At 64.9% G+C, this 45,700-nt stretch carries 34 protein-coding genes and 1 pseudogene (1 of these 35 running past the window's edge); 27 read left to right on the top strand and 8 right to left on the bottom strand.

Features of this window, described 5'->3' with window-relative positions; translation table 11 throughout:
• Nucleotides 1–272: 272 nt before the first annotated feature.
• Together ubiM and C7453_RS16405 are read right to left on the bottom strand one after the other, a co-directional pair.
• Entirely contained in the window at nt 273–1,451 is a 1,179-nt protein-coding gene (gene ubiM / locus C7453_RS16410) for a 5-demethoxyubiquinol-8 5-hydroxylase UbiM (protein WP_114728995.1), read from the bottom strand.
• Nucleotides 1,452–1,467: 16 nt separating this feature from the next.
• Entirely contained in the window at nt 1,468–2,058 is a 591-nt protein-coding gene (locus C7453_RS16405; RefSeq protein WP_114728993.1) for a nitroreductase family protein, read from the bottom strand.
• A gap of 185 nt (nt 2,059–2,243) precedes the next feature.
• Here C7453_RS16405 and hisB point away from each other — a divergent pair, with 185 nt between their 5' ends.
• The 8 genes from hisB to C7453_RS16365 all read left to right on the top strand — a co-directional run bounded on the left by hisB (nt 2,244) and on the right by C7453_RS16365 (nt 7,606).
• A complete protein-coding gene (hisB, locus tag C7453_RS16400; RefSeq protein WP_114728971.1) occupies nt 2,244–2,840 on the top strand; it encodes an imidazoleglycerol-phosphate dehydratase HisB in 597 nt (198 codons plus the stop codon).
• Nucleotides 2,837–3,223 (top strand): hypothetical protein, encoded by a 387-nt coding sequence (locus tag C7453_RS16395; RefSeq protein WP_114728969.1) that lies wholly within the window; start codon nt 2,837–2,839, stop codon nt 3,221–3,223. The genes hisB and C7453_RS16395 overlap by 4 nt, the downstream gene beginning before the upstream one ends.
• A 2-nt stretch (nt 3,224–3,225) precedes the next feature.
• Entirely contained in the window at nt 3,226–3,897 is a 672-nt protein-coding gene (hisH, locus tag C7453_RS16390; protein WP_114728967.1) for an imidazole glycerol phosphate synthase subunit HisH, read from the top strand.
• On the top strand, nt 3,894–5,246 hold the full coding sequence (gene hisA, locus C7453_RS16385) for a 1-(5-phosphoribosyl)-5-[(5-phosphoribosylamino)methylideneamino]imidazole-4-carboxamide isomerase (protein WP_114728965.1): 1,353 nt from the start codon (nt 3,894–3,896) through the stop codon (nt 5,244–5,246). Before hisH ends, hisA begins: the two co-directional genes overlap by 4 nt.
• Complete coding sequence (hisF, locus tag C7453_RS16380; RefSeq protein ID WP_114728963.1) at nt 5,246–6,019, top strand: imidazole glycerol phosphate synthase subunit HisF; 774 nt, start codon at nt 5,246–5,248, stop codon at nt 6,017–6,019. The genes hisA and hisF overlap by 1 nt, the downstream gene beginning before the upstream one ends.
• 28 nt (nt 6,020–6,047) lie before the next feature.
• Nucleotides 6,048–6,530, top strand: a complete 483-nt coding sequence (locus C7453_RS16375; protein ID WP_114728961.1) for a phosphoribosyl-ATP diphosphatase — start codon at nt 6,048–6,050, stop codon at nt 6,528–6,530.
• A gap of 17 nt (nt 6,531–6,547) precedes the next feature.
• The gene (locus C7453_RS16370; protein ID WP_114728959.1) at nt 6,548–6,928 is read left to right on the top strand and encodes a histidine triad nucleotide-binding protein; all 381 of its coding nucleotides are present in this window, start codon (nt 6,548–6,550) and stop codon (nt 6,926–6,928) included.
• Nucleotides 6,929–7,120: 192 nt separating this feature from the next.
• Entirely contained in the window at nt 7,121–7,606 is a 486-nt protein-coding gene (locus C7453_RS16365; RefSeq protein ID WP_114728958.1) for a hypothetical protein, read from the top strand.
• A gap of 267 nt (nt 7,607–7,873) precedes the next feature.
• On the opposite strand, the gene C7453_RS16360 is transcribed toward C7453_RS16365, so the two are convergent.
• Together C7453_RS16360 and C7453_RS18755 are read right to left on the bottom strand one after the other, a co-directional pair.
• The gene (locus C7453_RS16360; RefSeq protein ID WP_114728957.1) at nt 7,874–8,803 is read right to left on the bottom strand and encodes a hypothetical protein; all 930 of its coding nucleotides are present in this window, start codon (nt 8,801–8,803) and stop codon (nt 7,874–7,876) included.
• Nucleotides 8,803–9,054: a hypothetical protein gene (locus C7453_RS18755; protein ID WP_141289158.1), complete on the bottom strand. Its 252-nt coding sequence runs from the start codon at nt 9,052–9,054 to the stop codon at nt 8,803–8,805. Before C7453_RS18755 ends, C7453_RS16360 begins: the two co-directional genes overlap by 1 nt.
• Before the next feature lie 350 nt (nt 9,055–9,404).
• On the opposite strand from C7453_RS18755, the gene C7453_RS18750 reads away from it, so the two are divergent.
• Nucleotides 9,405–10,499: a hypothetical protein gene (locus C7453_RS18750; protein WP_141289160.1), complete on the top strand. Its 1,095-nt coding sequence runs from the start codon at nt 9,405–9,407 to the stop codon at nt 10,497–10,499.
• A gap of 269 nt (nt 10,500–10,768) precedes the next feature.
• On the opposite strand, the gene C7453_RS16355 is transcribed toward C7453_RS18750, so the two are convergent.
• A complete protein-coding gene (locus C7453_RS16355; RefSeq protein WP_245949110.1) occupies nt 10,769–12,601 on the bottom strand; it encodes an ABC transporter ATP-binding protein in 1,833 nt (610 codons plus the stop codon).
• Between the two features lie 261 nt (nt 12,602–12,862).
• Between C7453_RS16355 and nth the strand changes: the two genes are divergently transcribed.
• Nucleotides 12,863–13,549 carry an endonuclease III gene (nth, locus tag C7453_RS16350; protein WP_114728953.1) on the top strand — a complete coding sequence of 229 codons (687 nt, stop codon included), beginning with the start codon at nt 12,863–12,865 and terminating at the stop codon, nt 13,547–13,549.
• A 127-nt stretch (nt 13,550–13,676) separates the two neighbouring features.
• On the opposite strand, the gene C7453_RS16345 is transcribed toward nth, so the two are convergent.
• Nucleotides 13,677–15,737 carry a ComEC/Rec2 family competence protein gene (locus C7453_RS16345; RefSeq protein ID WP_114728991.1) on the bottom strand — a complete coding sequence of 687 codons (2,061 nt, stop codon included), beginning with the start codon at nt 15,735–15,737 and terminating at the stop codon, nt 13,677–13,679.
• 226 nt (nt 15,738–15,963) lie between these two features.
• On the opposite strand from C7453_RS16345, the gene gltX reads away from it, so the two are divergent.
• The 10 genes and pseudogenes from gltX (at nt 15,964) to C7453_RS16295 (ending at nt 29,824) form a co-directional block, all read left to right on the top strand.
• Entirely contained in the window at nt 15,964–17,364 is a 1,401-nt protein-coding gene (gene gltX / locus C7453_RS16340) for a glutamate--tRNA ligase (RefSeq protein WP_114728951.1), read from the top strand.
• Complete coding sequence (locus C7453_RS16335) at nt 17,361–18,326, top strand: aspartate carbamoyltransferase catalytic subunit (RefSeq protein WP_114728949.1); 966 nt, start codon at nt 17,361–17,363, stop codon at nt 18,324–18,326. Before gltX ends, C7453_RS16335 begins: the two co-directional genes overlap by 4 nt.
• A complete protein-coding gene (locus C7453_RS16330; protein WP_114728947.1) occupies nt 18,323–19,633 on the top strand; it encodes a dihydroorotase in 1,311 nt (436 codons plus the stop codon). The genes C7453_RS16335 and C7453_RS16330 overlap by 4 nt, the downstream gene beginning before the upstream one ends.
• A complete protein-coding gene (plsY, locus tag C7453_RS16325) occupies nt 19,633–20,271 on the top strand; it encodes a glycerol-3-phosphate 1-O-acyltransferase PlsY (RefSeq protein WP_114728945.1) in 639 nt (212 codons plus the stop codon). The genes C7453_RS16330 and plsY overlap by 1 nt, the downstream gene beginning before the upstream one ends.
• Nucleotides 20,268–21,455, top strand: a complete 1,188-nt coding sequence (gene dprA / locus C7453_RS16320) for a DNA-processing protein DprA (protein ID WP_114728943.1) — start codon at nt 20,268–20,270, stop codon at nt 21,453–21,455. The genes plsY and dprA overlap by 4 nt, the downstream gene beginning before the upstream one ends.
• 36 nt (nt 21,456–21,491) lie before the next feature.
• Nucleotides 21,492–24,206, top strand: a complete 2,715-nt coding sequence (gene topA, locus C7453_RS16315; RefSeq protein WP_114728941.1) for a type I DNA topoisomerase — start codon at nt 21,492–21,494, stop codon at nt 24,204–24,206.
• 2 nt (nt 24,207–24,208) lie between these two features.
• Nucleotides 24,209–26,490 (top strand): annotated as a pseudogene (rnr, locus tag C7453_RS19835) (ribonuclease R).
• Nucleotides 26,490–28,088 carry a S41 family peptidase gene (locus C7453_RS16305; protein WP_114728939.1) on the top strand — a complete coding sequence of 533 codons (1,599 nt, stop codon included), beginning with the start codon at nt 26,490–26,492 and terminating at the stop codon, nt 28,086–28,088. Before rnr ends, C7453_RS16305 begins: the two are co-directional and overlap by 1 nt.
• A 39-nt stretch (nt 28,089–28,127) precedes the next feature.
• Complete coding sequence (locus tag C7453_RS16300) at nt 28,128–28,466, top strand: DUF1491 family protein (protein ID WP_114728989.1); 339 nt, start codon at nt 28,128–28,130, stop codon at nt 28,464–28,466.
• Between the two features lie 209 nt (nt 28,467–28,675).
• Nucleotides 28,676–29,824 (top strand): OmpA family protein, encoded by a 1,149-nt coding sequence (locus C7453_RS16295; protein WP_114728937.1) that lies wholly within the window; start codon nt 28,676–28,678, stop codon nt 29,822–29,824.
• Nucleotides 29,825–30,117: 293 nt separating this feature from the next.
• Here C7453_RS16295 and cysK read toward each other — a convergent pair whose 3' ends face one another.
• Nucleotides 30,118–31,107 (bottom strand): cysteine synthase A, encoded by a 990-nt coding sequence (cysK, locus tag C7453_RS16290; RefSeq protein ID WP_114728935.1) that lies wholly within the window; start codon nt 31,105–31,107, stop codon nt 30,118–30,120.
• A gap of 168 nt (nt 31,108–31,275) precedes the next feature.
• Here cysK and C7453_RS16285 point away from each other — a divergent pair, with 168 nt between their 5' ends.
• Complete coding sequence (locus tag C7453_RS16285) at nt 31,276–31,725, top strand: RrF2 family transcriptional regulator (protein WP_114728933.1); 450 nt, start codon at nt 31,276–31,278, stop codon at nt 31,723–31,725.
• 53 nt (nt 31,726–31,778) lie between these two features.
• On the opposite strand, the gene C7453_RS16280 is transcribed toward C7453_RS16285, so the two are convergent.
• On the bottom strand, nt 31,779–32,324 hold the full coding sequence (locus C7453_RS16280; RefSeq protein ID WP_245949107.1) for a hypothetical protein: 546 nt from the start codon (nt 32,322–32,324) through the stop codon (nt 31,779–31,781).
• 322 nt (nt 32,325–32,646) lie between these two features.
• Between C7453_RS16280 and C7453_RS16275 the strand changes: the two genes are divergently transcribed.
• The 6 genes from C7453_RS16275 to C7453_RS16250 all read left to right on the top strand — a co-directional run.
• A complete protein-coding gene (locus C7453_RS16275; RefSeq protein WP_114728929.1) occupies nt 32,647–33,198 on the top strand; it encodes a hypothetical protein in 552 nt (183 codons plus the stop codon).
• An 85-nt stretch (nt 33,199–33,283) separates the two neighbouring features.
• A complete protein-coding gene (gene parE / locus C7453_RS16270) occupies nt 33,284–35,314 on the top strand; it encodes a DNA topoisomerase IV subunit B (protein ID WP_114728927.1) in 2,031 nt (676 codons plus the stop codon).
• 57 nt (nt 35,315–35,371) lie between these two features.
• On the top strand, nt 35,372–36,289 hold the full coding sequence (locus C7453_RS16265; protein WP_114728925.1) for an EamA family transporter: 918 nt from the start codon (nt 35,372–35,374) through the stop codon (nt 36,287–36,289).
• 534 nt (nt 36,290–36,823) lie between these two features.
• Nucleotides 36,824–40,069, top strand: a complete 3,246-nt coding sequence (locus tag C7453_RS16260) for a TonB-dependent receptor domain-containing protein (RefSeq protein WP_211311089.1) — start codon at nt 36,824–36,826, stop codon at nt 40,067–40,069.
• Between the two features lie 846 nt (nt 40,070–40,915).
• On the top strand, nt 40,916–44,053 hold the full coding sequence (locus tag C7453_RS16255; RefSeq protein WP_245949106.1) for a TonB-dependent receptor plug domain-containing protein: 3,138 nt from the start codon (nt 40,916–40,918) through the stop codon (nt 44,051–44,053).
• Nucleotides 44,054–44,393: 340 nt separating this feature from the next.
• Nucleotides 44,394–45,700, top strand: partial view of a M1 family metallopeptidase gene (locus C7453_RS16250; RefSeq protein WP_114728921.1) — the start only. Its footprint extends 1,342 nt past the window's final position; the window shows 1,307 of its 2,649 coding nt (coding positions 1–1,307); its start codon is at nt 44,394–44,396; the stop codon falls past the right edge of the window.

The raw sequence follows: 45,700 nt of genomic DNA, 5'->3' as shown, positions 1-45,700 counted from the left end.
CCAGATAAAACCAAAACCTAAAACAACCCTCTCTCAAAGGCCGTCAGAACGCCGCCAACATATCCCTTCCATTCCATATTCTGTTGTCAAAGAACTCTGCCAGTCACTCACTCAACCCAGCAGGGCCAAGGAAACTAGCAGGTCCGAACCGCCAGGTCAAGAACCTCAGCCCCGGCGGTGAAGAGCGATCTACACCCCACCCAAACCACCGTCAACAGCGAAAAATGACCCGCATCATTTTTTTCTGACCCGCCGATCAGAAAATGGCGGTTTCAGGCCGTTTTTCCACGATCGATCAACATGTTGGTCACGGCCGCCTTGAACGGCGCAAGGGAATCGGCGGCCCGCAGACCGGCGCGGCGCAGGTACCGAAAGGGTGATTCGTCGCGCGTATAGAGGGTGGCGATGCCGTTGGTGGCGGCAAAGAGGGGGGCCGTGGTCAGGCGATGGCGCATGGAGAACCGCCGCAACACCGCAGCCGACCCCGGATCGCCATCACGCGCCATGCCCGCCGCAATTTCCTGCGCCAGGACATCCTGCCCCTTGAGGCCCAGATTGAACCCATGCGCAGTGATCGGGTGCATGCCTACCGCCGCATCGCCAATCAAGGCGAAGCGTCGCGCCGTGAAGCGATGCGCATAGACCGCCCGCAGGGGATAGACGTGGCGCGTGCTAACCAGCCTCATGGCCCCCAGCCGGTTACCGACCCTGGCCATGATGTTCTCGTTGAACTGCTCGCGCTCCATCGTTCGTAGCGCCTCGATCTGCTCCGGCGGCAGGGTCAGCACCAGCGAGGACGCGCCGCCATTGACGGGCAGCAGCGCGACCGTCTGACCGTCATCGAACCATTGCAGCGCCACATGATGGTGGGGCGATTCATGCGCCATGCGACAGACCAGCATCGTGCGATGGAAATCATGGACGATTGCGCCGATGCCTTGCAGGCGCCGGATTTCGGAAAACCGGCCATCTGCCGCGATGGCCAGGCGCGACGTCACGTCACCGCCCTCGGCCAGCACGGTCACGCTCTCGCCCTCGTCCCGCACACGCCGCGTCGCGACGCCCGCGCGGATGACGATACCGGGACGCGTCATGGCCTCTTCATACAAGGCCTGGCGGATCATGTGGTTGGAGACCAGATACCCCAACGCCTCGACGCCCTGACCGTTGGTATCGAAGGTCAGCGGGTGGTTGTGCCGTCCGGTTTCCACCCGTGCCTCACGCAAAGGGGAGATACCCACCGGCGGGATGCGCGCCCAGGCCCCGGCATTCCGCAGGACCGAGACCGAATGATGGGTCAGGGCGATTTCCCGCCCGTCGAATGCGGGCTCGGCCAGTGCCGCCTGTGGTGCGCGCTCCAGAACAGTGACCGACAGGCCGGCGCTTTCCAGCGACAGGGCCGTGGCCAGGCCGGCAGGGCCACTACCGATAATCGTGACGTCACTACGCATCTCGGCCTCCCGCACTTTACTCTTTATCCGCCGCGAATGTGACGGGCGCGCCATGCCACTCCGCCACATATCCTTCGACCGGTCGGCGCGAGGGAACGGCCCGGTTCGGATCGGGCGTGCCGACGAACAGGAAGCCCGCCAGCCGGTGCGGTGCATCGAACCCCAGCGCCGAGGCCAGTGCAGGGTCGACCGCCATGTCACCTGTAACCCAGACGCCGCCGAAGCCGGTTGCATGCAGGGCGTTGAGGATATTCATCGCCGCCGCCGCGACCGCCATTTCCTGCTCGATCAGCGGGATCTTGTCTTCGGGGCGCAGGTGCATGCCCAGCGCGATGGTCAACGGCATGGTGGAGAAGCGCTTGCGGCGCTTTTCGATCTTGGCCGCCGGCACGTCCGGATCGCGCGCCAGCATGCCGGCCACCACCAGTTCGGCCAGCTTCGGCCGGGCCTCTCCGCGAATCAGCACATAACGCCACGGCCGCAGGCGGCCATGATCGGGCGCGCGCATCGCGGTGGACAGGATATCTTCGAGCACCGACCCTTCGGGCGCGGGGTCGGACAGGGCGTCGGTCGAAAAGCGGGACAGCAGACTGTCGAGCACGGCCATTGGGGCCTCCTTGGTCTCGGGCCCCGGCAGCGGTCGCGCGGCCCTGGCCGGCACCATGCCGCAGAAGGCATGGGAAGCCAATATCCATCCCCTGCGGGCCAGAGACGCGAACCCCGGCCGGTGGCGCATCGCGCACATATATAGGAGAGTGGCCTAACGCGCCCCATTCCTGTAGGAGAACGGGCATGGATACCGCCCGCACAGCCACGATTCATCGCGTCACCAGCGAGACCGACATCACGCTCCGACTGAACCTGGATGGCACCGGCCAGTCACGGATCGCGACCGGTATCGGCTTCTTCGATCACATGCTGACGGCTCTCGCGCGCCATGGCCTGTTCGATCTGGAGATCGAGGCCAAGGGCGACCTGCATATCGATTTCCATCACACCACCGAGGATATCGGCATCGCGCTAGGTCAGGCCTTTGTCCGTGCGATCGGCGACAAGCGCGGCATCCGCCGGTTCGGCCACGCTCTGGTGCCGCTGGACGAGGCGTTGAGCGAAGTGGTGGTGGACATTTCCGGCCGCCCCTTCCTGGCCTGGTCGGTGGATTTCACCCGCGACAAGATCGGCGAGATGGACACCGAACTGTTCGAGGAATTCTTCCGCGCCTTCGCCATGAGCGCGCTGCTGACGCTGCATGTGACGCAGAAGGCCGGGCGGAACTGCCACCATATCGCCGAGGCCTCGTTCAAGGCCGCGGCCCGCGCCCTGCGCATGGCGGCCGAACCCGACCCGCGCGCGGCGGGCAGCATTCCCTCGACCAAAGGCGTGCTGTGACGACCTATACCACATGGTTCCGGGCAGATGACCGGCGGCCGCCTGTTCTGGTAGCCGAGCGCCTGTCCTGGCGGGTACTGCTGCTGGGCTGGCTGGGGCTGGTGATTCAGGGAAGCTGGATCGCCGGATTGCTGGCCGGGGCCGGCAGCCTGATCCTGCTGAGTGCGGTGCAGACAGCGCATCTGCCGCTTCTGCCCTTCTGGGCCGGTCTGCATCTGCTGCTGGGCCTGTGTGCCGCCGATATCAGGGCGTGGGAATTACGGCTGAACGGTCTGGCCGCCGGACCGATCGTCGTTGCGCGGGGTCACGAGGCAGCGCTGCTGCGCCTGCTCGAGCGCAATCCCACGCTTGCACGCACGCGCGGGAATATGGCTGAGGCTTGAGCATGACATCCGCGACGCAATCCATCCTGGTCATCGATTATAATGGCGGCAATCTGGCATCGGCCGCACGAGCCCTGACCCGCGCGGCGGCGGATAGCGGCATCGACGCCGAGGTGACGATCTCGGCCGACCCGCAGGCCGTGCGGAGCGCCGACCGGATCGTGCTGCCAGGACAGGGCGCCTTTGCCGACTGCGCCGCCGGGCTGGATGCCGTACCGGGGCTGCGCGCCGCCATCGTCGACGCGACGGATGCCGGCACGCCGTTCCTGGGCATCTGTGTGGGCATGCAACTGATGGCCGAGCGCGGGCTGGAACATGCCGTCACCCCCGGTTTCGGCTGGATCGCGGGCGAAATCGCCCCCATGGACGCGCCGGGCCTGCGCCTGCCGCAGATGGGGTGGAACCGGCTGGATTTCGTACCGGGCGCCCATCCACTGACCGACGGGCTGGACGCGGACGCCCACGGCTATTTCGTCCATTCCTATGCGCTGCGCCACGGCGTGCCCGACGAACTGGTGGCGACTACCGATTATGGCGACGCGGTGCCGGCGATCGTGGCCCGTGGCAATCGCGCCGGCACGCAGTTTCATGTCGAGAAGAGCCAGACGGTCGGCCTGCGCATCCTGTCCAACTTCCTGCGCTGGATGCCTGCCCGCGAAGGAGTTCCCGCATGACCGGAACCGGCAGACCCTACGACCAGCCGCGTGCCGAACGGGTTCAGTCGCTGACGGAAGACGAGCTACAGGCACTATGCGAGGCTACCGATGCCGCGATCCTGGATGGCGGCGGGTTCGGCTGGCTGACCGTGCCGGGCCGCCAGGCGATGGAACGCTATTTCCGGGGCCTGCTGATGGTGCCGGAACGCATGCTGTTCGTGGTGCGGCTGGACGGCGTCATCGTCGGTGGCGCGCAGTTGGTGCGCCCGCCGCGCAACAACGAAGCGCAGGCGATGAGCGCCACGCTGATGCATCTGTACGTCGCTCCCTATGCCAGAGGGCGCGGGCTCGGCCGGCTGCTGCTGCTGGAGGCCGAGCAATGCGCGCGGGCCATGGGCTACCAGATCCTGAACCTGGATGTGCGCGAGACCCAGGAAGCCGCGATCCGGCTGTTCCGCGCCTTCGGCTTCTATCAGTGGGGCACCCATCCCAGCTACGCCCGTGCCGACGGGCGGACGATGCGCGGCCTGTTCTTCACCAAGCGGCTGCAGGACAATGAGCGGGTCGTCCCCGCCCACCCGCAGGCCGCCTCCGTTCCCATCCCCGCGACAGGACCTGCCAGCGTGACCGGCCACAGCCTGACCCTCTACCCCGCCATCGACCTCAAGGACGGCGCCTGCGTGCGCCTGCGCCGGGGCGAGATGGATGATGCCACGGTGTATTCCGACGATCCCGGCGCGCAGGCCCGCGCATGGATCGCGGCCGGGTGCGGCTGGCTGCATGTGGTGGACCTGAACGGCGCCTTCGCCGGCAGGTCGGCCAACAGCGCCGCGATCGAAGCCATTATCGCCAACGCCACCGTGCCGGTGCAGTTGGGCGGCGGCCTGCGCGACCTGGACAGCATCGAACGCTGGCTGGCCGCCGGGATCACCCGTGTGATCCTGGGCAGCGTCGCGGTGAAGAACCCCGAACTGGTCCGCGCCGCCTGCCGCGCCTTCCCCGGCCGGATCGTCGCGGGCATCGACGCGCGTTCGGGGCAGGTCGCGACCGAGGGCTGGGCCGAAACCTCGGACATGAAGGCCATCGACCTGGGCCGGCGGATGGAAGATGCGGGCGTCGCCGCGATCATCTTCACCGAGATCAGCCGCGACGGCATGCTGACCGGCATCGACATCCCCCAGACCGCCGAACTGGCGAACAGCCTCTCGATCCCTGTCATCGCCAGCGGCGGCGTGGGCAATGTCGAGCATCTGCGCGCACTGCGGGCCGCGACCGTCACCGCGCCGGGAATCGAGGGCGTAATCGTCGGGCGTGCGCTCTATGACGGCCGGGTGGACCCGGCCGATGCGCTGCGGATTTTGTCCTGATGCTGAAGCTGCGGGTCATCCCCTGCCTGGACGTCAAGAACGGACGGGTGGTGAAGGGGGTCAATTTCGTCTCGCTGCGCGACGCGGGCGACCCGGTGGAACAGGCGGCGGTCTATGACGCCGCCGGCGCCGACGAACTGACCTTTCTGGACATCACCGCCAGCCACGAGAATCGTGACACCATCCTGGACGTGGTCAACCGCACCGCCGAGAAGATCTTCCTGCCCCTGACCGTAGGCGGTGGCGTACGCACGACCGACGACATGCGCCGCCTGCTGCTGGCCGGTGCCGACAAATGCGCGATGAATTCCGCTGCCGTCAGCCGCCCGGAACTGATCAACGAGGCCGCGCGCAAATTCGGCAGCCAGTGCGTGGTGGTGGGCGTGGACGCCCGCTCGGACGGGCACGGATCATGGGAAGTCTACACCCATGGCGGCCGCACCCCCACCGGCCGCAACGTCATCGACTGGTGCCGCGAAGTCACCGAGCGTGGTGCCGGCGAGATCCTGCTGACCAGCATGGACCGTGACGGCACCCGCAGCGGGTTCGACCTGGACCTGCTGCGGGCGGCCTGCGGCGCGGTGCGGGTGCCGGTCGTGGCCTCGGGCGGCGTCGGCACACTGGAGCATTTCGTCGAAGGCGCGCGCGCGGGCGCCACCGGCCTGCTGGCCGCCAGCGTGTTCCATTTCGGCCAGTTCACCATCCCGCAGGTCAAGCAGGCGCTGGCGGATGCCGGCCTGCCGGTACGCCACACGCCAGCCGCCAGATCCTGAACGACGCCGATACGCAAGCGAGGGCACGATGCCGAAAATTCCCAAGACCACGCGCAAGAATGACGACACCAAGGCCGCCGGCAAGAAGAGCGTCGCCAAGAAGACCGCCCGGAAGAAGGCCGCTCCCGCTGAAGCCATCGTAAAGGCTGCCCCTGCCCTGCCCGCCGAACCGGTGGCGACGGCGGAAATTCTGGACCGGCTGTTCAACGTCGTCGTCTCGCGCAAGGGTACCGACCCCGCCGTGAGCCATTCGGCACGCCTGCTGTCACGCGGCCGTCGCAAGATCGCCCAGAAATTCGGCGAGGAAGCGGTCGAATGCCTGATCGAGGCCGTCGCCGGCAACAGCGAGGAACTGATCGGCGAAAGCGCCGACGTGCTGTACCACCTGATCGTCATGTGGGTTGATGCCGGCATCCATCCGTCGGATGTCTGGGCCGAACTGACGCGCCGCCAGGGCACCAGCGGCATCGCCGAAAAGGCCGCCCGCCCCCGTGACCCGTTGGCGGTATAACGCAAGGAGGCATGTCCATGGCCGTTTCCGGACGAGGTCCCTACGACCCGCAGAACGTCTTCGCCAAGATCCTGCGCGGGGAAATCCCGTGCCGCAAGGTCTATGAAAACGAGTACGCGCTGGCGTTCCACGACATCGCGCCCCAGGCGCCAGTCCATGTGCTGGTCATCCCCAAAGGGCCCTACGTTTCTTTCGCCGATTTCAGCCAGACGGCCGGCGATGCCGAAATCGCGGGCTTTACCCGCGCTGTCGGCCATGTGGCGGGGTTGCTGGGGCTGGACGAGGACGGATACCGTCTGCTGGCGAATATGGGCGTCGCCGCCGGGCAGGAAGTGCCGCACTTCCATGTGCATCTGTTCGGTGGGGCCGCGCTGGGGCCGATGCTGCATCGGGGCTGAACGGGCAGTCTTCGTCAGGGCTCTGCCCCGACACCCCGGCAGGAGGCTTGCCTCCTGCACCTCGATTCCTGATCTTGAGCTGTCGTTCGGTCTTGGTGCTTGCGGCGCCTTGGTCTTTTTGCACGCCGTTGATCTGGCGCGAGATGGCGGGTAGATTATTTCAAAGGATTGCCAGTCAGGAGCCCACGCGGAATGGTCACGCCGAAAAACGCGCCTCTGCGCGCTCTCGCCATCCTTGCCATGCTAGGCAGCCTGCCGTCGTGTGAAACGACCGCCCAGCGGATCGCGCAGAAGGAAGACCACCTTGCCGCAGCGGGCTTTGCGCTGAAACCCGCCAGTTCGCAGCAGCAGCAGGCGATGCTGAACCGTCTGCCGCCGCATCATTTCGTCCGCCGGACTCATGGCGGCAACGTGTTCTACGTGTATGCCGACCCGACCGTGTGCGACTGCCTATATGTCGGCGACCAGGCCGCCTACGACAACTACCAGAGCTATCGCCAGCAGAAGATGCTGGCCGACGAACAGCAGATGACGGCCGGCGAATATCAGGACACCATGTGGAACTGGAACGCCTGGGGTCCGATGGGCGGCCCCGGCTGGGGCGGCTGGAACCCGTCGTGGAACCCGGCATGGGGAAACTGGGACCCTGGCATGGGGCAGTATAACGCCGGCTGGTAAGCCGGATTGTCAGCGCCAGAATGGCAATTTTATTCGTCGTCGCTTCATCGGGTTGAAGAACGATCAATACCAGCCGATCGCAAAATATCTCGATACAGTCTTCACCAAGACGCTGCCCCAACACCCGGGTATGAGGCTTGCCTCCTGCAACTCATCGCATAATGATGTTTTTTTCTAGCTGACTGCTTTCGCCCTCTTTTCGGACATCCAAAGGGGGGTGTCAGTTTTCCCAAAGCCGACACTGTAAGTTAAGCCGCATTTTTTACTCTAACTGTTCATGGCGTGCTTGATGGCCTCTGTAGCGGCGCTTACACCAAGGGTTTGCGCGATACCCAGTGCCCAGCTACCGGCATTTTTGAGGGCCGCGAACACTTCACCGCGCTCGCCTGCCTCAGCGGCTTTCGCTGCGGTCGCGATCTGACCAATCGCAACGTCATGGGTGGAATCATTATCGTCTGCATTTTTCTTCAAGGCGCCACGTAGCTGCTTTAGTTGTGAGGCCAGAAGCGGAAGATCAAACGAATTTAACTGGCTCCCATAATTGGCGATAATATTGCCAGCACTGGCACCGGCACCTACAACCACCCCGCCGCGATCGGCTATATATTTATGATCGTTCATTTCTATGTTCTCCACAAAAAAGCTGTAACCACTCAGGGGTTGGACCTTGGGTAGAGCTGATACCAATGTGGATCGCAAAGCTTCTTCGTCTCCGCCTGTTAAGCCACCGTTTATTTCACTCAGAAACTGGAAGATATGGCGAAAAAACTTGGTCAGGTCTGCTTTGGAAGTCGAAAACTCCCTGAGAGATATGCAGGCAGCAGCTCCAGCTGACCACAACAACGCGATCGGCAGCGCATTCACCCTGAGAGCTTCACCGCCTGGTAGCATGCGAAGGTCGCTCATCGCCGAGTACACATCTTCGTCCCCGCTCATCTGAAGCATCGACAGGTAAATGTCGCACCACTTGCCCGACATGCCATCCAGCGCCGACCAGTGTTCAGTGATGTAATTGCAGAGAGATTCGTCGTCAGACGAATAGGCTATGACCAACCGGTTAGGAACCTCAATAAAGCGCTGAAGGAGATCGCCGCCTCGGTCCGATGGAGCAGTACCTTTCCTGACCTTTATCCCAAGCGCCAAAAGCTCCGATTGGGAGATGAAGCTGGTGGCCTCGGGATTGAGTGCATCTTTCATCAGTCGTAGGCAGCCAATGCTTCTTGATCAGAGTGAGCATTCTCAAAAAAGTACATATGAGTGGACTCCCATTTTCTCCAGAGATCGGAATTCCGATTCGATATCGTGTTGATACCTTTAGCGAGTTCGTAGTCGGTCACATGTTCCATAAACCTCTCGCGATCAAGGCCGGACAAAGATTTCACTGATGGCTTATTCTTGCTAATCCATTCAAGTAAGCCAACAACCGCGATTTTTCGAACCGGATTCATTTAAGCGCTCTCCCTGACTTCAAATTGAGATGATAACATAATTGGTGCTATGGCCCATCGGGCTTCGTCGAATTGCGACCAAAAATGGGAAACGTTAATGCTTCTAGATCAGCGGGGGCGTCTGTTTCCAATGATATCTTATCACAATCCGGACTTTCCGTCCCCCCCCCAGGGCCGCCTGTCTACTCAGTAATATGGAGCAAGACAGGCAGCAGTCGCCTTCATAATGGTCTTTGCATCTAATGGTTGATTTTCCCGAAAGCGGAAATATTGTAATTATAACTTGACATATTGATAGAAAATAATGTCAAAAAATTGCTTGAATTTTAAGCGCACGAGAGTGAGAAGAAATGTCTTACTGGAAACAAAGTTTTGACCAACCAATCGCTTCAGCTTTTCAAAGCATAATTGAGTCAAATTTAAATAGAAAAGATTTGTTGCCAAATTTTTCATGCAACATAGATTCTGGTCACGATAAAATAACCGGTAGTGTCCCAAAGTTTTTTAGCAATTACCTTAAAGAGGAATACTCATTATTTTTCGGAAGAAAAATACTTTTGCAAAAATTAGACATCAATAATGCTATCATGTTCTGTGCAGAGCGCCCTTGGATGTTTAAAGATCCAGGAAGAGGAATATTCTTCTCATCAATAGTTACGGCTGTATACTCAGTATGTGCAAAATATGAAGGTGAAGATGAAAGGGATATAAATTCATTACTACTTCATGATGCCGTAAGAAATATGAATGACTTTTGTAAATTAGTTGAGTATCACGATAGCTTCAAAGAAAGACCAGATATCTTTTGGGCACCAACCACCGCTTCCGAAGGAAAAATTGGAGCTGATCTCGCGTTACTATTTCATAGGAAATTGGGAGTAAATGATTGGTACTCAGTCGCTTTATTGCAAGGAAAAAAGAATCTAAATATAAATGGAACCTGTTCGATTTCACGCGGTGATGACGGTACGTCACAACTAAATAGACTAATATCCTCCGGAATGTCTTATTATGTTTTTTATCAGCAACCAGGACAACGGAACGCAGGGGGTATTTCGTGTATTCCGGCGACAGTAAAAACTGCCAACGAAGTATTTCTTGAATACAGTAAATCTTTAAAATTATCTACAAATTCTTTGAGCGGAGATAGTTTGTGTAGTTTATGTGAGTTTATATTTAACCAGGTATTTGAAACAGACTATTCAAATATGAGAACATTTTCAAATCCAGAAGACGCTCTAGCATGTCTGCAGCAGCAGCGCGATCTCAAGGCTATGGTTGCATTATCGGCTGCATCTTCTCCGGCCTTTGAAAAGCTAAAAATTTTATGCGCCAATCATGCCCTTATCGACGAGAGTAAAATGATATCTGTGCCTATAATATCTCCTCCCCCTCCTCCTCCTCCTCCGTCGCATGATGACAAACCGCCTGGCATGGGTCGCTGATTTATCAAAATCCGACGCGCTGTTCATGCGGTGATCTGGGATTTCACATCATAGTTTGGCAATATGCCAACTGGTGCGCAAGTGGTGTAAAACTATCTGGAGAGGCGTTCACGCAAATGTCCGCTGTACGACCATCTCAACGGACAGCTGACATTCTCCTTTCCCCCCCCGAAGCCGACATTCTCTCGCCGTGCTGCCCCTCTGACCGAACAGGGGTGAAGGGGACGACTGTCCCCTTCCGGGTGCAGGGCAGCGCCCTGCGATTTCCCCTATCCGTCCAGCGACTGCAATTCGAACAGCCGCCGATACAACCCGCCCTCATGCGTCACCAGTTCCGCGTGTGATCCGTCTTCCAGCAACGCGCCGTGGGCGAAGACCAGGATGCGGTCCAGGCCGACGACGGTGGAGAGGCGGTGGGCGATGACCAGCACAGTGCGGCCGAGCATCAGCCGTTCCATGGCCTCCTGCACCAGGATTTCCGATTCCGAGTCCAGGCTGGAGGTGGCTTCGTCGAAGATCAGGATCGGGGCATTGGTCAGGAAGGCGCGGGCGATGGCCACACGCTGGCGCTCGCCGCCCGAGAGCTTGACACCGCGTTCGCCGACCATGGTGGCATAGCCCTTCGGCAGGCGGTCGATGAAGCCGGCCGCATTGGCCTGACGCGCGGCTTCCTCGATTTCCGCCATGGAGGCGCCGGGGCGGCCATAGGCGATGTTCTCGGCCAGCGAGCGATGAAACAGCACCGGTTCCTGCTGCACGATCGCGATCTGCGACCGCAGGCTGGACTGCGTGACGGTGGCAATGTCGGTGCCGTCGATCAGGATCTGGCCGGAGGTTACGTCATAAAGCCGCTGCAACAGCTTGATCAGCGTGGTCTTGCCCGAACCTGAAGGGCCAACCAGCGCGACGCGGCTGCCGGCGGGGATGTCGATCGACAGATCATGGAACAGTGGACGGGTCTGCGCCTTGTAACCGAATCCGACATGATCGAAGCGGACGGCACCATGCGTGACATGCAGCGTGCCGGCCCCCGGCCGATCTGCGACGCCCAGCGGCTGACGATAGATGGCGACCAGTTCTTCCATTTCGTTGACCGAGCGCTGGACCATCGAAATCTGCTGCCCGATATCGCGCAGGTAGCCCTGCACCAGAAAGACCATGGTGAGCACATATGCCACGTCGCCCGGTCCGGCACGGCCGCGCCACCATAGCGCCAGCACCGCGCCGATCAGCAGGACGCGCATCAACAGGGCTGCGACGTTCTGGAGATTTCCCGAATTGGTGCCCCGAATCCACGACCGTTCGGTGCGCGTCTGCCAGCGTGCGAGGATGCGTGACAGATGTGCGTCCTCACGCGCTTCGGCACCGAATGCCTTGACGACGGTATTGCAGGTGACGGCATCGGCCAGCGCGGCGCCCATGCGGGTATCCCACTTGTTGGCCAGCCGGGCCGAGGGCGCGACGTAGCGCAGGGTCAGCGACGTGGACATCGCCACCAGCAGGATCGAACTGACCCCCAGCAGCAGGCCCATCGACGGCCAGTGCGCCGCCAGCACCACCGTGGTTGCCGCCAGCACCAGCACGCTGGGCAGCAGCATGAGCATCAACGTATCGGCCAGCGTGTCGGTGGCCCACATGCCGCGCGTCAGCCGGCGCACGGTCGAACCGGCGAAGGTGTTGCCGTGCCAGTCGGTCGAAAAACGCTGGACTCGGGCGAAGGCGCTCTCGGCAATGCCACGCATGGTGCGCGCGGTCAGATGCGTAATCCCCAGATAGGACATGCGGCGCCCGGCCACGCCCAGCAGGCCCAGCAGCACCAGGCCGCCAACCAGCCACAGCGCGCCGCGCCGGGCGGCCTCCATCGCCGGCGTGGCAACCCCACCCGCGCCCACCCCACCGGCAGTGTGCGAGACGTCATCCACGATCCAGCCCGCCAGCAGCGGCGTGGCCACATCGGCCACCGTCGCCACCGAGACGCCCGCCAGCGTCCAGGCCAGCGCGCCGGGATGGCGCAGCCAGCGGCGGATCACGAAATCCAGAACCTCGGCAAATTCGTTGCGCGCAGGACCTTCCTGGCCCGATGCGGCTTGTTGGTCTGTCATGCTGCTCCGGCCGGTTCTGCCGACCATCCTCGTGCGTCAGCCCCAACCGCGGCGACGGCGCAGACCGTCGCGTGCCGCGCGGCGCGCGCCCGCGCCGCACGATGGGCATTCTGATCTTGTCCCGGTTTCTGGCCAAATTATCGCCGTGCAGCCCCCGGAACGCAAGGCGGTACGACAGGCCCGCGTGCCCGACGATTTACAGATTGCGTCATCCGGCCGAAAACGGACCGCACTTCACCTTTCACCTTCCGCAGAGACGGCATGACCCGCACCCCAACCACCCGCCCGGCCGGCGCCCGCCGCCGCATGACGCTGAAGGAAGTCGAACGCTTCATCACCCTGCTGGCCGCCGCCCACCCAAATGCGGAGAGCGAGCTGGATTTCGTCGACGACTATACGCTGCTGGTTGCCGTCGCCCTGTCCGCGCAGGCCACCGACGTCTCGGTCAACCGCGTGACCAAGGGCCTGTTCCGCGACGCCCCGAACCCCGCCGCGATGGTGGCGCTGGGTGAAGAGGCGGTCGGCGAGCATATCCGCAGCATCGGCCTGTGGCGCACCAAGGCCCGCAACGTCGTCGCCCTGTCGCAGGCCCTGCTGGACCAGCATGACGGACAGGTGCCGCACGACCGCGCGGCGCTGGAAGCCCTGCCCGGCGTGGGCCGCAAGACCGCCAACGTGGTGATGAACGTGGCCTTCGGCGACAGCACCATGGCCGTCGATACCCATATCTTCCGCATCGGCAACCGCACCGGTCTGGCCCCCGGCAAGACCACCCGCGCGGTAGAGGACCAGTTGGTGGCCCGCATCCCAGCACCCATGCTGCGCCCGGCCCATCACTGGCTGATCCTGCACGGACGCTATGTCTGCAAGGCCCGCCGGCCGGATTGCTGGCGGTGCCCGGCGACCGAGCCTTGCCAGTATACGGCAAAGGTGTTGATCGCGCCCTGAAGCTGTTCTTTTTTGAAAAAAAGAACCAAAAAACTTTTGATCTGTTCAGGATTTTTATTCTTGCACCTTACGACGCTCCTGAACCGATAAAGGTCTTTTTGCTTCTTTTTCTTCAGAAAAAGACGACCTACTCCCGCTGCGCCATCGGCAGAACGGGCACACCATGCTGGCCCAGCGCCAGCACCCAGGGGCGCGTTCCACGCCAACTACGATCCGAAAGCACCACCGGGCCGGCAGGGTGCAGAAACACAGCCTGCGCGCCGTTTTTCCAGGTCTCCAGCGTGTCGAGCCTGCGCACACCGGGACACCCTGCGTCATCAGGCGCGAGCGTAATCAGCAATTCCAGCCCAGCACAGCGAACCGGTGGCGCACCCCGCAAGCGGAGTGCGACACGTCCGCGATCGAGCAGGCACAATCCATCCTGACAGGCCGCGCTACCCGCCAGCGGCACGATCGGCAGCGCCAGAGCCTGATGCCAATCATCCTCGACCAGCCGCTCACTGCCGGGATGGGGGCCGACCCGCAGCACGGCACCATCCCGCACCGCCACCGTCCGTCCATCGGGGGACAGCAGCAGATCCGGACGCACGATCAGAAAAGGCGCGGCCATCCCCAGCACCATCAGGCTCACACCCCACCAGCGCCATCGGCCCATCCAAAGGCAAAGCCAGCACAGGCCCAGCACCCACATCGCCAGCCCCCATCCCGGCATGGCCGGCACCGCCAGCCTTGCCGCCGGCCAGCCGGAAACCATGCGCGCCAGATCGAGAATCCACCCGATGCCCCAACCCATCGGAACCAGGGCCACGGATTCGACGCCCCATGGCATCAGAAACAGGGACAGCAGGCCCAGCGGCAGGACGCACAGCGCCATCAGCGGCACCGCCAGCAGATTGGCCAGCACGAACCAGGGCTGGAGTGTGCCGAAATGCGCCATCACCACCGGCACCGTGGCCCCGCCGGCCAGCAGGCTGGCCTGCGCCAGATGCGCGACATGATGCAGGACGCGCCGCCACCAGCCGGGCTGCTCGGTCAGGCGGGCCATGAGCGGGCGCGTGACCTCGGCACCCGCCGCCAGCGCCATGACGGCGGCCAGCGACATCTGCAACGGGGCTTCCAGCAGATCGGCCGGCCCGGTCAGCAGCAGCAGGATCGCCCCCACCGCCAGCCCGCGCAGCGACAGCGCCCGCCGGCCGGTCACGATGGCCAGCACCACCAGCGCCGCCATGGTCAGGCTGCGCAGGGCCGGCAGATGCGCGCCCGTCAGCACCACATACACGATGCCGGCCGCTAGCCCGGCGAAGGCGGCGATCGAGCGGCATGGCCAATACAACGTCGCCCGTTCCGAACACGCCAGCAGCAGCCGCGCCGCCGCCACCGAGACCCCCATGACGATGCCCAGATGCAGGCCCGCCACGGCCAGCAGATGGGCCAACCCCGCATCGGCGAACGCATCACGATCCGCCTGCGCCATGCCTACGGCCGAGCCGGTCAGCACCGCCGTCGCCACTCCACCCACAGCACCCGGCAAAACTCGCACGATCCGGGCCGAGATCCGCTCGCGCAGCCCTTCCAGCGACGACGCCCCCGGCACGGGTCCAAGTGTCTGCGCCCGACCCAATGCCGTTCCGCTGCCGGCGGTGCCGTCGAAATAGGCGCGGCGCTGCCGGTCGGGGCCACCGGGCCAGGACGGCGGGGCTGGCGGCCGCAACAGGGCGCGCACCCGCACCATCATGCCCGGAACAGGCACCAGCGGATCGTCGGCACGCAGACGCACGCGCAGGATGCGCCGCAGGGGCGGCATGCCGGAATCCAGCGGGTCGTCCAGCACCGCGCCGGCCAGATCCAGCCGACGCACGGACGGACCATCGGCCGGCAGCAGCGCCACGGCCACGACACGGCCCGTCACGATGGTCGCGCGCGCCGGCAGGTCGGGCAACGGCGGCTGACGATGGGTGGCCCAGAACGCGGCGAGAAACCCCACGGCCACCGTCGCCGCACCGCCACCCAGCACACGCGGCGCCAGCGCGAACGGCCGCCACGCGATCCAGCCGAGCCCCAGAACGGCGATGCCGGCCCAAGCCAGAAGCTCCGGCACCCCCGGCTCGCACCGCAGCCGGAAATACCACGCGATGCCCAGCCCCAGCCCGACCGGCAGCCACAGCGCCAGACGCCTCTGCTCGGCCAACAGCAGCCCGACGAGCCTGTCCCGTTCTTTTTTGAAAAAAAGAACCAAAAAACTTTTAGCCTTTTAAAGGGAAAACCGCCGGACCAGACGGAATGCCGACAACGGAATAAAAGTCTTTTTGCTTCTTTTTCTTCAGAAAAAGAAGAGTCAAACGCCTCACACCCGCAACGCTCCCATACCGGCGCCCCCTGTCGGCAAACAGCGTCTCATGGTAAGGAGCCGGCTCATGACCGTTCGTACGCGCTTCGCACCGAGCCCGACCGGGTTGCTGCATATCGGCAACGCCCGCGCCGCCCTGTTCAACTTCCTCTATGCCCGCCACCATGGAGGAAAATTCCTCCTCCGTGTCGAGGATACCGACCGCGAGCGGTCGACCCAACATGCGGTCGACGTACTGTTCGACGGGCTGGCCTGGATGGGCATCACCCCGGACGAGGAACCGGTATTCCAGTCCACGCGCCAGGCGCGGCATGCCGAAATCGCGCACCATCTGCTGACGCAGGGGCTGGCCTATCGCTGCTACTGCACGCAGGAAGAATTGCAGCAGATGCGCGAGCAGGCGATGGCGGAGGGCAAGCCCCCCCGCTACAACGGCTACTGGCGCGATCGCGACCCGTCCGAAGCACCTCCCGGCGCGCCCTATACCGTACGCATCCGGGCCCCGCGCGAAGGCGAGGCGGTGATCCAGGATCTGGTGCAGGGCGATGTCCGCGTCGCCAACGCCGAAATGGACGACATGATCATCCTGCGCGCCGACGGCACGCCGGTCTATCAGCTCGCCGTGGTGGTCGATGACCATGACATGGACATTACCCATGTCATCCGCGGGGACGACCATCTGACCAACACCTTCCGCCAGGCGATGATCTACCGCGCCATGGGCTGGGACCTGCCGAAATTCGCGCATCTGCCGCTGATCCACGGGCCGGACGGCGCCAAGCTGTCCAAGCGGCATGGCGCGCAGTCGGTCGTGGAGTTCCGCGACATGGGCTACCTGCCCGAGGCGCTGAACAACTACCTGCTGCGCCTAGGCTGGGGCCATGGCGACGCCGAGATCCTGTCGCGTGACGAGCAGATCCATCTGTTCGACCTGGACGGCGTCGGCCGGTCGCCCTCACGCATGGATTACGCCAAGCTGTCGCACCTCAACGGCGTGTGGCTGCGCCAGGCCGACGACGCGCGCCTGACGGACGACGTGCTGCAACGGCTGGCGGGGCGCGAGGGCGTAACGGTGGACGACACGCTGCGCACGCGCATCCTCACGCTGATGCCCGGCCTGAAGGAACGCGCGAAGACGCTGGTCGAACTGGCCGACAGCGCCGCCTTCCTGGGCCGGCATGTGCCGCTGGCCTTCGACGCCAAGGCCGAGAAGCTGCTGAGCGACGACGCCCGCGTCATGCTGGGCAAGCTGGCGCGCGACCTCGCGGTGCTGGCGGAATTCGATGCGCCCTCGATCGACGCCGCCCTGCGCCATTTCGCCGAGAACCACGGCCACAAGCTGGGCCAGGTGGCCCAGCCCCTGCGTGCCGCGATGACCGGCGGCGCGACCTCGCCGGGCATCGACGCCACGCTGGCCGCCCTGGGCCGGGACGAGGTGATGGCCCGGCTTGGAGCCGTCGCCCGATGAACGACAGCCCGCGCGCAGCGCCGTCCCGCTTCTTCACGCAGCACGGGCGGCACCTGCTGGGTCTTCAGGGCATGCATCCGACCCGGATCACGCCCTTCCTGGACTTGGCCGAGAGCTATGCGCTGATGAACCGCTCGCGCCAGACGCCGCGCGACCGGTTGCGCGGGCGCACGGTCATCAATCTGTTCTTCGAGGACAGCACCCGCACCCGCACCTCGTTCGAACTGGCGGCGAAGCGGCTGGGCGCGGATGTCGTCAACATGACGGTGGCCACCTCGTCGGTGAACAAGGGCGAGACATTGCTGGACACCGCCGCCACGCTGAACGCGATGCGCACCGACCTGCTGGTGGTGCGCCATTCGCAGTCCGGCGCGCCGGCGCTGCTGGCCCGCAAGGTCGAGGCCAGCGTGATCAATGCCGGCGACGGCACACATGAACACCCAACGCAGGCCCTGCTGGACGCCCTGACCATCCGCCGGCATTTCGGCACGCTGCATGGGCTGACGGTCGCGATCTGCGGCGATGTCAGCCACAGCCGGGTCGCGCGGTCGAACATCCACCTGCTGACGGCCATGGGGGCCAAGGTGCGGGTGGTCGGGCCGCCGACGCTGATTCCCGGCGCCATCGGCGCGCTGGGCGTGGACATCCATTACACGATGGAAGACGGGCTGCGCGACGCCGACGTGGTCATGATGCTGCGCATGCAGCGCGAGCGGATGAATGGCGGGCAGGTGCCCAGCCCCCGCGAATATTTCCGTTTCTACGGGTTGGACCTCAAGCGGCTGGCCCTCGCCCGGCCCGGGGCGCTGGTGATGCATCCCGGCCCGATGAATCGCGGTGTCGAGATCGAAAGCCGCGTCGCCGATTCAGACCAGAGCGTGATCCGCGAACAGGTCGAAATGGGGGTGGCCGTGCGCATGGCCGTCCTCGACCTGCTGTCGCGCGCCGGAGACCTGACGTGAGCGCTTCCCACCCGGCCCAGCCCGTCCTGTTCGAGAATGTCCGCCTGATCGACCCCGCACGCGGGCTGGACCGGCCCGGACGCCTGCTGGTCAAGGGCGGCGTGATCGCCGGCATCGACCTGCCCGACAGTGAAGGCGTGCCCGACGGTGCGCATGTGGTCGCCGGCGGGGGCGCGGTGCTGTGCCCCGGTCTGGTAGACATGCGGGTGGCGATCGGCGAACCCGGCTTCGAGTATCGCGAAACCGTCGCCTCGGCCGCACGGGCGGCGGCGGCGGGCGGCATCACCACCATGGCGGTCCTGCCCAACAGCCAGCCGGCGATCGACGATCCGGCGCTGGTGCGGCACCTGCGCGCGCGCGGCGACGAAACGGGCATGGTCTCGATCCTGCCCTATGGCGCTCTGACACGCGGCTGCGAAGGCAGCGAGATGGCGGAAATCGGCCTGCTGGACGAAGCCGGGGCGGTCGCCTTCACCGACGGCACGCGGGCGCTGGCCGATGCGCGGATGATGCGGCTGGCCCTGACCTATGCCAGGGGTTTCGACGCGCTGGTGGTCCAGCACCCCGAAGACCCGTCACTGGCGCGCGGTGGCTGCGCAACGGACGGCGAACTGGCGACGCGACTGGGCCTGCCGGGCATTCCCACCGCCGCCGAGGCGATCATGATCGCCCGTGACCTGCGGCTGGCCGAACTGACACGCGGACGGCTGCATTTCGCCCATGTCTCGACGGCCGAAGGACTGGACCTGATCCGTGCCGCCAAGGCGCGCGGCCTGCGCGTGACCTGCGACACCGCGCCGCCCTATTTCGACCTGAACGAAACCGCGATCGGCGATTTCCGCACCTATGCCAAGCTGTCGCCGCCGCTACGCGGGGAAGCCGACCGTCTGGCGGTCTGCGCCGCGCTGGCCGACGGCACGATCGACGCCATCGCCTCGGACCACGCACCCTGCGACGCCGACGACAAGCGCCAGCCCTTCGCCGTGGCCTCGGCCGGCGGTACGGGGCTGGCCACGCTGCTGGCCGTCACGCTGGCGCAGGTGCATGGCGGCACGCTGCCGCTGATCGACGCGCTGGGCCTGCTGACCTGCCGCCCCGCCGCCCTGCTGGGCAGCGACGCCGGCACGATGGCCGAGGGTGCCGCAGCCGATCTGTGCCTGTTCGACCTCGATCGCGCCTGGAAGATCACGGCCGACGCCCTGCCCGGCCGCGCCCGCAACACCCCCTTCGACGGGCGGGCGGTGGAAGGCCGGGTGCGGGGAACATGGAAGGCCGGCCGGCAGGTCTTCGGCCAGGACGCGGCATGATGACCGAGACGCTTCCCAACTACGTCCTGCAATTGCTGGCGGCCATCGCCGTGCTGGCCTACGGCATCGGCAGCATTCCCTTCGGCCTGCTGCTGACGCAACTGGGCGGCGCGGGCGATATCCGCGCCATCGGCTCGGGCAATATCGGCGCGACCAATGTGCTGCGCACCGGCCGGCGCGGGCTGGCGGCGGCGACACTGCTGCTGGATGGCGGCAAGGGCGCCTTCGCCGTGCTGTGCGGCTTCATCCTCTCGCCCTTCCACACCGCCCCGGCGATGGCGGTGGCGGCCCTGTTCGCCGTCATCGGCCATTGCTTTCCCATCTGGCTGAAATTCAAGGGCGGCAAGGGCGTGGCCACCGGGCTGGGGGCGGCGCTGGCGCTGTCGCCACTGACCGGCCTTGCCTGCTGCGCCCTGTGGCTGGGCGTAGCCAAGCTGACGAAGATCTCCTCGGCCGGTGCGCTGGCCGCGTTCGTGGCCATGCCCGTGCTGCTCACCCTGTTGAACGGCGGCGACCTGCGTAGCCCGATTCCGCTGGCGGGGCTGCTGATCGCACTGCTGGTCATCGCCCGGCACCACGGCAATATCCGCCGCCTGCTCAACGGAACCGAGCCGCGAATCGGACGGAAAAATCCGTGACACCAGCCGGGCCGCTGGCCGCGCGCCTGCGGCTGGCACGCAGCGAAGGCGTCGGCCCGGTCGGCTATCGCAAGCTGCTGCTCGATTACGGCGACGCGGAACGCGCGCTGGCCGCCCTGCCGGCACGCGCCCGTGCCGCCGGCCGGGCGAAGGTGCTGCGTATCCCATCCGAAGACGAAATCGCGGCGGAAATCGAGGGCACGGCAGCCCTCGGCGGCCGGATCCTGATGCTGGGCGATCCCGATTACCCACCGCTTCTGGCCGCCATTCATGACGCGCCGCCGGCCCTCTCGGTCCTGGGCGATCCGGCGCGGCTGAATGGATGCTGCGTCGCCATTGTGGGCGCACGCAATGCATCCTCCAACGGCGCGCGCATGGCTGAAAGCCTGGCCGCGATGCTGGCCGCACAGGGCATCACCGTGGTCTCGGGCCTGGCACGCGGCATCGACGCCGCCGCCCATGCCGGCGCGCTGCGGGCCGGCACGACCATCGCCGCCGTCGCCGGCGGGCTGGACCGCCCCTACCCGGCGGAACACACACAATTGCAGGACAGGATTGCGCAATACGGCGCCGTCGTCACCGAAACCCCGCTGGGCGTGGCACCGCAGAGCCGGCATTTCCCCCGCCGCAACCGCCTGATCGCGGGCCTGTCGCTGGGCTGCGTGGTCGTCGAGGCCGCGTTGCGCTCGGGCAGCCTGATCACCGCCGATCTGGCGGCGGGCTATGGCCGCACGGTCTTCGCCGTGCCCGGATCGCCGCTGGACCCGCGCAGCCGGGGCGCCAATTCCCTGCTGCGGCGCGGCGCGATCCTGACCGAAAGCGAGAACGACATCCTGGCCGAACTGCCCGACGCAGCGGCACGCGACCTCTTTTCCACCGGCGGAGCAACTGGCCCATCGACCCGGCCCGGCGGGCTGGCGCAAAGCCGCGCACCCTGGCCGGAACCGCCACCCCAGGCCGGCCCGGAACCCCCGCGGGAGCCCCCCGGCGAGCCCTCCGATATCCGTCAGGCGATCCTGACTCTGCTGTCATTCACACCAACGCCGGTTGACGATCTTGTACGGCGCTGCCAGTTCTCGACATCGGCGATCCTGACCGTACTGTCGGAACTGGAACTGGCAGGCGACATTGAAACCCTTCCCGGTGGGAGTGTCGTCCTGCCATCCCTGTCCGACGGAGGCTGACGGACGTCGGAACGAGATGCGTGATCCGGAGACAGAATGACTGACGTGGTCGTGGTCGAATCGCCCGCCAAGGCGAAGACGATCAACAAGTATCTGGGAGACGGCTTTACCGTTCTGGCGTCGTTCGGCCATGTCCGCGACCTGCCGCCCAAGGATGGCAGCGTCCGCCCGGACGAAAATTTCGCCATGGACTGGGAAGCCGACGAACGCGGCAACCGGCAGATCACCGCCATCGCCAAGGCGCTGCGCGGCGCCAAGACCCTGTATCTGGCCACTGACCCGGATCGCGAGGGCGAGGCGATCTCGTGGCATGTCCGGGCGATGCTGGAAGAGCGGAAGCTGCTGAAGGGGGTGGATGTCCAGCGCGTCACCTTCAACGAGATCACCAAATCCGCCATCCGCACCGCGATGGCCCACCCGCGCGATCTCGACCAGCCGCTGATCGAGGCCTATCTGGCCCGCCGTGCGCTGGACTACCTGGTGGGCTTCACCCTCTCGCCGGTGCTGTGGCGCAAGCTGCCGGGCTCGCGCAGCGCCGGGCGTGTGCAGTCGGTCTCGCTGCGGCTGATCTGCGAGCGCGAAGCCGAGATCGAGAGCTTCAAGAGCCGGGAATACTGGACGGTCGCCGCCCAGTTCACCACGCCCGAGGGCGCGCCCTTCACCGCGCGCCTGACCCACCTGGCCGGCCAGAAGCTGGACCAATTCGACCTGCATGACGAAGCCGGGGCCATGGCAGCCAAGGCCACCGTCGAGGGCGGGAAATTCGCGGTGCGGTCGGTCGAGCGGCGCAAGGTCCGCCGCAATCCGCCGCCGCCCTTCACCACCTCGACCATGCAGCAGGAAGCCTCGCGCAAGCTGGGCATGGGCGCGCAGGCGGCGATGCGTGTCGCGCAGCAACTCTATGAAGGCATCGACCTGGGCGGCGAGACGGTCGGTCTGATCACCTATATGCGAACCGACGGCGTGCAGATGGCCGGCGAGGCGATCACCGCCATCCGCAACCATATCGGCAGCAGCTTCGGCGCCCCCTATGTGCCAGAAAAGGCACGGATCTATTCCACCCGCGCCAAGAACGCGCAGGAAGCGCACGAGGCCATCCGCCCCACCGACGTCGCCCGCACCCCCGCCGAAGTCGCCCGCTATCTGAGCGACGAGCAACGGCGCCTGTACGAACTGGTCTGGAAACGCTCGGTCGCCAGCCAGATGCAGTCGGCGGAACTGGACCAAGTGATCGTCGAGATCGCGGATGGTGCGAATGCCGCGACCCTGCGCGCCAACGGCTCGATCATCGCCTTCGACGGCTTCCTGAAGCTGTACAGCGAAGGCCGCGACGACGCAGGCAAGGACGATCAGGACGACGAAAGCCGGATGCTGCCGCCGATGCGCGAGCGCGACCCGCTGAAAACCGGCACCGTCGAAGCCGACCAGCATTTCACCCAGCCGCCGCCGCGCTATTCGGAAGCATCGCTGGTCAAGAAGATGGAAGAGATCGGCATCGGCCGCCCTTCCACCTACGCCTCGATCCTGTCGGTGCTGCGCGACCGCAATTACGTGCGACTCGAAGCGCGGCGCTTCGTGCCCGAGGACCGGGGGCGGCTGGTGACGGCGTTCCTGACCTCGTTCTTCGAACGCTACGTGGATACCGGCTTCACGGCGGGGCTGGAGGAGCAGCTCGACGACATCTCGGGCGGCCGTGCCGACTGGCGCGATGTGATGTCGGCTTTCTGGCGGGATTTCTCCCACGCGGTCGACCAGACGAAGGAGCTGAAGATCTCCGACGTCATCAACGCGCTGGATGACGACCTTGCCCCCCACTTCTTTCCGTCCCGCCCCGACGGCACCGACCCGCGCGTCTGCACCGCCTGCGGCACCGGCCGGCTGGGGCTGAAGCTGGGGCGCTACGGGGCCTTCATCGGCTGCTCGAACTATCCGACCTGCCAGTTCACCCGCCGCCTGGTGGTGGACGCCAAGGAGGAAGGCGAGGCCGACACGCTGAAGGACGGCATGCGCGTGCTGGGCCAGGCGCCCAGCGGCGAGGACGTGACCGTCAAGCGCGGCCCATGGGGGCTCTACGTCCAGCAGGGCGAGCCCAATCCCGAAGACAAGAAGGCCAAGCCGAAGCGCGCCACCATCCCGCGCGGCATCGAGGGCGACAAAATCACGCTGGAACAGGCGCTGGGCCTGCTGTCCCTGCCGCGCCTGGTCGGCAACCACCCCGAGACCGGCGAGCCGATCGAGGCCGGGCTGGGCCGCTTCGGGCCATATGTGAAGATGGGTGCCATCTACGGGTCGCTGGACAAGGATGACGACATCCTGACTGTCGGCCTGAACCGCGCGGTCGATGTCCTGGCGCGCAAGCTGGCCTCGGTCCGCACCATCGCGCCGCATCCCAAGGACGGCGAGCCGGTGATGGTGCGCAAGGGCCGGTTCGGGCCGTACATCCAGCACGGCCAGATGGTGGTGAACGTGCCGCGTGGCGAGGCCATGGAAGACGTGACGCTGGACCAGGCGGTGGCGCTGCTGGCCGAAAAAGGCAAACCGCTGAAGCCCAAGGGCAAGGCCGCCGCCAAGAAGACGACCGCCAAGACCACCACCCGCAAGAGTGCGGCCAAGACCACGAAGACAGAGGCCACCGCCGACGCAGCCGAAGCCCCGGCCCGCAAGGCCACCCGCGCCAGGAAGGCGCCCCCGGCCGAGGGCGCCGCAAGCCCGGCGAAGCGAAGCCGGCGCACGGCGGCCAAGGCCGAGTGACGATGGCGGGGAGGAAGCCTTCCGACCCCCAGCCGTCGTCCGACACGCCGCCCGATACGCTACCCGATCCCTCCGCCCCCTCGCGGGACGGGGGGCTTCCGGATCGCGAAACCCTGCGCCGGTTCGTGACCGAGGCCACCGGCCGCGTCGGCAAGCGCGAGATCGCCCGTGCCTTCGGTCTTGGCCCGGAACACAAGGCGGCCCTGCGCGACATGCTGCGCGAACTGGCGCTGGACGGCGCGCTGGTCCCGGCCGGCGCACGCCGCTTTCGCGCGTCCGCCGCCATGCCCGAAGCCACGGTCGTGCAGGTCACCGGCACCGACCCGGACGGCGACCCGATCGCGCGCCCCGTGATGTGGGAGGGCGACGGACCGGCACCCGTCATCTTCATGCACCCCGAGCAGAAGGGCCGCCCGGCACTCGCACCGGGCGAGCGCGTGGTGGCGCGCCTCAAGCGCGTCGGCCCCGGCCGCTACGAGGGCCGCACCCTGCGCCGGCTGACCGACGCACCGGGCCGGATCGTCGGCCTGTTCCGCGCCACACCGGCCGACCCGGCCGCCCCGCCGCGCCGGGTGCAGGAGGCCGGACGCATCGTACCCGCCGACCGGCGGTCCAAGGCGGAATGGATCGTCCCGGCGGGCGAGACGATGGGCGCCGGGACTGACGAAATCGTGGTGGCCGAACCGCTACCGATGGCGGGGCATGGGCTGAAGCCGGCACGCATCGTCGAACGGCTGGGGCCGATCGGCGACGCCCGCTCGGTCAGCCTGCTGGCGATCCATACCCACGGCATCCCCAACCAGTTCTCCGCCGACGCCCTGGCCGAGGCCGACCGCGCGCGCGCGGCGTCCCGGCGGAAGGCCGCGAGGACCTGCGCGAGGTGCCGCTGATCACGATCGACGGCGCCGACGCCCGCGATTTCGACGATGCCGTGTATGCCGAGCCCTGGTCCGGGCCGGAAGGCCCCGGCTTCCGCCTGATCGTGGCTATCGCCGACGTGGCGCATTACGTGCGCCCCGGCTCGGCACTGGACAGCGAGGCAAGGCGGCGCGGCAACTCGGTCTATTTCCCCGACCGCGTGGTACCGATGCTGCCCGAGGCACTGTCGAACGGCTGGTGCTCGCTCCGCCCCGGCGAGGATCGCGGCTGCCTGTTCGTCGAAATCCATATCGACGCAATAGGCCGGAAACTGCGCCACCGCTTCGGCCGGGGCCTCATGCGCAGCGCCGCCCGCCTGACCTATGACGACGTGCAGGCAATGGCGGACGGCGCGCAGGACAGCCTCCTGCCCGAGGGCATGATGGAAACGCTGTTCGCGGCGTGGCGTGCCCTGTCGACGGCGCGGGCGCAACGTGGCACGCTGGAACTCGACGTGCCGGAACGGGTGGTGCGACTCGACGCGACAGGGCGGATCACCGCCATCGAGCCCCGCATCCGCCACGACAGCCATCGCCTGATCGAGGATTTCATGGTGCTGGCCAACGTCGCCGCCGCCGAGGAACTGGAACGCCGCCGCCGGCCGTGCCTGTACCGCATTCACGCCCCGCCCTCGCCGGAGCGGGCCGAGTCGATGCGCGACAACCTCTCGGCCATGGGCTTCGCCGTGCCGCCGGTCGGCACGCTGCACGCACGCGACCTAGCCGGGGTGCTGGCCCGCGCCGCCGAGGGCGACGCCCCCACGCTGGTCAGCGAGACCATCCTGCGGGCACAGAGCCAGGCCGAATACAGCCCGGAGAATATCGGCCATTTCGGGCTGGCGCTGTCCTCCTACGCCCATTTTACCAGCCCGATCCGCCGCTATGCCGACCTGATGGTGCATCGGGCCCTGATCGGTATGGGCACCCACCCGCCCGATGCGATGCCCGCCGCCGACGCGGCGAAGCTGGAGGACATCGGCACGCAGGTCAGCACCGCCGAACGCCGCGCGATCCTGGCCGAACGCGAGACCACCGAACGGTACGTCGCCGCATGGCTGGCCGACCAGGTTGGTACGGAATTTACCGGCCATGTGTCCGGCGTAACCCGGTTCGGCGTGTTCGTGACATTGACGCAGACGGGGGCGAGCGGTCTGGTGCCGGTATCGACCCTGCCCGACGATGTCTGGACCCATGACGACAAGACCCACACCCTGCGCGGCCGCGACAGCGGACTGGTCCTGCGGCTGGGCCAGCCGGTCACGGTACGGCTGGCCGAGGCCACACCGGTGACGGGCGGCCTGCTCTTTACCCTGACGGACCTACCGCCGGTGCCCGCGCGCCGTGCCCGCAGCCAGCGCCCGCGCTGATGCGCCTCCGCGCCGCCCCGTCGCGATGGATCGGCCGCCGCCGCCTGCGGTTGCCGACCCGCTCGGCCGCGATCATGCTGGTCGTCATCTATCTGATGACGCCGAGGCTCGCGGCCGCCGATCCGGCCAGTCCGGCGCTGGACACCAGCATGACGCAGGCCGTGCTCAATGCGGCGCTGACCTTCCTGCTGCCCCGCACGCTGGAGAGCCATACCTCGCGCGATTTCTGCCTGTGGGGGCTGAACGGGCTGAGCGCGATCGACCCCTCCCTGACCGTGACCGACCGCGACGGCACCGTGCAGCTCGCCTTCGGCCAGGACATCCTGCTGCGCGTGCCCGACCCCGCCGCAACCGACCAGGCCGGCTGGACCGACGTGACGATACGGCTGATGCAGGCGGCCTGGGGCCGGTCCTCCGCCGTGCGCGACGCCGGCGGCGGCGGGTTGCTGCAAGGGTTCTTCGACGAACTGTTCAACCATATGGACCCGTATTCGCGCTACGTCGCGCCCGCACCGGCGACGACCGACCGCGACAGCCGCACCGGCGGCGAAGCCGGCACGGGCCTGACGCTGGGCCATGACGCGCGCTCGATCCTGATCACCGCGGTCAATGCCAACGGGCCGGCATGGCCGGCGGGCCTCGCCGTCGGGCAGCGCCTCTATGCGGTCAATGGCCGCTCCACCCGCGACCAGACGCCCCAGACCGTCACGCAATGGCTGCTGGGCGCCCCCGGCAGCAAGGTGACATTGCTGGTGGGCGACGAGCGCGCACGCCGCACGATCGCGCTGCACCGGGCCTCGGTGCCGCCCGAGACGGTCTTCGCCTATGCCGACGGGCATGTGGTGGTCATCCGCATCACTGCCTTTTCCGCCGATACCGCGCAGGAAATGAGCCAGTATCTGGACCAGGCGAGCGACGACCCGCACCTGAGGGGACTGGTGATGGACCTGCGCGGCAACCGGGGCGGCGTGCTGCAACAGGCGGTTACCGCCAGCGCCCTGGTGCTGGATCGCGGCGTGGCAGCGGTCACGCACGGGCGCGACGCCCAGGCCAACCATGTCTGGGCCGTGCAGGGCGGCGACATGACCGGCGGCGTACCGATCGTGGTGCTGGTTGACGGCCGCACCGCCAGCGCGGCCGAGATCCTGGCTGCCGCTTTGGCAGACCACCGGCGCGCCGTGGTGGTCGGCAGCGCCACGCTGGGCAAGGGGCTGGTGCAGACGATCGGCCAGATGCCCGATGGCGGCGAACTGTTCGTGACCTGGAGCCGCGTCCTGGCGCCACTGGGCTGGCCGCTGCAAGGGCTGGGCGTGATGCCGCAGGTCTGCACCAGCCGGGGCGAGGCCGACCTGGAGCGGCAGTTGCAGAACCTGGCAGCCGGCCAACTGGACATGCGCGAGACCGTGCAGGCCACCCGCGCCGTCCGCTTCCCTGTCGCGGTGTCGCGCATCCTCGACCTGCGCAAGGCCTGCCCCGCCGCGATCGGCACCGATTCCGACCTCGATGCCGCCCGGTCGCTGATCGACAATCCGGCGGAATACCGCGCGGCCCTGTCCGCCATCCCGGAAGAAAGCGCCTATGCTCCCCAGGCCGAATGAAAAAAAATGCCCGGTCTCCGGCAATCGGGCCTTTCGACCATGACGGAAGCCCGGCTGCGAGCGGGCCTGTGGGCCTCCGCCGTGGTCCGCCATGCCAACCAGAGCGGCCATCCGGCGATGGTCCTGCGGCGTGGCGACGCCGACGCCGGCGGCATCCTGGCCGTCCTGCTGGGGCGCGACGGCCGCCTGTCGGTACTGGCCCAGACCAGGGCGCCGGACGGCAGTCCCGCGTGGATTCGCGGCACCGGGCCCGACCCGGTCGACCAGGCTGCCGCCGATGCCTACGTCGCCCGCCAGGTGGGGCGCGACCCCGACCTGTGGGTGCTGGAATTCGACGCTCCCGACCTCACGCCGCCCTTCGAGGCAACCCTGCTCTGACCACCCCTGGCGGAACCCTGGGGGTGTGTCGTGCGCTCCACACCCGTCCCCTCTCGACTGTCCGGCGCCGGTCAGGTCGCCGTGCATGCCACCCAATGGATTGCCATCGGCGCATCTTTCGGCAAAGAAGACAGAAATATAAAGGGCGACGCGCGTTCATTCGACCGGGCCGCACAGTCAGCATACCCGGCTAAGGGAGAAACCAGACCATGACAGTGCGGCACGGATTGCTCGGAGGAACGATTCTGGCGGCGGCGTTCGCTCTCGGTTCCACCCTCTCCGTTGCCCCGGCCTTCGCCCAACCCGTCCAGGGTCTGTATGTGGCCGGCGAGGGCGGCGCCACCTTCAACCAGGACCAGCGGGTGCGCTCGTCGCCCAATTTCCCCGACGGGCGCGACAAATACCATACTGGCGCGGTCGGAATCGGTAGCATCGGCTGGGGCCTGGGCAACGGCTTCCGCGTGGAGGTCGAGGGCAATTACCGCAATAACGGGTTGAAGGCCTTCAACTCCGGCGCGTTGCCCTCCAGCCATGTAGGCGGACGGCAGCAGACCTACGGGGTCATGGCCAACGCGCTGTTCGACATGGATATCGGCAAAAGCTGGCTCTACCCCTATTTCGGCGCGGGCATCGGCTACGCCTGGCAGTCGATGAACGCCTCCGTCATGGGGCCGGGCAACAGCTTCAACCAGCAGATCGGCGGCACGTTCGGCAATTTCGCCTATCAGGGCATCTTCGGCCTCGCCTTCCCCGTGCCATGGGTCGTCGGCCTGTCGGCCACGGCGGAATACCGGTTCTGGACGATGCTCGGCCCGCAATCCCACGGCGCGACATCGGTGGGCACGATCGGCGGCTACAACGCCAGCCGCCCCTACGGCACCGCGACGGGCAATCGCGACACCATGACCGACTTCAACCATTCGCTGATGCTCGGCCTGCGCTACGAGTTCAATCCGGCTCCGCCCCCGCCTCCCCCCTCCGTGGAGCCGGCGGCACCCGCCCCCGCGCAGACCCGCACCTATCTGGTGTTCTTCGACTGGGACAAAGCCGGCCTCTCAGACCGCGCGCGGGCAATCGTGTCCACCGCCGCCCAGGCCTCGACCCACACCCAGACCACGCGGATCGAGGTCAACGGCTACACGGACAATTCAGCCGCCCATCCCGGCCCACGCGGCGTGCACTACAACATGGCGCTGTCCCTCCGCCGCGCCCAGGCCGTGCAGGCCGAGCTGATCCGCGACGGCGTGCCCGGCACCGCCATCGACATCCACGGCTTCGGCGAAGACCACCCGCTGGTTCCCACCGGCCCGAACACCCGCGAACCGCAGAACCGGCGCGTCGAGATCATCCTGAAATAAGGTCCAGGTCGGGCTCCCCCTCCGTTGGCTTTCCCTCGGCCGTTCCGGCCGACGGAACCGTTGCCACCTCCGCCCGAACCCGCAAGGGGCCAGCCGGCTCCTTGACCCCTGTTCGGTTTTGAGTCGCGAGGTTCAGGCCCGGAAACGTGGGCTGGTGAGCGAGAGCGGCCCGCAGGGTCGCGGCCGTCGTGTGTTTCCGAGCACCGAAGCGGAGCGGCCTTGATGGCCGTGAGCATCGGAGCGCAGGAAACGCGCGCCGGATCGCCACCAGCGCGCGTTTACGGGCCTGAACGTCAGGTGAGGCCGGTGAAGAGGGACGTGGAAAGATACCGTTCGGCGAAGGATGGGGCGATGACGACGATCGTCTTGCCCGCATGCTCCGGTTGTTCGGCCAGCTTCAGCGCCGCATGCAGCGCGGCACCCGACGAAATCCCGACCGGCACGCCATCCAGCCGCGCACACCGCCGCGCGGCGGCGATCGCCTCGCGCTCCGAGACCGTCAGCACACCGTCCAGCGCCGGCAGGTCCAGCGTGCGGGGACAGAAGCCCGGGCCGATCCCCTGGATACCGTGCGGCCCTGCCTCGTCCCCGTTCAGGATCGCGCTTTCCACCGGTTCCACGCCATAGACCGCGAGCCCAGGCTTGCGGGGCTTCAGGGCATGGGCGATGCCGCTGGCGGTGCCCCCGGTCCCCACGCCGGCCACCACGATATCGACCGCGCCGGCGGTATCGGTCCAGATTTCCTCGGCGGTGGTCAGGGCGTGGATCGTCGGGTTGTCCGCGTTTTCGAACTGGCGCGGCATCCAGGCATGCGGCGTCTTCTTCACGATGTCCTCGGCCCGGGCGATGGCACCGGCCATCCCCAGCCGCGAAGGGGTCAATTGCAATTCTGCGTCCAGCAGGCGCAGCATCTTGCGCCGCTCCATCGAGGCCCCCTCGGGCATGGTCACGATCAGTCGGTAGCCCCGCGCAACCGCGACGAACGCCAGTGAGATCCCGGTATTGCCCGATGTCGGCTCGACCAGGACGGTGCGGCCCGGCGTGATGTCGCCCCGCTCCTCGGCGGCCAGCACCATGGCCGCCCCGATCCGGTCCTTGACCGACCCCAGCGGGTTGAAAAATTCCAGCTTCATCAGGATCCGGCTGGCCACCTCGTCCTCACGCATCAAGCGCGGCAGAGCGACCAGCGGGGTGCCCCCGACCGTATCCACGATCGAGTCGTACACGCGGCCCCGCGGCCCGGCCAGGCCCAGATGGCCGTCCGCCGTTCCTGAATGATCCATGGGTCGTTCCTTCCCCTCAACGCATTGACGCAGATTTAATCGTAATAGCTGACATAATCCATCATCACACCAAACAGAAGCGTGGATCATCGGCGCCGATCCTGCTAGCTTCACATCCAACGGGCATCCGGCCGTCGGACGCACCATGAATTGCAGGGGAAATCGGGAATGCTGCTTCGGCGTGACAGGGCCATGATCGCGGTGCTCATCATGCTCGACGTCGCCTTCCATGCCGGACGCACCGGCACCGTCAGCGCCGCCGACATCGCCGAGCGCGCCGGCCTGGCCCGACGGGGGATCGAACCGCTACTCCAGACATTGTCGCGTTCCAGCCTGCTGGAAAGCGTACGCGGACCGCGTGGCGGCTACCGGCTTGGCCGCCCGCGCCGCGACATCACTGTCGCCGACATCGTAGAGGTCGCGACGGCTGACGATTCGTCGTCCGATGACGGGCCGATGGGCCAGCTTTTCACCCGCGTCATCGATCCGTGCTGGCAGAAGCTGGACGACACGGTGTCGGGCCAGTGCCGCAAGCTGACGCTCGACGATCTGGTCCACAGGGCCGAATCCAGCGGCATGCGCCGCCCGCTGGCCGAGCCGATCACCTTTTCGATCTGATTTTCCGCGCTACGTGCGGAAACGGGCGGGGGCGCAGACCCCCGCCCACCCCATTAATGCGTGGTCTTGGCGCGACGCTTGGTCGCCGTCCTGCCCGTGCTCTTGGTCGTGCTCTTCGCAGCGGCAGCGGCCGGAGTCGGCGCGGTGATCATGGGGGTCGGCACCACCACACCTGTCGCATCGACCGTCGCCGCCACTTCCAGCGTGTCGCGTGTCTGGCCGGGGCCACGGATCAGCGTCACGCTGAAATGGTCGGGCCCGGCATAGGCTGTGTTGGGCGTGTACATCACAACCGTATGATCGTTGTGATTATACAGGAAGACCTTGCCGTGCTCCGGAGCCGGCGCAACGCCGAACGACGCGTATGCGTGCTCCCCATCCTGAAGCAGCACGACGCAATTGCCGTCATCACTGCGCACCGACATCGTCGTCGCCTTCCTAGCCGGCCCGGACGCCTTGACGGGGCTGACCTGACAGACCGCCGAACGCTTCATGTAGCCGAACGGATCGGGAGGACCTGCCACCTGGAGCGCAGGCTTGTTTTGACATCCGGCCAGCACGGCTGTCGCCGCCACCAGAATTGCAGAAGACAGTCGCACGCGCACTCGTCAACTCCGCTCGCTCAAGAAACCGGCACGCCCCAGACGCGGCCGCGAATCGTCCCGGCAACGCTCTAGAGCAATACCGGGATGCATACAAAGACCCTATCCGATCCCCAGGGATCGGCAATCTACGGATGGCACGGGGCCACGGAACGCGCCATGATACGGCGAACGGCCACGACCCCAAAATTTGATTGCCAACGCTCTGGTCAGGGTTATGCTGCCATTATAGAAGCCTAGCAAGCCCAGTTCACATGCCGGTTCATGTCATCGACGACGACCCGGCGCAGCTTTCCGGTCGGTCGGGAGAAACCCTATCATGACGTTTCCCATTTGGCGTGCCGCAATCGCCGGCCTGGCCCTTGCCGGGCTCGTGAACGGCCAGGCCGCGCTCGCCGCCGGCGCCTGCACATCCTCGCCCGCGCACGAGGCCTTCGACGTACAGGGCCTGAAAAGCGAGCTGATGGTCACGGCCCTGTCGTGCAACATGCAGGACCGCTACAATGCCTTCGTCACACGCTTCCGCCCCAAACTGCTGGACGAGGAAGGGGCGCTGAACGCCTATTTCCGCACCACCTACGGCCGCGGCGCCCAGCGTGAGCATGACGACTACATCACCCAGCTCGCCAACGTGCAGTCCGAGCGCGGGCTGAAGGCCGGCACCGCCTTCTGCAACCAGCGCGCGGCGATGTTCGACGAGGTCGCGGTGCTGGAAAGCGCGCAGGACCTTTCGCGCTATGCCCAGGCCAAGGACATCATCCAGCCGGCGTCATACGAGACCTGTGCCGCGCCCGAACGCGCGCTGCATGCCGAAGTCCGCAGCCGCTCGCGCGCCCGCGCCGCCCACACCACCCGCGCCACCCGGAGCTGACACCCGGCACGTTCGGGGCATGGCGCGTGACCTTGGGTACGCGCCTGCTTGACAGGGAACAGGGCTGCGGAACAAAGAACAGTCCATGAACGACGATCTCTTTTCCGCGCCGCGCCCGAAGCGGGGGCCTCGCCCCCGCCCGACCGATGCCGCCGCGCCGGCTCAGGCCAACGCGGCCGAGGCGTACGATGCCAGCGCCATCGAGGTGCTGGAAGGGCTGGAGCCCGTCCGGCGTCGGCCCGGCATGTATATCGGCGGCACGGACGAGGGCGCGTATCATCATCTCGCCGCCGAGATCCTGGACAATGCGATGGACGAGGCGGTGGCCGGTCACGCCACCACCATCGATGTCTCGCTTGAAGCTGGCGACTGGCTGACCATCCGCGACAACGGGCGCGGCATCCCGGTCGATCCCCACCCCAAATTCAAGGACCGTTCGGCCCTGGAAGTCATCCTGACCACGCTGCATGCGGGCGGGAAATTCTCCGGCAAGGCCTATGCAACCTCGGGCGGCCTGCACGGCGTGGGCTCGTCGGTGGTCAACGCCCTGGCCGCGCGGATGGAGGTCGAGGTCGCACGCGACCGCACCCTCTGGCGCCAGGCCTACGAACGCGGCCATCCGGTCACGACGCTGGAAAAGGTAGGGCCAACCCAGAACCGACGCGGCACCCAGATCCGCTTCACCCCCGACCCACAGATCTTCGGGCGCCTCCATTTCTCGCCCGCCCGCCTGTACAAGCTGTGCCGGTCCAAGGCGTACCTGTATCGCGGCGTGACCATCCGCTGGGCCTGCGACCCGGCGCTGATCCGTGACGACGCCATTCCCGCCGAGGCCGTACTGCATTTCCCCGGCGGCGTGGCCGACAGCCTGCGCGACGAGCTAGGCTCGGCCGCGCTGCTGGCCGAGATGTGGTCCGGCGACGCCGACCTGCCGGTGGGGCCGGACGGCGCCGAGACCGGCCGGATGGAATGGGCGGTGGCGTTCCTGGAATCAGGGTCGTCCACGCTCGCGTCCTACTGCAACACCATCCCCACCCCGCAGGGCGGCACGCACGAAGCCGGGTTCCGCACCGCGCTGCTCAAGGGCTTCCGCGCGTGGGGCGAACAGCGATCGAACCGCCGCGCCTCGGCCATCGCGGCCGACGACATCATGGGCATCATCGCCGCCAAACTGTCGGTCTTCATCCGCGATCCGCAGTTCCAGGGCCAGACCAAGGAAAAACTGACCTCGCCCGAGGCCGGCCGCCTGGTCGAGACCGCGCTGCGCGACCGGTTCGAGCAATGGCTGGCCGGGCACCCCGCACAGGCGGACAACCTGCTGGCCTTCATCATCGAACGCGCCGAAGAACGACTGCGCCGCAAGGACCTCAAGGACACCCCGCGCAAGAGCGCCACAAGACGCCTGCGCCTGCCGGGCAAACTGACCGACTGCACGCGCGAGAACGCGGCCGAGACCGAAATCTTCCTGGTCGAGGGCGATTCCGCCGGCGGTTCGGCCAAGCAGGCCCGCAACCGCGAAACCCAGGCGGTTCTGCCCCTGCGCGGCAAGATCCTGAACGTCGCCAGCGCCTCGACCGAAAAACTGCGCGCCAACCAGGAACTCCGCGACCTGGTCGAGGCCCTGGGCTGCGGCATCGGCGACCGGTTCGACGCCACGCGCCTGCGCTACGGGCGCGTCATCATCATGACCGACGCCGACGTGGACGGTGCGCACATCGCGTCGCTGCTGATGACATTCTTCTACCGCGAACTGCCCGAACTGATCCGCCGGGGGCATGTCTATCTGGCCCAGCCGCCGCTATACCGCCTGACCCAGGGCGGCAGGACGGTCTATGCGATGGACGATGCTGACCGCGAGCGGAAGCTGAAATCGGATTTCAAGCCTAACGCCAAGGTCGAGATCTCGCGCTTCAAGGGCCTGGGCGAAATGCCGCCGGGCGACCTGAAGCAGACGACGATGGACCCGAAGAAGCGCACGCTGCTGCAAGTCGTCACCCGGCCCGAAGACCGCGCGCTGACCAGCGACCGGGTCGAGCAGCTGATGGGCCGAAAGGCCGAGTCGCGCTTCCAGTTCATTCAGGAACATGCTCGCCTGGTCGAAGAACTGGACGTCTGACCCCTTGCCCGTCCCGCTACGCGCTGCCAGCCCCGTTGCCATCCCCCAAAGCCGGCGATGAGCGCAGCCAGGCCGCCGACGGGCGGCGAACATCTATATAATCCGCCTGTTGGCATGCTGCTGGTCGTGGCGGGCATGTTTTCGTTCCAGGTGGGCGGATCGTTCGCCAAGCTGCTGTTTCCCATCTTCGGGCCGTTGGGCACGGTCAGCCTGCGGCTATGGATCGCCGCCATTGTGCTGGGCATCCTGGTGCGCCCCTGGCGCGCAGCACCCGACCGGACGACCCTGAAACTGATTTTCTGGTATGGTGCCTCGATCGGCATCATGAACATGGGGTTCTATCTCTCCCTGGAGCGCATGCCCCTGGGCGTGGCGGTTGCCATCGAATTTGTGGGGCCGCTGGCCCTCTCCCTGTCCGGCGCGCGGCGCGCGCGCGAATTGCTGGTCTGCCCGCTCATCGCCGGCGGGCTGTATCTGCTGCTGCAACCGGGCGCGGCCCTAGCCGGTCATCCGCTGGACCTGCTGGGTGTGGCCTACGGGCTGATGGCTGCCCTGGCCTGGGCCGCCTATATCGCGACCGGCAGCCGGGTCAGTCGACGCATCGACGCCGCACGCGCAACGGCATTGGGGCAGGCAGTGGGCGCGGCGCTGGTCACGCCGCTGATGTTCGCGACGCTGCCCGTCGTCGTCGTTCATCCCCACGCCGCCTTTCTGGCGTGCGGCGTCGCCATCCTGTCCTCCGCCCTGCCCTACACGCTGGAGATGCTGGCCATGAAGCGGCTCCATCCGCGCCAGTTCGGTCTCCTGACCAGCCTGGACCCGGCACTCGCCACCATCACCGGCATGCTGCTGCTGGGCGAACATCTGGCCCTCACGCAATGGGCCGGGATACTGTGCATCGTCCTAAGTTCGATCACCGGCGTCCTGACTCAGTCACCAAGCTCCGAAACAGTGGTGGCACTGCCCGAGGCATGACAGGCGCCGCATGCGCGGCGATTGATCAACTCCGACAGGCAGCGTGGAAGGAATATCATGCTCACGGCATCCCGCACCCAGGGCTGCCGGAGAAGACGGCCAAGTGCATCAAAAAAAATTGTTCGCTAATTCCACCGAACAATTTCATTGAATTTACGAATTTCTAATATTTCTTCCCCGTTGAACACGACCCTTGCGAATATTGAAGGGCTCCCATGTTGCAGATGGGCAACAGAATGCAAGAAATCTGTAACAGGCGCCATGGAGGCAGTCGACAAGCCCGTTACGATCATGTGTAACTTTTATTAACGCGCCGTAACCGGGCAATTACACATGTCAAAGGAGTTCTACGCGACATCACAATCTCCGGAAGTCCGGAACAGGATGAAACGTGGCCGATCACTGGAAATCGTATCGAAATCATTATGATTTTGGGAAATTCTCCGTTCGGACGATGTGGCATGGCCTTTGGCGCCGAATACTTGTCGAGACACTCGCTTACCGATTTTCACGTTAACCCTTCTGGAGAAATTCATGGGCGATCGCCAGATAAAGCAGACGACCGCACGCGCCTTCCGTCGCAAGAACAGCTTTCTGCTCGCCTTCACGGCCATGAGCGGAATGATGTACGCTCATGCCTACGCGCAAACAGCCGAACCCACGACCCACGCGACGCATAAGCACAGCACCAAGGGCAAGAAGACCGCCAGGAAGGCCACGACGCCAGCCCCGACCGTTACGACGGCTCCGGCCACGGTGGTTCCGGCAACGACAGTTCCTGCCACGGCTGCCGTCTCGACACAGGCCACGTCATCGGTGCTGCAGGTGCCTTCGACGGAGCCTGAAGCCGTGACCGTGACCGGCACCCGCCTGTCGCAAAGCCGCCTGACCAACGTCATGGCCGGCTCGACGGTCAGCGCGGAGCAGTTGCGCACGCGCGGCTATACCGACATGGGCATCGCCCTGCTGCGTGAAAATACCGCATTCTCGCTCGGTGACCAGACGCCGATCGGCACGCAGGGGATGGCCGCCGGCCAGTCCTTCTCCTCGCTGCTGGGCCTCGGTTCCCAGCGCACGCTGACGCTGATCGACGGCATGCGGATGGTCGGCGGCGAGACGGCCTCGCTTTACGGCAACGGCTCCGGTTCGCAGGTCGATGTCAGCACGATCCCGACTTCGCTGATCAAGCAGGTCGATACCCGGCTGGGCGGCGCGGGCGCCACCTACGGCGCGGACGCCGTGGCCGGCGTCGTGAACTATCAGCTCGACGATCATTTCACGGGCGTCGATTTCACTGCGCAGGGCAACTGGACCCAGAAGCTGGATGCCCCCGGCGAGAAAATCACCTTCAAATTCGGGCATGAATTCGACCACGGTCGCGGCGGCGCCGTCTTCGACGTGGAATATCGCAATATGGGCGGCATGCTCGCCAGCGACCGCCCCAACATCACCGGCGCCAACGCGACGACCTATCAGTACGCCCCGATCGGCACGAACCCGGGTTATTCCCGCGTCCTGACGCCGCAGGTCCGCAATCTGATCGCGTCGCCGAACGGCGTTCCGGGCCTTGTACCCGACGATGTGCCGATCTATGGCGGCCAGGTCGAAGCCGGCATCGCCAATGCAGCAGGCCAGCCGCTGATGTTCAGCCAGGACGGCAAGTCACTGGTGCCGCTGACCTATAACTGGGCAACGAAGAGCGGCTTCAACTCATCGGGCGGCAACGGCACCGCGCTACAGAATTACAGCCAGCTTTACGCTCCGTCCTCGCAGCTCAACCTGACGACGCTGGGCCATTACGACATCACCGACCATCTGCATGCCACATGGCAGGGCTGGTACGCGCGCGGCGAGGCATCGAGCCTGGTCGGCCAGGGCACCTGGAACACCCCGTATTTTGATTCCAACCCGCTGACGGCAGCAAACTACCAGAACTACACGACCGTCAACGGCGGCTTTGCCATGAGCACCGACAACCCGTTCCTGACGGCCGACGAGCGGACGACGATCAAGAACGCGCTGGCCGCCGCAGGAGAGCCGACCGATACGTTCTACCTGTCGCGCCTGAACCAGGACCTGGATCAGGGCATGTATCGCACCGACTTGCAGATGTTCCGCTTCCAGGGTGGCCTGAGCGGCGATTTCGACGCGGTCGGCCGTCATTTCGAATGGTCGGCCAAGGGCGAATACAGCAAGTATATGAACGACACGTTCCAGCCGTCGATCAATACCCAGAACCTGGCCAACGCGCTGAACGCGACGACCGACGCCGCCGGCAACATCGTCTGTGCCCCCGGTTACGTCAATTCGTCGGCAGCGACCCGCAGCTCGGTCTGCGCGCCGTTCAATCCGTTCGGCACCGGCCAGTCCAGCCAGGCTGCAGTCGACTACATCATTTCCGACGCGCACTACAAGAATACCAATGCGCAGCGCGACCTTCAGGCGGAAATCCACAGCACGGTCGTCCGTCTGCCGGCTGGCCAGGTCCGCTGGGATCTGGGCTACGAACACCGTCGTGAAGGCTACAGCTTCAATCCCGGTTCCTTCTTCAGCGGCGAACAGCAGCCCGACGGCACCTATAAGCAATATGGCAACTCGACCGCGCTGCCGCGTACGTCCGGCTCCTACGGCACGCACGAAGTCTTCGGCGAACTGGACGTCCCGCTCATTTCGCCCAGCATGCAGATGACCGGCGCCTACAGCCTGTCGGCGACCGCCAACGGCCGCTACATCCACAACAGCATGACCGGCAGCTACTGGACCTACATGTTCGGTGGTGCCTGGTGGCCGACGAAGGATTTCGGCCTGTCGGGCAACTATGCGCGCTCGGTCCGCAACCCCTCGGTTACCGAACTGTTCGCACCCAAGAGCACGTCCTATGAATTCGCGGACGATCCCTGCGACGGCGCCTACGTCAATGCCGGCCCCAACCCGGGCGTTCGCAGCGCCAACTGCGCCCGCGCCGGAGTTCCCGCCGACTTCGTCTCCAACATCGTGAGCGGGACGGTTCCTGGCCGGACCGGTGGCAATACCCACCTTCAGAACGAAACATCGAAAAGCTTCACCGGCACGCTGGAATTCCGCCCGAGCTTCATCCCGGGCCTGGACATGACCGGTTCGTTCGTGGACGTGAAGGTCGGCAACGAGATCACCTACCTCGCCGTCGAAGACCTGATGAACGCGTGCTATGACTCGTCCAGCTACCCGAACAATGCCTATTGCAACGCCTTCACCCGTGATCCGGAAACCCATCAGATCACGAACTTCAACGAAGGCTATTACAACATCGCCAACCAGCACATGCAGGCGGTCCAGGCCAATTTCGACTACGCCATGCCGTTGTCGCGCTTCGGCCTGTCCAGGGATGCTGGCACCGTGGAAGTCCGCGGAAACTTCACGCATTATGTGAAGAACAACCAGACCTATCTGGGCAGCACCTATTACAAGACCGGTGACACCTCGAATCCCAGCAACCTGATGACGCTGAACCTGAACTACTATCGTGGCCCGCTGTCCTTCCAGTGGCAGACGGTCTATTATGGCAAGTCAGTCTATGCATTGCAGGTTCCGGCCACGGCCTATGAGGCCAACAACCGGCCGGCGTTCGCCTACTTCAACGCGACGTTCGGGTACAAGATCACCAAGAACATCGACGCCAACTTCATGATCAACAACATCACCGATGCCCTGCCGAAATATCCCGGCACGGTCAGCCTGACGCGCTACTACGAAGCAATTCTCGGTCGCTCCTTCCAATTGAATATTGGGGCGCACTTCTAATCCATCGTAGTGTCCGATCCGCATTCCCAACCGGGCATGCGGGTCGGATCAGACCAGACGGCCGGCCCGGCGTAACCGGCCGGCCGTCATCTGCATCCGGTCCCAACCCGGATGCCGCCAATGCCAGAAAACCGGACCGGCTCCTTCATGACCGTCCGTACCCTCCCATAAAACATGGCGGTCGATTTGCGTTTTCCGTTCAAAGAACGGAAAATACCACGGTAATGGCCAGTTCCAGGCCATGACGCAGAGCTGTTATAACACGACCAGCGCCGTTACGGATGCCGACGGATCGATCATCTGCGCATCGGGCTATGCATCTGCCATCATCGCAACAGCGCACTCCACCCGGAACTTGCAGGCTTCTTTAACAGTGGCGTTCTGACCGGCCCTCGTCCTGACGGAGACGGGCAAAACCACGCCTCACATCCGCCTTCGAATCCCAACGACTCCCTAGTCTCGGCCCTAACCCGCCCATTTCCCGGCGAACTGCCCACATGTCACCATGAACTGGCGATCTGACCGCGCCTGTTGCATGACAGCAACATAATGCAAGAAATCTGTCACATCTGTTACGCAAACGGTCGACAGGACCGTCCCGATCATGTGTAGTTTTTGTCAACGCGCCTGCAACAGGCACATGACACGTGCTCAGGGAGTTCTACGAACGCATCGCCCTTATCGACAATCCATAAAGGGATGAAACGCGGCCGAGCAGAGAGGGAGGCAGGAACCAACCGGTTTCCTGTCTACATCTCTGCCCTGAACTCATGGCATCGCCCTTGGCGCCGAATGCCGACCAAGACATTTGCTTATCAAGCCTCACATCAATATCGGGAGAAATCCATGGGCGATCGCCAGATAAGGCCGACGACCGCACGAACAACCCAGCGCCAAAAGAATGTTCTTCTCTTTGCCTTCACGGCCATGAGCGGAATGATGTATTCTTCCGCCTTCGCCCAGAGTGCGGAGCCGGCAACACAGACTCTTCCCAAGCACCACAGCCGCACGACCAAAGCCGCCAGAGTCGCAAAGCCGGCATCGGCCGCAGCGCCCGTCGTTCCGGTCGCGGCAGTCCCCACGGCTCCGTCGTCCTCACGCAATGCCACGGTCCTCGCGAACGCGGCTTCCGCGACGATCCCCGAGGCAGCGCCAGAGAACGTCATCGTAACGGGCACCCTGTTCCACGATCCCAACGCATCCAGCGCGGCTCCGATCGAAGAGCTGACATCGCGCGATATGCAACGGCGCGGCATCAAGACGGTGACGGATGCCCTGCAGCAATTGTCGTCGAACGGTTCGGGCAATCTGACCAATGCGTTCGGTGCCAACGGTGCGTTTGCTGCCGGCGCTTCCGCGCCGTCGCTGCACGGCCTGACGTCCGATTCAACGCTGATCCTGATGGATGGCCAGCGCCTGTCCTACTATCCGCTCGCCGACGACGGCCAGCGTGATTTCGTCGATACCAACTGGATGCCCCAGTCGATCATGGAACGGATCGACGTAAAGGAAGACGGCGGGTCGGCGACCTACGGCGCAGATGCGGTCGGCGGCGTGATCAACTTCATCACCCGCAAGGAAATCAAGGGTTTCGAAGGAAACGCCGAAGGCGGCCTGAGCCAGCGCGGAAACGCAGGCCATCAGCGCCTGTACGCGACCTACGGGCACGGCGACCTGGCAAATGACGGCTACAATGTTTACGTCAACGCTGAATATCAGCAGGACGACGCCATCTATAACCGTGATGTCGGCTATCCATACAACACCTCCGATCTGACCGGAATCGGGGGGACGAACTGGATCAACAACAACAGTTCCAATCCCAGCGCCAGCTACGGTAGCCCCGTGGCTATGGTCGCCCCCGTGATCAACGGCAAGGTTGCCGGCGCTTATCAGCAGCTCAACCCGTCTGCTTCCTGCGGGAAATATGGTGCTCCTTCGAGCGGAACGCTTGGCGCATCGTCCAACTATTACGGCGGCGGCTCCGCGTTCAGTGGCTGCAGTCAGGATGAGACCAAGGCGTACGGCCAGATCACGCCGTCGATCCAGCGCATCAATACCACGGCTCATTTCACAGCCAACGTCACGCCGCGTTCGCAATTCACGGCGATGTTCACCTATTCGCAGACCCAGACGGATTTCATCAGTCATGATCCCGCCTATCTGCAGGCTCAGACCCAATCCAAGCAGACCAGTTCCTACAACGTACTGATCCCGGCTCTGCTGCCCAATGGTCAGTTGAATCCAAACGATCCCTTTGCCGCCCAGGGCAATGCCGCCAGCATGATCTATCAGTTTGGCGATATCATCCCCAGGCAATCCCAGTACAGCCAGAATTTCCGTGGCTCGATGCGCTATAATGGCACGGCGGCATCGAACTGGGGCTCGGACTGGAACTACGACTTCAACTTCGTCGGCATGAACTCCCTGCTGGCACAGACCTATTCCGGCTATCCGACGATCAACGGGATCAGGGAAGCAGTCGCCAACGGAACTTACAATTTCGTCGATCCGTCGCAGAACACCGATGCCGTCCGCAATGAGATTGCGCCCAAAGAGGTCGTCCACGACCGGACGCAGGAATACTCCTATGAAATGACCGCCAGCAAAGGCCTGTTCCGCCTCCCGGGCGGCATGGTCAATGTGGCGGTCGGCGGTAATATCCGGTGGGAATCCCTGTATGCTCCCAACGGCAACCCTTATAATGCAGCAGACCCCGGCGCTCAGTACTGGCAGATCAACCCCGTGAATGCCCAGGGCAGCCGCTGGGTTGAATCCGGTTTCTGGGAACTCGGACTGCCTTTTCACAAGATGCTGAAGGCCGATCTTGCCGGCCGCTACGATAATTACTCGACCAGCACCGGCGTCGGATATCGTCATTACACGCCCCAGGCTAACGTAGTGTTCAAGCCGGTCGACCAATTCGCCCTGCGCGGCACGTTCTCACGTGGCTTCCGCGTCCCCAGCTTCTCTGAGACGGGCGGCCAGACTGTCGGCTATATCAACAACAGCTTCTTCAACAGTAGCGGCGCCTATCAGTCCTGGGCGGCCAACTGGGCTGCGCAGCACAACAACAGTTCCTATACCCAGCCCTACTATGTCGGCCTGAACTCCATCGGTAACCCGAACCTGAAGCCAGAAATCGCGACGAACTTCAGCGGTGGCGCCGTCATCAAGCCGCTGCCGTGGATCACGTTGAGCGCCGACTACTACTACATCAAGAAGTCCAACTACATCATGGGCAACCCGGAAGGACAGAACGCCGGCGGGATCACCCAGGCTTATATCAACGGCGAAACGCTTCCCGACGGCATTACGGTTACGCCGGATACGGCTGACCCGGCGGCTCCGAATGCAGTGCCCCGGCCTGGATTGATCAACTACAGCTATGTCAATGCGCCTTGGATGCGCACGGACGGTGTCCAGCTTGGCTTCACCGCGTCGCACCGCCTGCCCGGCGTGCTGCATGATATCAACTGGTACAGCAAGGGCGAAATGACCTACGTCCGCCGCTTCTCCATCGCACTGCCCGATGGCGGCGGCGTTGAAGAATTCGCCGGGACGATCGGGCCATACAACACCACTTCGGCGTCCGGCTCTCCGCGCTGGAAGGCCAACTGGGCCAACACGTTCATGTGGCGCAAACTCGCGGTGACACCGACGGTGTATTACACCAGCGGCTACAAGCTCGTCGCGGAAGATGCCAACGGCCCCGGTGCCAACTCCTGCTCAACCGGTGCCCTCACTGGCTGGAATCAGGTTCCGTCCGGACAATGCCACGTCAAGAACTATTGGGATGTTGACCTGACCGTGAATTACCAGATCAGCCCGCGCTGGTCGGTCTACGCGAACGTCTACAACCTTCTGGGCTTCCGCGCGCCGTACGATTTCGGCACCTATGGTTCCTACCTCTACAACTCCTCCTGGTCGCAGAAGGGGATTGTCTATCGCTCGTTCCAGTTCGGCGTGAACGTCAAACTGTGACGCCATGACCTGCTCGGGGATGGCCTGAAGGCCCTCCCCTTTTTACGGGGGCTGACTTTCTCATGAGAAGGTCAGCCCTTTTTTTATTCTCTTCTCAACGCCCTGCCCGCCATGCGTTCCGGACATCGTCCCACGGTATTGTGTCCCGATACAGGATCTCCCTCTCTCCGGAGATCACGGACACAGGCGTGGCCAGGTGCTCCAGCAGTCCTTCTGTCGCGGCCGACACCTGCGGGAACCAGCCTGTCCGTTGCCTGGACGATTTGCGTTGCCAACGGCTCCGATAGACAATCGCGCCCGAGTATTCCATTCCGTCATTCACCCAAACTGGAGTGTCCGCATGATTTCCCGCCCCACCATCGCAGCATTTCTGCTGGCAGGTACCGCCCTGCTGTCAGGGCCGGCGCTGGCCGAATCCCCCTTCGATTTCGCGCACGCTCCCGGGCAATTGCCGAAAGACGTTGTTCCCAGCGCGTATCGGATCAATATCGTCACCGACCTGAAGCGCCTCGCCCTGACCGGACATGAAGACATCGACGTCAACGTCACGTCTTCCACCGCCAGCATCACGCTGAACCAGGCGGGTCTGACGCTGACTTCGGCAACGCTTGACGGCACGCCGGCGAAAATCACGCAGGACGACAAGGCCGAGACCGCGACGCTGACCCTGCCGCAGCCCATGACCACGGGCGCGCACAAGCTGGCGATCGTCTATCGCGGCCCCATCCCCGCCACGCCGAACGGCATCTATTACGACGATTACCGCACCACCAACGGCAAGCAGCACCGCATGCTGGTGACGCAGTTCGAGGTCGCGGATGCGCGCCGCATGTTCCCCGGCTGGGACGAGCCCGCCTTCAAGGCGACGTTCCAGTTGACGGCGACCCTGCCCGTCGACTTCACCGCCATCAGCAACATGCCGATCGAATCGTCCACGCCGGCCGGCGCGCATGCCAAACAGGTCGTCTTCGGCACGACGCCCCGCATGTCCACCTATCTGCTGGCCCTGGTGGCCGGCGACATGAAAGCCGTCAGCGGCAAGGGCGGCAATACGCCGATCAATGTCTACGCCCCCACTGGCGAGCAGGAAAAAGGACGCTACGCCCTGACCGCCGCGTCGCAGATCCTGCCGTATTACAATGAATATTTCGGCGTCGACTATCCGCTGCCCAAGATGGACCTGATCGCCATCCCCGGAAATTACGAGGCCGGTGCGATGGAAAACTGGGGCGCCATCACCTTCATCGACGACGACCTGCTGTTCGACCCCAAGACCAGCGCGCCGACCACCCAGGAAGCCGTCTATATCGTCGTGGCGCATGAAATGGCCCACCAATGGTCGGGCGACCTGGTGACGATGGGCTGGTGGGACAATATCTGGCTCAATGAAGGGTTCGCCACCTGGATGGAGACCAAGGCCACCGACCATTTCAACCCGACCTGGCAGATGTGGCCGCGCCAGCATTCCGAGCGCGAGCAGGCAATGGCGCAGGATGCCCATCCGACCACCCATCCGGTCCAGCAGGTGATCCACGACGTCAGCGAGGCCAATACCGCCTTCGACCGGATCAGCTACCAGAAGGGCGAGCAGGTCATCCGCATGGTCGAGGACTGGCTGGGCCCCGATGTGTTCCGTGACGGCATGCG

The organism is Gluconacetobacter liquefaciens, from assembly GCF_003350405.1.
Classification (GTDB): Bacteria; Pseudomonadota; Alphaproteobacteria; order Acetobacterales; family Acetobacteraceae; genus Gluconacetobacter; species Gluconacetobacter liquefaciens.
This window is presented reverse-complemented; position numbering and strand designations above follow the sequence as displayed.

Bases quoted from the DNA above. Each gene is read 5' to 3' on its own strand.
- ubiM (WP_114728995.1), bottom strand. From the start codon at position 1,451: ATGCGTAGTGACGTCACGATTATCGGTAGTGGCCCTGCCGGCCTGGCC.
- C7453_RS16405 (WP_114728993.1), bottom strand. From the start codon at position 2,058: ATGGCCGTGCTCGACAGTCTGCTGTCCCGCTTTTCGACCGACGCCCTG.
- hisB (WP_114728971.1), top strand. From the start codon at position 2,244: ATGGATACCGCCCGCACAGCCACGATTCATCGCGTCACCAGCGAGACC.
- hisH (WP_114728967.1), top strand. From the start codon at position 3,226: ATGACATCCGCGACGCAATCCATCCTGGTCATCGATTATAATGGCGGC.
- hisA (WP_114728965.1), top strand. From the start codon at position 3,894: ATGACCGGAACCGGCAGACCCTACGACCAGCCGCGTGCCGAACGGGTT.
- hisF (WP_114728963.1), top strand. From the start codon at position 5,246: ATGCTGAAGCTGCGGGTCATCCCCTGCCTGGACGTCAAGAACGGACGG.
- C7453_RS16375 (WP_114728961.1), top strand. From the start codon at position 6,048: ATGCCGAAAATTCCCAAGACCACGCGCAAGAATGACGACACCAAGGCC.
- C7453_RS16370 (WP_114728959.1), top strand. From the start codon at position 6,548: ATGGCCGTTTCCGGACGAGGTCCCTACGACCCGCAGAACGTCTTCGCC.
- C7453_RS16365 (WP_114728958.1), top strand. From the start codon at position 7,121: ATGGTCACGCCGAAAAACGCGCCTCTGCGCGCTCTCGCCATCCTTGCC.
- C7453_RS16360 (WP_114728957.1), bottom strand. From the start codon at position 8,803: ATGAAAGATGCACTCAATCCCGAGGCCACCAGCTTCATCTCCCAATCG.
- C7453_RS18755 (WP_141289158.1), bottom strand. From the start codon at position 9,054: ATGAATCCGGTTCGAAAAATCGCGGTTGTTGGCTTACTTGAATGGATT.
- C7453_RS18750 (WP_141289160.1), top strand. From the start codon at position 9,405: ATGTCTTACTGGAAACAAAGTTTTGACCAACCAATCGCTTCAGCTTTT.
- C7453_RS16355 (WP_245949110.1), bottom strand. From the start codon at position 12,601: ATGACAGACCAACAAGCCGCATCGGGCCAGGAAGGTCCTGCGCGCAAC.
- nth (WP_114728953.1), top strand. From the start codon at position 12,863: ATGACCCGCACCCCAACCACCCGCCCGGCCGGCGCCCGCCGCCGCATG.
- gltX (WP_114728951.1), top strand. From the start codon at position 15,964: ATGACCGTTCGTACGCGCTTCGCACCGAGCCCGACCGGGTTGCTGCAT.
- C7453_RS16335 (WP_114728949.1), top strand. From the start codon at position 17,361: ATGAACGACAGCCCGCGCGCAGCGCCGTCCCGCTTCTTCACGCAGCAC.
- plsY (WP_114728945.1), top strand. From the start codon at position 19,633: ATGACCGAGACGCTTCCCAACTACGTCCTGCAATTGCTGGCGGCCATC.
- topA (WP_114728941.1), top strand. From the start codon at position 21,492: ATGACTGACGTGGTCGTGGTCGAATCGCCCGCCAAGGCGAAGACGATC.
- C7453_RS16305 (WP_114728939.1), top strand. From the start codon at position 26,490: ATGCGCCTCCGCGCCGCCCCGTCGCGATGGATCGGCCGCCGCCGCCTG.
- C7453_RS16300 (WP_114728989.1), top strand. From the start codon at position 28,128: ATGACGGAAGCCCGGCTGCGAGCGGGCCTGTGGGCCTCCGCCGTGGTC.
- C7453_RS16295 (WP_114728937.1), top strand. From the start codon at position 28,676: ATGACAGTGCGGCACGGATTGCTCGGAGGAACGATTCTGGCGGCGGCG.
- cysK (WP_114728935.1), bottom strand. From the start codon at position 31,107: ATGGATCATTCAGGAACGGCGGACGGCCATCTGGGCCTGGCCGGGCCG.
- C7453_RS16285 (WP_114728933.1), top strand. From the start codon at position 31,276: ATGCTGCTTCGGCGTGACAGGGCCATGATCGCGGTGCTCATCATGCTC.
- C7453_RS16275 (WP_114728929.1), top strand. From the start codon at position 32,647: ATGACGTTTCCCATTTGGCGTGCCGCAATCGCCGGCCTGGCCCTTGCC.
- parE (WP_114728927.1), top strand. From the start codon at position 33,284: ATGAACGACGATCTCTTTTCCGCGCCGCGCCCGAAGCGGGGGCCTCGC.
- C7453_RS16265 (WP_114728925.1), top strand. From the start codon at position 35,372: ATGAGCGCAGCCAGGCCGCCGACGGGCGGCGAACATCTATATAATCCG.
- C7453_RS16260 (WP_211311089.1), top strand. From the start codon at position 36,824: ATGGGCGATCGCCAGATAAAGCAGACGACCGCACGCGCCTTCCGTCGC.
- C7453_RS16255 (WP_245949106.1), top strand. From the start codon at position 40,916: ATGGGCGATCGCCAGATAAGGCCGACGACCGCACGAACAACCCAGCGC.